The 55,485-nt window shown below is 70.2% G+C and carries 55 protein-coding genes and 2 rRNA genes (1 of these 57 only partly in view); 21 read left to right on the top strand and 36 right to left on the bottom strand.

Features of this window, described 5'->3' with window-relative positions; genetic code table 11:
• Both DEJ46_RS22735 and DEJ46_RS22730 read right to left on the bottom strand, forming a co-directional pair.
• On the bottom strand, positions 1-815 hold the 5' portion of the coding sequence (locus DEJ46_RS22735; RefSeq protein ID WP_150269133.1) for a hypothetical protein. The gene continues 232 nt to the left of window position 1, outside the view; only the first 815 of its 1,047 coding nucleotides appear in the window; the start codon lies at positions 813-815; the stop codon falls past the left edge of the window.
• Between the two features lie 133 nt (positions 816-948).
• The gene (locus tag DEJ46_RS22730; RefSeq protein ID WP_150269131.1) at positions 949-1,371 is read right to left on the bottom strand and encodes a hypothetical protein; all 423 of its coding nucleotides are present in this window, start codon (positions 1,369-1,371) and stop codon (positions 949-951) included.
• Between the two features lie 121 nt (positions 1,372-1,492).
• Between DEJ46_RS22730 and DEJ46_RS39235 the strand changes: the two genes are divergently transcribed.
• Positions 1,493-1,648 carry a hypothetical protein gene (locus DEJ46_RS39235; protein WP_190622819.1) on the top strand — a complete coding sequence of 52 codons (156 nt, stop codon included), beginning with the start codon at positions 1,493-1,495 and terminating at the stop codon, positions 1,646-1,648.
• Between the two features lie 250 nt (positions 1,649-1,898).
• Here the strand turns inward: DEJ46_RS39235 and DEJ46_RS22725 are convergent, their stop codons facing one another.
• Both DEJ46_RS22725 and DEJ46_RS22720 read right to left on the bottom strand, forming a co-directional pair.
• A complete protein-coding gene (locus DEJ46_RS22725) occupies positions 1,899-2,237 on the bottom strand; it encodes a hypothetical protein (protein WP_150269129.1) in 339 nt (112 codons plus the stop codon).
• Positions 2,234-2,548, bottom strand: a complete 315-nt coding sequence (locus DEJ46_RS22720) for a hypothetical protein (RefSeq protein ID WP_150269127.1) — start codon at positions 2,546-2,548, stop codon at positions 2,234-2,236. Before DEJ46_RS22720 ends, DEJ46_RS22725 begins: the two co-directional genes overlap by 4 nt.
• Before the next feature lie 161 nt (positions 2,549-2,709).
• Between DEJ46_RS22720 and DEJ46_RS40930 the strand changes: the two genes are divergently transcribed.
• The 5 genes from DEJ46_RS40930 (at position 2,710) to DEJ46_RS22700 (ending at position 8,152) form a co-directional block, all read left to right on the top strand.
• Positions 2,710-3,420, top strand: a complete 711-nt coding sequence (locus DEJ46_RS40930) for a GntR family transcriptional regulator (RefSeq protein WP_411757773.1) — start codon at positions 2,710-2,712, stop codon at positions 3,418-3,420.
• Between the two features lie 106 nt (positions 3,421-3,526).
• Entirely contained in the window at positions 3,527-3,652 is a 126-nt protein-coding gene (locus DEJ46_RS40530; RefSeq protein ID WP_263411754.1) for a hypothetical protein, read from the top strand.
• Between the two features lie 238 nt (positions 3,653-3,890).
• Entirely contained in the window at positions 3,891-4,358 is a 468-nt protein-coding gene (locus DEJ46_RS22710; protein WP_150269125.1) for a group II truncated hemoglobin, read from the top strand.
• Between the two features lie 181 nt (positions 4,359-4,539).
• Positions 4,540-6,600 (top strand): hypothetical protein, encoded by a 2,061-nt coding sequence (locus DEJ46_RS22705; protein ID WP_150269123.1) that lies wholly within the window; start codon positions 4,540-4,542, stop codon positions 6,598-6,600.
• Positions 6,601-6,604: 4 nt separating this feature from the next.
• A complete protein-coding gene (locus DEJ46_RS22700) occupies positions 6,605-8,152 on the top strand; it encodes a hypothetical protein (protein WP_223834971.1) in 1,548 nt (515 codons plus the stop codon).
• 10 nt (positions 8,153-8,162) lie between these two features.
• On the opposite strand, the gene DEJ46_RS22695 is transcribed toward DEJ46_RS22700, so the two are convergent.
• The 8 genes from DEJ46_RS22695 to hemL form a co-directional block, all read right to left on the bottom strand.
• The gene (locus DEJ46_RS22695; RefSeq protein WP_150269121.1) at positions 8,163-8,693 is read right to left on the bottom strand and encodes an SRPBCC domain-containing protein; all 531 of its coding nucleotides are present in this window, start codon (positions 8,691-8,693) and stop codon (positions 8,163-8,165) included.
• A gap of 46 nt (positions 8,694-8,739) precedes the next feature.
• Complete coding sequence (gene ccsB / locus DEJ46_RS22690) at positions 8,740-9,819, bottom strand: c-type cytochrome biogenesis protein CcsB (RefSeq protein ID WP_150269119.1); 1,080 nt, start codon at positions 9,817-9,819, stop codon at positions 8,740-8,742.
• Positions 9,816-11,579, bottom strand: a complete 1,764-nt coding sequence (locus DEJ46_RS22685) for a cytochrome c biogenesis protein ResB (RefSeq protein ID WP_150269117.1) — start codon at positions 11,577-11,579, stop codon at positions 9,816-9,818. The genes ccsB and DEJ46_RS22685 overlap by 4 nt, the downstream gene beginning before the upstream one ends.
• A 5-nt stretch (positions 11,580-11,584) precedes the next feature.
• Entirely contained in the window at positions 11,585-12,322 is a 738-nt protein-coding gene (locus DEJ46_RS22680; RefSeq protein WP_150269115.1) for a cytochrome c biogenesis CcdA family protein, read from the bottom strand.
• A 4-nt stretch (positions 12,323-12,326) separates the two neighbouring features.
• The gene (locus DEJ46_RS22675; protein WP_150269113.1) at positions 12,327-12,932 is read right to left on the bottom strand and encodes a TlpA family protein disulfide reductase; all 606 of its coding nucleotides are present in this window, start codon (positions 12,930-12,932) and stop codon (positions 12,327-12,329) included.
• Between the two features lie 90 nt (positions 12,933-13,022).
• Positions 13,023-14,282, bottom strand: coding sequence for a hypothetical protein (locus DEJ46_RS22670; protein ID WP_150269111.1), 1,260 nt, complete (start codon positions 14,280-14,282; stop codon positions 13,023-13,025).
• 198 nt (positions 14,283-14,480) lie between these two features.
• Positions 14,481-15,176, bottom strand: coding sequence for a histidine phosphatase family protein (locus DEJ46_RS22665; RefSeq protein WP_150269110.1), 696 nt, complete (start codon positions 15,174-15,176; stop codon positions 14,481-14,483).
• On the bottom strand, positions 15,173-16,480 hold the full coding sequence (gene hemL, locus DEJ46_RS22660) for a glutamate-1-semialdehyde 2,1-aminomutase (protein WP_223834970.1): 1,308 nt from the start codon (positions 16,478-16,480) through the stop codon (positions 15,173-15,175). Before hemL ends, DEJ46_RS22665 begins: the two co-directional genes overlap by 4 nt.
• Before the next feature lie 268 nt (positions 16,481-16,748).
• On the opposite strand from hemL, the gene DEJ46_RS22655 reads away from it, so the two are divergent.
• Positions 16,749-17,366, top strand: coding sequence for a hypothetical protein (locus tag DEJ46_RS22655; protein WP_150269106.1), 618 nt, complete (start codon positions 16,749-16,751; stop codon positions 17,364-17,366).
• A 24-nt stretch (positions 17,367-17,390) separates the two neighbouring features.
• On the opposite strand, the gene DEJ46_RS22650 is transcribed toward DEJ46_RS22655, so the two are convergent.
• A complete protein-coding gene (locus DEJ46_RS22650; protein WP_150269104.1) occupies positions 17,391-17,972 on the bottom strand; it encodes a hypothetical protein in 582 nt (193 codons plus the stop codon).
• Between the two features lie 205 nt (positions 17,973-18,177).
• Here DEJ46_RS22650 and DEJ46_RS22645 point away from each other — a divergent pair, with 205 nt between their 5' ends.
• Complete coding sequence (locus tag DEJ46_RS22645) at positions 18,178-18,594, top strand: MerR family transcriptional regulator (RefSeq protein ID WP_150274671.1); 417 nt, start codon at positions 18,178-18,180, stop codon at positions 18,592-18,594.
• A 36-nt stretch (positions 18,595-18,630) separates the two neighbouring features.
• On the opposite strand, the gene DEJ46_RS22640 is transcribed toward DEJ46_RS22645, so the two are convergent.
• The gene (locus DEJ46_RS22640; protein ID WP_150269102.1) at positions 18,631-19,473 is read right to left on the bottom strand and encodes an ABC transporter substrate-binding protein; all 843 of its coding nucleotides are present in this window, start codon (positions 19,471-19,473) and stop codon (positions 18,631-18,633) included.
• Positions 19,474-19,746: 273 nt separating this feature from the next.
• On the opposite strand from DEJ46_RS22640, the gene DEJ46_RS22635 reads away from it, so the two are divergent.
• Complete coding sequence (locus DEJ46_RS22635; protein ID WP_150269100.1) at positions 19,747-19,995, top strand: hypothetical protein; 249 nt, start codon at positions 19,747-19,749, stop codon at positions 19,993-19,995.
• An 86-nt stretch (positions 19,996-20,081) separates the two neighbouring features.
• On the opposite strand, the gene DEJ46_RS22630 is transcribed toward DEJ46_RS22635, so the two are convergent.
• Positions 20,082-20,666 carry a TIGR03086 family metal-binding protein gene (locus DEJ46_RS22630; protein WP_150269098.1) on the bottom strand — a complete coding sequence of 195 codons (585 nt, stop codon included), beginning with the start codon at positions 20,664-20,666 and terminating at the stop codon, positions 20,082-20,084.
• A gap of 126 nt (positions 20,667-20,792) precedes the next feature.
• Here DEJ46_RS22630 and DEJ46_RS22625 point away from each other — a divergent pair, with 126 nt between their 5' ends.
• Complete coding sequence (locus tag DEJ46_RS22625) at positions 20,793-21,647, top strand: helix-turn-helix domain-containing protein (RefSeq protein WP_150269096.1); 855 nt, start codon at positions 20,793-20,795, stop codon at positions 21,645-21,647.
• Between the two features lies 1 nt (position 21,648).
• On the opposite strand, the gene DEJ46_RS22620 is transcribed toward DEJ46_RS22625, so the two are convergent.
• Positions 21,649-22,098, bottom strand: a complete 450-nt coding sequence (locus tag DEJ46_RS22620; protein WP_150269094.1) for a GNAT family N-acetyltransferase — start codon at positions 22,096-22,098, stop codon at positions 21,649-21,651.
• Positions 22,099-22,163: 65 nt separating this feature from the next.
• Between DEJ46_RS22620 and DEJ46_RS22615 the strand changes: the two genes are divergently transcribed.
• A complete protein-coding gene (locus tag DEJ46_RS22615; RefSeq protein WP_150269093.1) occupies positions 22,164-22,901 on the top strand; it encodes a Mut7-C RNAse domain-containing protein in 738 nt (245 codons plus the stop codon).
• A gap of 110 nt (positions 22,902-23,011) precedes the next feature.
• Here the strand turns inward: DEJ46_RS22615 and DEJ46_RS22610 are convergent, their stop codons facing one another.
• Positions 23,012-23,482: a hypothetical protein gene (locus tag DEJ46_RS22610; protein WP_223834968.1), complete on the bottom strand. Its 471-nt coding sequence runs from the start codon at positions 23,480-23,482 to the stop codon at positions 23,012-23,014.
• 75 nt (positions 23,483-23,557) lie between these two features.
• On the opposite strand from DEJ46_RS22610, the gene DEJ46_RS22605 reads away from it, so the two are divergent.
• Positions 23,558-23,893: a YnfA family protein gene (locus DEJ46_RS22605; RefSeq protein WP_150269091.1), complete on the top strand. Its 336-nt coding sequence runs from the start codon at positions 23,558-23,560 to the stop codon at positions 23,891-23,893.
• A gap of 65 nt (positions 23,894-23,958) precedes the next feature.
• Positions 23,959-24,723 carry an SDR family NAD(P)-dependent oxidoreductase gene (locus DEJ46_RS22600; RefSeq protein WP_150269089.1) on the top strand — a complete coding sequence of 255 codons (765 nt, stop codon included), beginning with the start codon at positions 23,959-23,961 and terminating at the stop codon, positions 24,721-24,723.
• A 52-nt stretch (positions 24,724-24,775) separates the two neighbouring features.
• Here the strand turns inward: DEJ46_RS22600 and DEJ46_RS22595 are convergent, their stop codons facing one another.
• Entirely contained in the window at positions 24,776-25,969 is a 1,194-nt protein-coding gene (locus DEJ46_RS22595) for an RtcB family protein (protein WP_150269087.1), read from the bottom strand.
• Between the two features lie 174 nt (positions 25,970-26,143).
• Here DEJ46_RS22595 and DEJ46_RS22590 point away from each other — a divergent pair, with 174 nt between their 5' ends.
• From DEJ46_RS22590 to DEJ46_RS22580, 3 genes are all read left to right on the top strand, one after another.
• On the top strand, positions 26,144-27,058 hold the full coding sequence (locus DEJ46_RS22590; RefSeq protein WP_150269085.1) for a DUF3558 domain-containing protein: 915 nt from the start codon (positions 26,144-26,146) through the stop codon (positions 27,056-27,058).
• Between the two features lie 122 nt (positions 27,059-27,180).
• Positions 27,181-27,915 carry a DUF3558 domain-containing protein gene (locus tag DEJ46_RS22585; protein WP_150269083.1) on the top strand — a complete coding sequence of 245 codons (735 nt, stop codon included), beginning with the start codon at positions 27,181-27,183 and terminating at the stop codon, positions 27,913-27,915.
• A 121-nt stretch (positions 27,916-28,036) separates the two neighbouring features.
• The gene (locus DEJ46_RS22580; RefSeq protein WP_150269081.1) at positions 28,037-29,326 is read left to right on the top strand and encodes a DUF2637 domain-containing protein; all 1,290 of its coding nucleotides are present in this window, start codon (positions 28,037-28,039) and stop codon (positions 29,324-29,326) included.
• A gap of 74 nt (positions 29,327-29,400) precedes the next feature.
• Here the strand turns inward: DEJ46_RS22580 and lysS are convergent, their stop codons facing one another.
• Positions 29,401-31,125, bottom strand: a complete 1,725-nt coding sequence (lysS, locus tag DEJ46_RS22575; RefSeq protein ID WP_150269079.1) for a lysine--tRNA ligase — start codon at positions 31,123-31,125, stop codon at positions 29,401-29,403.
• 190 nt (positions 31,126-31,315) lie between these two features.
• Between lysS and argS the strand changes: the two genes are divergently transcribed.
• On the top strand, positions 31,316-33,094 hold the full coding sequence (argS, locus tag DEJ46_RS22570) for an arginine--tRNA ligase (RefSeq protein ID WP_150269077.1): 1,779 nt from the start codon (positions 31,316-31,318) through the stop codon (positions 33,092-33,094).
• A 57-nt stretch (positions 33,095-33,151) separates the two neighbouring features.
• Here argS and DEJ46_RS22565 read toward each other — a convergent pair whose 3' ends face one another.
• The gene (locus DEJ46_RS22565) at positions 33,152-33,421 is read right to left on the bottom strand and encodes a DUF1876 domain-containing protein (RefSeq protein WP_055646212.1); all 270 of its coding nucleotides are present in this window, start codon (positions 33,419-33,421) and stop codon (positions 33,152-33,154) included.
• A gap of 110 nt (positions 33,422-33,531) precedes the next feature.
• Here DEJ46_RS22565 and DEJ46_RS22560 point away from each other — a divergent pair, with 110 nt between their 5' ends.
• Positions 33,532-34,308 carry a DUF4253 domain-containing protein gene (locus tag DEJ46_RS22560; RefSeq protein WP_150269075.1) on the top strand — a complete coding sequence of 259 codons (777 nt, stop codon included), beginning with the start codon at positions 33,532-33,534 and terminating at the stop codon, positions 34,306-34,308.
• A 13-nt stretch (positions 34,309-34,321) separates the two neighbouring features.
• Here the strand turns inward: DEJ46_RS22560 and hemB are convergent, their stop codons facing one another.
• The 6 genes from hemB to DEJ46_RS22530 form a co-directional block, all read right to left on the bottom strand.
• Positions 34,322-35,323, bottom strand: a complete 1,002-nt coding sequence (gene hemB, locus DEJ46_RS22555) for a porphobilinogen synthase (RefSeq protein WP_150269073.1) — start codon at positions 35,321-35,323, stop codon at positions 34,322-34,324.
• Positions 35,324-35,559: 236 nt separating this feature from the next.
• The gene (locus DEJ46_RS22550) at positions 35,560-37,230 is read right to left on the bottom strand and encodes a uroporphyrinogen-III synthase (RefSeq protein ID WP_150269071.1); all 1,671 of its coding nucleotides are present in this window, start codon (positions 37,228-37,230) and stop codon (positions 35,560-35,562) included.
• Entirely contained in the window at positions 37,227-38,213 is a 987-nt protein-coding gene (hemC, locus tag DEJ46_RS22545) for a hydroxymethylbilane synthase (RefSeq protein WP_150269069.1), read from the bottom strand. The genes DEJ46_RS22550 and hemC overlap by 4 nt, the downstream gene beginning before the upstream one ends.
• Positions 38,210-39,574, bottom strand: coding sequence for a glutamyl-tRNA reductase (locus tag DEJ46_RS22540; RefSeq protein WP_150269067.1), 1,365 nt, complete (start codon positions 39,572-39,574; stop codon positions 38,210-38,212). The genes hemC and DEJ46_RS22540 overlap by 4 nt, the downstream gene beginning before the upstream one ends.
• The gene (locus DEJ46_RS22535; RefSeq protein WP_150269065.1) at positions 39,571-40,365 is read right to left on the bottom strand and encodes a redox-sensing transcriptional repressor Rex; all 795 of its coding nucleotides are present in this window, start codon (positions 40,363-40,365) and stop codon (positions 39,571-39,573) included. The genes DEJ46_RS22540 and DEJ46_RS22535 overlap by 4 nt, the downstream gene beginning before the upstream one ends.
• Before the next feature lie 272 nt (positions 40,366-40,637).
• A complete protein-coding gene (locus DEJ46_RS22530; protein ID WP_150269063.1) occupies positions 40,638-40,916 on the bottom strand; it encodes a glutaredoxin family protein in 279 nt (92 codons plus the stop codon).
• 91 nt (positions 40,917-41,007) lie between these two features.
• Here DEJ46_RS22530 and DEJ46_RS22525 point away from each other — a divergent pair, with 91 nt between their 5' ends.
• The 3 genes from DEJ46_RS22525 to DEJ46_RS22515 all read left to right on the top strand — a co-directional run bounded on the left by DEJ46_RS22525 (position 41,008) and on the right by DEJ46_RS22515 (position 44,767).
• Entirely contained in the window at positions 41,008-41,970 is a 963-nt protein-coding gene (locus DEJ46_RS22525) for an HAD family hydrolase (protein ID WP_150269062.1), read from the top strand.
• Between the two features lie 447 nt (positions 41,971-42,417).
• Positions 42,418-43,209 (top strand): ECF subfamily RNA polymerase sigma factor, BldN family, encoded by a 792-nt coding sequence (locus DEJ46_RS22520; protein ID WP_055642830.1) that lies wholly within the window; start codon positions 42,418-42,420, stop codon positions 43,207-43,209.
• Between the two features lie 298 nt (positions 43,210-43,507).
• Positions 43,508-44,767, top strand: a complete 1,260-nt coding sequence (locus DEJ46_RS22515; protein WP_150269060.1) for a DUF5667 domain-containing protein — start codon at positions 43,508-43,510, stop codon at positions 44,765-44,767.
• A gap of 205 nt (positions 44,768-44,972) precedes the next feature.
• Here the strand turns inward: DEJ46_RS22515 and DEJ46_RS22510 are convergent, their stop codons facing one another.
• The 10 genes from DEJ46_RS22510 to DEJ46_RS22465 all read right to left on the bottom strand — a co-directional run bounded on the left by DEJ46_RS22510 (position 44,973) and on the right by DEJ46_RS22465 (position 55,208).
• Positions 44,973-46,040 carry a lysophospholipid acyltransferase family protein gene (locus tag DEJ46_RS22510; protein WP_150269058.1) on the bottom strand — a complete coding sequence of 356 codons (1,068 nt, stop codon included), beginning with the start codon at positions 46,038-46,040 and terminating at the stop codon, positions 44,973-44,975.
• A gap of 15 nt (positions 46,041-46,055) precedes the next feature.
• Positions 46,056-47,114 carry an NAD-dependent epimerase/dehydratase family protein gene (locus DEJ46_RS22505; protein ID WP_150269056.1) on the bottom strand — a complete coding sequence of 353 codons (1,059 nt, stop codon included), beginning with the start codon at positions 47,112-47,114 and terminating at the stop codon, positions 46,056-46,058.
• Positions 47,115-47,252: 138 nt separating this feature from the next.
• Positions 47,253-47,351, bottom strand: coding sequence for a 30S ribosomal protein bS22 (locus DEJ46_RS22500; protein WP_003948845.1), 99 nt, complete (start codon positions 47,349-47,351; stop codon positions 47,253-47,255).
• Between the two features lie 165 nt (positions 47,352-47,516).
• Positions 47,517-47,726, bottom strand: coding sequence for a helix-turn-helix domain-containing protein (locus tag DEJ46_RS22495; protein WP_015034391.1), 210 nt, complete (start codon positions 47,724-47,726; stop codon positions 47,517-47,519).
• Between the two features lie 127 nt (positions 47,727-47,853).
• The gene (locus tag DEJ46_RS22490; protein WP_150269055.1) at positions 47,854-48,669 is read right to left on the bottom strand and encodes a phosphatase; all 816 of its coding nucleotides are present in this window, start codon (positions 48,667-48,669) and stop codon (positions 47,854-47,856) included.
• 86 nt (positions 48,670-48,755) lie between these two features.
• Entirely contained in the window at positions 48,756-49,931 is a 1,176-nt protein-coding gene (locus tag DEJ46_RS22485; RefSeq protein ID WP_150269053.1) for an acetoin utilization protein AcuC, read from the bottom strand.
• Positions 49,900-51,126, bottom strand: a complete 1,227-nt coding sequence (locus DEJ46_RS22480; RefSeq protein WP_150269051.1) for an MFS transporter — start codon at positions 51,124-51,126, stop codon at positions 49,900-49,902. Before DEJ46_RS22480 ends, DEJ46_RS22485 begins: the two co-directional genes overlap by 32 nt.
• Before the next feature lie 43 nt (positions 51,127-51,169).
• Positions 51,170-51,817, bottom strand: coding sequence for an HAD family hydrolase (locus DEJ46_RS22475; protein WP_150269049.1), 648 nt, complete (start codon positions 51,815-51,817; stop codon positions 51,170-51,172).
• A gap of 67 nt (positions 51,818-51,884) precedes the next feature.
• Positions 51,885-52,001, bottom strand: a 5S ribosomal RNA gene (gene rrf, locus DEJ46_RS22470).
• An 84-nt stretch (positions 52,002-52,085) separates the two neighbouring features.
• Positions 52,086-55,208: ribosomal RNA gene (locus tag DEJ46_RS22465) — 23S ribosomal RNA — on the bottom strand.
• Positions 55,209-55,485 lie beyond the last annotated feature (277 nt).

Here is a 55,485-nt window from a genome sequence, read left to right as displayed (position 1 = left end):
AGCACCGCCAGCCGGTAGCCGCCGTCGGAGCGGATCGTGCTGGCGTACCAGCGCCCGGTGGCGTCGAGGGAGCCGCGTCCTACCGTTTCGCCTTGCGCGCACTGCGGCGCGTTCGCGGTGTCCTTCTCCTGCGCGTCGTACACCTTCATGCACTCCGCCCCGTCGCAGTCGTTCTGCTTCCAGATCAGCCGGTGGCCGCCGACGGCGAGGAGCACCGCGTCCTGGGCGAGGCTCTGGCGGACGGTCGTGGTGTCGGATCCGAGGAGGACGAGATTCGTGCGTGCCCGGCTCGTGTCGTCCTCGGTGGTGGTCTGGGCCGCCACGATTCCCTGGTCGGTTTCGGCGAGTGGCCGCAGGCCGCACTGCAGCGTGTGTGTGCGCTGTGATGGGCGGCCCGACGTTTCGTACTCCGTCACGGTGAAGCGGGATTGGACCGATGCGGAGGTCTGCTGTCCCGCACACGCCGTGTCGGCGGGTTCTTCGGAGACGGCCCAGATCTTCTTGCCGTCCGCGGTGGGGAACCATGAGGTGGCCGGCCCCAGGAGCACCTGCTGTTCGGGCTTGGCGGGCTCGATCGCCACGACCGAACCGTCGGAGATTCCGATGATGTGTCCGGTCTCCAGCTGCCTCGGGGCGGTGAGCTTGTAGACGTCGAGTCGCTCCGTGCCTTCCGGGCGCTCGACGACGATGTCCGGCTGGGAGTCGATCTTGTCGAGGACGGCGATGCGACCCCCGAGGTTGACGACGATGCCGCGCGGGGGGCCCTCGTCGCCCTCGGAGCACCCGGCCGCCCCCAGGGCGGCCGCAAGTACCACCGCGGCCAGTCGGTGTCGCCGCCAAGGGGATGTCCTGGCGGAATGGTTCTTTACTGCCATGTCGGTTCCCCCTGGCGAGTTGTGTACGGGTGGAGCGGGGTACGGCTGGTCAGTTCCGTACCCCGCTGGTTGATCAGGGCGTCGGAGTGCAGGCTCGGCTGGCGACGCACTCGGCGAAGAACGGGAACGCCGTGATCCCGCCCAGCGTCCCGTCGTTGCCGAGGAACCTCGCTCCGCAGTTGGCTGTGTCCTGCCACCGCTGGATCACGTACTTCGTGCGCTCGATCTTCGGGGTGGTGTAACCCCACTTACCCCCTGGCACGTCCATCCAGTTCTTGACGGTGACGCCCTTGTCCGTCGTGTCGGTGACGTCACGACCCATCTTGGCCTCGACGGTGGCCACACCCCAGGACGCACTCCCCCCGAGTTCGGACGACCAGGTCGTCGCCTTCGACTTGGTGGTGGTCATCGCGTAGGTCAGACGCGATGACGTAGTGGAGCCGTTCCTCTTGCCGGCAGTGTCGCCGATGGACTCGTAGCCGGTACTGATCTTCACCACCTTGTGCCAGACGTCCGGCGGGCACGCCTTGGGACCCGGGACGCTGGCTGACGCGGCCGACGGAGCCAGTAAGAAACTGGATCCGACAACCATCGCTCCCATAAGAGCGGCATGGCGCATGACAGAACGCATGCTTTCCCTCCCGTTTATTGCCGGTTTCCCCACCGGCATTGACGAGAGGCAACCACCCCTCGCAGTGGAAGGCTTCTCTGTTGATGAAGATCTGAGATTCGTGGGGCGGTATCTGGTCAACGCCACGCGCGATGCAAAATGATCCCTTGTGTCCATCGGCGAGGCGGCAACCAACCGGACAACACATCAGAAATACCCCGCCGGGATCCAAGCCCCTCCCTCTGGAAGCCGTAACAGCGGCTTAGAGGTGGCTGATTGCCAGTACGTCATACCGATGGCGAGTTCCTGGCGGCTGAGCACGCCGTGGCCGACAGGTTCCTCCTTGAGGAGGAACCCCGGGGCGCGCGGTTCCCGACGCGGTAACTACGCCCGTGCCTCACGGAGGCCGTCGGTCAAGGGAAGGCCGCCGGATGGCAGAGGCACCCGCACACGAGGTACCGGACCCCCTGTACGCCGCTGTCGCGGGGTACATGATCCCGGCAGCGGTCGTGGCGGCCGACGATGCAGCGCGGCGAGCGGAACTCCGGCTCGGGCCCGGACGCGAGGGCGCGGGCCAGCAGGGACACGGTCACCGCGTCGGCGATCTCCGGCGTCACCCACCAGCCGTCGCCCGCGCGGTCGCGGTGCGGACCGTCGTGCCCCACGGCGAGCACGCAGACGGAGCCGCCCCACACCGGCCGCACCACCTCGGCGACGTCGCACACGGACCGCCTCGCGCCGCAGCGGCTCATCGGGTGCTCCCGGCGTGGATGTTGCGGTGGTCGACGTCCACCCCGACCGTCGCCAGCCACAACGCGCGCCGCCGCCTGCGCTGCTCCACCCGCAGGTAGGGCCGTTCGAGCGGTGACCGGGAGCCGTCGAGGGGCTGCGTCTGTTCCTGGGCGTAGGGAGACCGCCGGGCGGGCGCACGATGCCGGGGCGCACGCGCCGGTGCCGCGGGGCGGGGCCGGTGCCGGCCGGTGGGCGGGAGGGTGAGCATGAGCAGCCCGAGCAGTACGGGGATCAGCGCCCTGCCCAGTACGCGCGCGATAGGGTTCCGCACGTCATCAACTCCGTTGGTAGTTGGTGGCCATGCCCCGGGGCCGTTCCAGCGGTCGCCGGGGTTTCACGTTCATTCACCCTAGAGCTAGCTACACAGTGCCGCATTACTGTGTAGCTAGATCCATCCGAACGTGTCACTGTGTGACTATCTAGCGTTGACCTATGAGCCTTGACCCGAAGTCGGGACGTCCGCTGTACGTGCAGCTGGCCGACGTGATCGCGGCGCGGATCGCCACTGGGGAGTACGCCCCCGACCGCATGGTCCCCACGCCGGCCCGCCTCGCCGAGGAGTACGGCATCGCAGTGCTGACCGCCCGCCGGGCCATGCAAGAACTCCGCAGGCACGAACTGATCTATACCGTGCCCGGCAAGGGCTCCTTCGTCGCACCCGCCGCCGGAGTGAGCGCCCCGGCGACCGTGGAACGCGAACAGGCGCAGCGCTGGCTCGGCACCGCCCTCGACGAAGCCCGTGCCGGGCTCGCCGAAGGGGGCATCCCCATCGGGGCCGCGCTCTACGGGGCCGACGGGGTGCTCCTCGGGCGCGGGCACAATCGGCGGGTGCAGGACGGGGACCCCTCCCTGCACGCCGAGACCGCCGCCTTCCGGGCCGCCGGGCGGCAGCGCTCGTACCGGGGGACGACGATGGTCACCACGCTGTCGCCGTGCTGGTACTGTTCCGGTCTCGTCCGGCAGTTCGGGATCTCGCGGGTCGTCGTCGGCGAGGCCGAGACCTTCCACGGCGGGCACGACTGGCTCGCCCAGCACGGCGTCGAGGTGATCGTGCTCGACGATCCCGAGTGCACGGCCCTCATGCGGGACTTCATCACCGCGCACCCCGCCCTCTGGCACGAGGACATCGGGGAAGAGACTTAGGGCCTCTCACGAAAGCCTCGGCCACCTTGCCGTGCGACCACCGCTCAACCTTCCGGGCCGTAGCGGAGTCTGAAGGGGAAACGCAGGCCGGGGAAAGAAGGATTCGGTGGACGAGATCCTGATGACGGCATTGAAGTGGGCCGCTCGCGGCGTGGGACTCGCACTCGACTACATCAACCTGCGCGCGGGGATCGAGCAGTTCCGACGCGACGCGCGAAGGAGCGGACGCTAGATCCCGCCCTCGACCGCGTGCCGCTGCTCTTGGTCGCCCTTGCCGCACTTCGGTGCCGGCCCGCCGCGCGAACCGCGCTTCCGCCGATCGCGGACCGCGTCCCTCCGGCGGTCCGGAGGGGCAGTCAGGGCGCCCCGGGCGGATGGACACCCGCCCCGCCGAGAGCGAACATCCTTGGATTCAGGGCGAGTTGGGTGAAAGCTGAGGTCCCGCGTCTCGGATTCCGGAGGTCGTCCGCATGAGCACCGATCCCGCACAGCACCCCACCACCCTGTACGAGGCCGTCGGCGGTGCCGACGCACTGCGCCGGCTCTCCGCAACCTTCTACGAGGGCGTCCTCGCCGACCCCCTCCTCGCGCCCGTCTTCGCCGACTTCACGGCCACCCACGTGGAGCACGTGGCCGTGTGGCTGGCGGAGGTCTTCTCGGGGCCGGCCGGCTTCACGGCCGAGCACGGCGGGCATCAGGCCCTGCTCCGCGCCCATCTCGGGCTCGGCATCACCGAGGAACACCGGCTGCGCTGGATGGAGTTGATGACGGCGGCCGTGGAGAAGGAGCTGCCGGACGACGCCCTGCTGCGCCGCCGGGTGGTGGAGTACTTCGACTGGGGCACGCGGATCGCCAAGGACGTCTCCGCCTCGGCCCCGGGTACGGACCTCGGCGACCCCGGCCCCACCCCGCGCTGGGGCTGGGACGGCCTCGCCTGACGCGCCCACCCCGGTGAGGACCCGCACTCCACCGGGCACAACCTCCTCAAGGACACCGGCGCGGCCCGCACAGCAACCTCGCAAAGGGTGACGTGTTCCCAACACCCTGTCGATATCCTGAACTTGACGATGTGACGGGGCACATCTCGTGGGGTAGCAGGGGGAAGCAGGGGGGTGGCGAGTGGACAGGGAGCTCTACGGCCGCGAGGCGGTCCTGCACGACAGCGGTCTCGTCGCACGGCTCAGCGGGCTCACCCGGCACGGTGCCGCGCGGGTCGCGTACGAGCACGGCGACGATCCGCCGGTCACGGTGTTCACGGGCGGGCGCGGCATGGGGAAGACCGCCCTGCTCAAGGAGGTCCGCAACCGCTACAAGGGGTACACCCCGCTCGCCCTGCTCGACTGCGCGCAGATCGAGCCGCCCGCCGACCACGGCCCCGGCTGGAGCGAGGTCACCGGGGCGCTCACCGAGCTCGCCGTACAGCTGTCGCCGAAGGTGCTGGCCGCGAAGCCCGTGCAGTTCCCGCGGCTCTCGCTCGGGCTGGTCGCCGTCGCCTCGCTCGGCTGGTCCCAGGAGGACGACGAGCGGGCCAGGAACGACCTGCTGCGGCTCGGGCCGCTGCTCGCGACCGTCGACGCGACGAAGGGCGCCGCCGGTAACTGGGTCGCCAAGGTCCTCTCCAAGCTGGCCGCCAACTTCGCCGAAGCCACCGCCCCGATGGCCGGGGTGCTCGCCGAGGCGACCGTGGAGACCGTCCTCGAGGAGGTCTTCGGCCGCTTCCAGCGGGCCTCCGAGAACTGGTACGGCAGCTATCGCAACGCCGGCGGCCGGGGCAAGGCCGGCCTGCGCCAGCTCGCGATCGACTTCGAGCAGGGCGGCCGGCGCCGCCGCGAGGCCGAGGACTTCCTCGTCGGCGCCCTCACCGAGGACCTGCTGCACGCCTATACGGGCCTCCGCCGCGGCACCCGCGTCGGCAGACCGGTCCTCCTCCTCGACAACGCGCACGAGCAGCTCGGCCGGCAGCTCGTCGAACCGATCCTGCGCGCCCGCGCCGACGGCCGCCGCGACCGCGTCGTCGTCCTCGCCGCCTCCCGGGTCCGCGAGCACGAGGGGCTGCGGCACGCCACCCGGACCCGGCTGCCGGAGACCGCGCACCGCGCGCCCTGCCCGCGCGGGACGAGCGTCGGCTCCGGCATCCTCGCCGTCGAGCTCACCCCGCTCTCCCCCGCCCAGACCCGCGCCGCCTTCGACCGCCACGACCCGGCCGGCCGCACGCCCGCCGAACTGTCGCGCGCCGTCCACCGCCTGACCGGCGGCCGGCCGCTCGGCGTGGCGCTCCTCGGCCGGGCCGCCGGCGAGGCCCCCGCGGAGCTGCGGGCCGGCCTCACCCCGGGCGGGCTCCTCGACCTGACGGTGGAGCTGCGCGAGGACACCCCGCCGGTGCCCGTCGCCCCCACGCTCCTCGCCGAGCTGCTCCCGGTGCGCCGCCCCGGACCGTACGCGGTGCTGGCCGCCACCCACGACGAGGAGTCCGCGCGGATGCTCGCCCATGCCCGGCTCCAGGGCGAGTCCCTGGACGGGGACGTGGCGCTGCGCGTCCGCGACCGGCTCCGCTCCGAGGACTGGCCGGAAGGCCCACGCCACTTCGTCGCCGACCCCCTCCTGCGCGCCCTGCTCCTGCACCGGCTGCGCTTCGAGGACGCCGACGACCCGCGGTACGCGGCCTGGCGCGCCGTCCACGAGACCCTGCACCGGCACTACGGCCCCGAGCCCGGCCCGTACCGGCTCCACCACGACCTCGCGCTCGGCCGCACCGAGGAGGCCGTCACCCACCTGCGGGTGACCTTCCCCGAACAGGACGTCCTCGGCTGGCTCGGGCGGCTCCGGTTCGTCGCCGCCGCCCCGTACCCCCGCGAGCGGAACCGGCCGGGGCCCGACCCGCGCCGGGCCGTCGCCCTGGGGCAGGCCCCGTCCGGCGACCTGCCCGCCGGGCTCGACACCGATAGCACCGAACTCCACCTGTCCGTACGGCGGTTGCTGCACGCCGTATGGCTGCTCACCGATCCGCTCGCACTGCCCGACGACGAGGTGGCCGACCGGCTCGCGCACGAGCTGCGCAGGCTCTCCGGCCGCCATCTGACGGGCAGCGGTTCGCTCTGGGACGCGGCCACCCACTGGCCGCGCGACATCCGCGCCTGGCGGGAGCTCTCGCTGCCGCCGGGCCGCGAGGACGGAGTCTGACGCCATGCCCGACCGTCTGACCGACCGGCTGCGCCGCCGCGTCCGCACACCCCGCCAGAAACTCGTCGCCGCACTCGCCACGGCCGCCGTCGTCATCGGTCTCGGCGGATACGGGCTCGCCCGGATCACCACCCCGGAGGACCGTTCCTGCGCGGCCGGCGTCGAACGCACCGAGACCAGCTCCGAGTGCGTCGGCGTCAACGGCGACGGCTACGACTTCGGCATCGCCGAACTCGCCGAGGCCGCCGGCGCCATCGGCCGCGAGAACGCCACCCTCAAGCCCGGCGAGTACGCGACCGTCGCCGTGCTCCTGCCCCTGACCTCCCCCGACGGAGGCATGCGGACCAAGGTCCTCCACGAGGTGCTCGGCGCCTACGCCTACCAGTACCGCGCCAACCACGAGTCCAACAGCCAGACCCCGAAGATCCGGCTCGTCCTCGCCAACACCGGCCGGGGCAACGCCTACTGGCAGGCCACCACCCGGCAGCTCACGTCCATGACCGGCGCCCCGGACCGGCTGCGGGTCGTCTCCGGCGTCGCCACCTCCTCGACCGAGATGCGGGAGGCGGTGACCGCGCTCACCGGAGCCGGGATCGCCGTCGTCGGCACCACGATCACCGCCGACGACATCGCCAACGGCCCGGGCGCGGGGAACAACCGCTACCCCGGCCTCGCCCGCGTCTCCCCCACCAACGGCGACGAGGCCAAGGCCCTCGCCCACTTCGGCCGCGTCGACGCCGCCAAGGCGCTCCTCGTCCAGGACACCCGCAGCGGCGACCACTACACGGACACCCTCAAGTCCGCCTTCGCCGCCTCCCTCAAGGGCGCGCCCTACGAACCGCAGCTCTTCACCTCGCCGCCCGACCCGACCGACGAGGGCACCACCGCCAACACCTTCCGCCAGATCACCCACCTGATCTGCGACACCCGCGCCGAGACGGTCTTCTTCGCGGGCCGCCACACCCAGCTCCGCCAGTTCATCAACGCGCTGGGCTCACGCGGCTGCACCGACCGTGCCTTCACGATCCTGACCGGCGACGAGGGCTCGTACCTGGGCGCCGACAAGAAGCTCGACCGGGACGCGCTCCGGACGAAGCTGACCGTCCGATACGCCTCGCTCGCCCACCCCGACGCCTGGAAGGAGGCCCCGGGGCGGCCCGTCCCGGTGACGGGAGGTTCGGTGGCGGCGTACTCGACCTTCGAGACGGACATCGCCCGCGCCTCGAAGAAGCCGGTGGCGCTCACGGACGGGCAGGCCATCGTCGCGTACGACGCGATGGCGACGGCGGTCCACGCGATCCGCCAGGCCACCCCGCGCGACGCCCGGTACCCGGAGCTCGCGGACGTGGTCACCCAGTGGCCGCAGGTGAAGGGCTCGCTGCGGGTGAACGGGGCGAGCGGCTGGATCTGCCTCGACAACCACGGCAACCCGTACAACAAGGCGGTCCCGATCGTGGAACTGGCCCCGGACGGCTCACAACGATTCGTCCAGATCGCCTGGCCGGAGAAGAACCCCCCGAACGCCTCCTGCCTGCCGCCCAAGCGTGGCTAGGGGGTGCCCGTCAGGGCACCCACTTGGGCCAGGGCGCCTCGTCGCGCTCGTACAGCTCACGCAGGTGCCGCCACCGCTCGGGCGACCACGCCGCCCAGTCCGTCCGGCGGCCGTCCAGTGCCGCCGCCAGCCGCTCGAAGTGGTCGTGCCACCCCGCCAGACAGTCCAGGCGGTACTCCCGCGTCCCCCGGAACTCGTTGGTGAAACGCAGCACGGTCGACCCGCCGACGCCGGACCCCGGCTCCAGATGGAACCGGATCCGGCCGTGCGGCGGATCGACCGTGTACTCGGCGACGTACTCGGGGTCCCAGGCGGTCACCCACCCCGAGACCTCCGTATCGCTGTTCAGCCAGCGGAGCGTGACCCGGCCGCCGAGCCGGGACTCCAGCGGGTCCGCCGCGCACAGCCAGCCCGGCAGGCCCTCGGCGGTGGCGACGGCCTGCCAGACCTCCGCGGGCGGATGCGGGAGCTCCATGACGTACCGCAGCAGATGCGTGTCGCCGTCGTGGGTCTCGCACCTGCCCCGGGGTATCTCGCTCATACCTCAAGCGTGGCCCCGGGGTCCCCCACCCGCTACTCCGCGCCCCCTACTCCACGCCCGCGTAGGAGTGCTTGCTGGTGACGAAGATGTTGACGCCGTAGTAGTTGAAGAGGAAGCAGCCGAAGGCGATGAGCGCGATGTACGCGGCCTTCCGCCCCTTCCAGCCGGCCGTCGCGCGCGCGTGCAGGTACGCGGCGTAAGCGACCCACGTGATGAAGGACCAGACCTCCTTGGCGTCCCAGCCCCAGTAGCGGCCCCAGGCGTCGCCGGCCCAGATCGCGCCCGCGATGATCGTGAACGTCCACAGCGGGAAGACGGCGGCGTTGACCCGGTACGAGAACTTGTCGAGCGAGGCCGCCGAGGGCAGCCGCTCCATGACCGAGCGGGCGAAGGAGCCGGGGTTCCCGCCTGTCGCGAGCTTGTTCTCGTACGAGTCGCGGAAGAGGTAGAGCAGGGTGCCGACCGCGCCGAGGTAGAAGACCGCGCCGCAGAAGATCGCGGTGGAGACGTGGATCCACAGCCAGTACGAGTCGAGCGCCGGGACCAGCTGGTCGCTGGGGGTCTTCAGCCAGGTGGTGGCCAGGCCCAGGTCGAGCAGGACGGTGGTCACCAGGGGCAGACCGATCCAGCGGACGTTCTTCTTGGCGAGGAGGAAGCCGAGGTACGCGCCGACAGCCACCGTGGAGAAGGTGGTGGAGAACTCGTACATGTTGCCCCACGGGGCACGCTGCACGGAGAGCGCGCGGGTGACCACGCCAGAGGCCTCGACCAGGAAGGCGAGGACGGTCAGCGAGACGGCGATCCGGCCGTACAGGTCGCCCTTGACCGTGCCGCCGGCCGCGCCGGGGCCGTCCGGCACGTCCCGGGCGCCGGCCGCGGAGCGGGTGACGACCTGCGGCTTGTCGAGTACGGCGGTGCCGCCGGCCTGCTTGACCTGGACGGTCACGGCGGGGGCAGCGGGGCGCTGCGTGAGGGCGGCGGCGGTGCGGCCGACCTTGCTGCGGCTGCCGAACACCCACTCGGCGATGTGGGCGAAGAAGGCCAGGGTGTAGACGGCCATCGAGGAGTAGATGAGCAGGTCGCTCGTCTGCGCCAGGCTCTCGTTGGTCGTGGCGGCGAGGATCACTTGTCGGCCTCTCCAGAAGGGGCAGGGTCTTCTGCGGGTTCTTCCGCGGGTTCCGGTACGTCCTCCGGATCGGCTTCGGCTTCGGGCACGGCTTCCGGACCGGCTTGCGGTGCCGGCGGCGCGTCCGCCGTGAGCGCGACCGCGAGGTCACCCAGCTCCTCGGGGAGCTTGGCGGACTCGCTCCGGCCCAGGCCCGCCATCTCGACGACGGTCACACCGTCCTCGCCGCGCACGGCCCGGACCCAGACCCGGCGCCGCTGGATGAAGAGCGAGCCGGTCAGACCGGCGATGGCGGCGACCGCGCCGGCGAGGGCGAGGCCGTTGCCGGGCTGCTGCGAGATCTGGAAGCTCGCCCACTCCTTGATCTCCTTCTCGAAGGTGATCGAGCCGGCGCCGTCGGGCAGGGTCATGGTCGCGCCGGGCACGAGCCGCTGGGCGAGCTTGTTGCCGGACTCGTCCATGAACTGCTTCATGTCGGACTTGTCGAGCTGGTACACGTTCTGCGGCAGACCGGAGTCCACGCCCAGGCTGCCGTGGTAGGCGGTGAGCGCCATGGCCGGCGAGACGAGCGCCGGGAACTGGGAGAACATCGTGCCCTGGCCGGCACCGGCGAAGGTCGGCACGAAGAAGGCCTGGAAGCCCAGCTGGTCCTTCTTGCCGTTCTTGTCGCGGTAGCCGTCCATCACCTTGATCGCGCCGGTGGAGGTGATGTTGTTGTCGATCGGCAGGAGCGGCACGGCGCCGTGGAAGACGACCTTGCCGCGGCCGTCCTTGACGGTGACGACGGGCGCGTAGCCGTGGGCGATCAGATAGACCTTGGAGTCGCCGACCTTGAGCGGCTCGTTGACCCGGATGACGGCCTTCTTCTCCGCGCCGTCGCCGCCCTCGGAGTACCTGACGGCCGCCTCGAAGGTGCGGGGGGTGCCGCGCTGCGGGCCCTTCGTCTCGTACGTGCCCTCGAAGGAGTCGAGGGTGAAGTCGAACGGCTCCAGCTCGTCGATGCCGAACTGCGAGCCGGACTTGAAGTCGTCGTACTGGGTGAGCGTGTTGGAGAAGCCGTCGCCCTCGACGATCAGCTTGCCGCCCTCGGACTTGAAGAGCTGGCCCCAGGCGAAGGCGACGAGCATGACGATCAGGGCGACGTGGAAGGCCAGGTTCCCGGCCTCGCGGAGGTAGCCCTTCTCGGCGGCGACCGCGTCCCCCGCCGTGTGGGCGCGGAAGCGGCGGCCCTTGAGGACGGCGAGCGCGGCCCGCCGGACGTGCTCGGGCTCGGCCTCGGTGCGCCAGGTGGCGTACGCGGGGAGCCGGTCGAGGCGCCGGGGGGCGCCCGGCGGTCGGCTGCGGAGCTGGCCGACGAACTGCCAGGTGCGCGGCACGATGCAGCCGATGAGGGAGACGAACAGCAGGATGTAGATCGCGGAGAACCACACCGAGCTGTAGACGTCGAAGAGCTGGAGCTTCTCGTAGATCGGCGTGAGGGTCCCGTGGGCCTCCTTGAAGGTCTGCACCTTCAGCTCGTCCACGTTGGTCTGCGGGATGAGGGAGCCGGGGACGGCGCCCAGGGAGAGCAGGAAGAGGAGGATCAGCGCGACCCGCATGGAGGTCAGCTGGCGCCACAGCCAGCGGATCCAGCCGACGACCCCGAGGACGGGTCCGCCGATGACGGTGTCGCCGCGGTCCTCGACGGGGGCGGTGGAGAGCTGGGCGCCGGCCGCTTCGTCGCCGGTGCGCTCGTTCTCCGTCGTATCGGTCTTGCTCATGGAACTCAGATCCCCACCGTGAAACCGCTGGACCAGCCCTGCATCGTGGCGACCATGTCGTCCCACGCGCCCGTGAGGAGCAGGATGCCGGTGACGATCATCATGCCGCCGCCGATCCGCATCACCCACGCGTAGTGCTTCTTGACCCATCCGAACGCGCCGAGCGCCTTGCGGAAGGCGACGGCGGCGAGCACGAACGGTACGCCGAGGCCGAGGCAGTACGCGAAGGCGAGTATCGCTCCGCGTCCCGCGCTGGCCTGTTCCAGGGCGAGGGCGTTGACCGAGGCGAGCGTCGGGCCGATGCACGGCGCCCAGCCGATGCCGAAGAGCGCGCCGAGGATCGGTGCGCCCACCAGACCGGCGACGGGCTTCTTGTGGAAGCGGAACTCGCGCTGGGTGAACCAGGGCATCAGGCCGAGGAAGAACACCCCCATGAGGATCATGAGCACGCCGAGGACCACGTTGAGCGTGTCGCTGTAGTCCTGGAGGTACGTCCCGAAGTGGCCGAAGAGGGCGCCGCCGGAGACGAACACGGCGCTGAAGCCGAGGACGAAGAGGAGGGCGCCGGCCGTCATCCGGCCGCGGCGGCGCTCGGCGAGATCGGTGCCGGTGACCCCGGTCACGTACGACAGGTAGCCCGGGACGAGCGGGAGCACGCACGGCGAGAAGAAGGAGACCAGACCGCCGAGGACCGCGAGGGGCACGGCGAGCAGCAGGGCTCCGCTGGTGACCGTCTCGTTCACGGGCTCACTTCTCCTTGAGGAGAGGCTCGATCATCGACCGGAGCTTCGCCTCGTCGAGCGCCATGAGGGAACGGGCGGCGATCTTGCCCTCCTTGTCGAGGACGACGGTCGAGGGGATGCCCTGGAGGCTGAGGGTGCCCTTGGGGAAGCCGTGGAGGATCAGCTTGCCCTTCGGGTCGTAGAGGCTGGGGTAGGGCACCCCGTAGTCCTCTTCGAAGGCGAGGGCGGGCTGCTTGTTGGGGTCGCGGGTGTTGAGGCCGACGAACTCGACGCCCTGGCCCTTGAGGTCCTTGGCGACCTTCGCGAAGTGGGGAGCCTCGGCGCGGCAGGGGGCGCACCAGGAGCCCCAGGCGTTGAGGACGACGACCTTGCCCTTGAGGTCGGCGACGTCGAGCTGCTCGCCTTCGAGGGTTTCGCCGGCGAGCTTGCCGGTGGTCGCCCGCTCGCCCTTGGCGGCGGTGGAGATACCACCCGTGTTGGTCACGAAGTTGGTGTCGCCACTGCCGCCGGACTTGCCGTTGCTGTCGCCGCTGCAGGCCGAGAGCGTGAGGGCGGCGGACAGCACTCCGACGGCGAGCAGGGTGCGTCGTGGGGCACGGCTAAGGCTCATGTGAAAAGTTTCGCATGGGCGTTTGGGGGATCTTGGGCACCCCCCTACGTGCCCGTAAAGCCCCTTGTCAAGATCGCCTAAGCGGTCCGGCTAAAGAGCCTTCAGGAACGCGTTCCAGCCGCCGGCCGGCTTCTGGCCGACTTCGAGGGTACGCAGCTTGGCCAGGATCTTCGGGTCCTGCACGTCGAGCCAGTCCACGAACTGCTTGAAGGAGACGAGCCGGACGTCCTTCTTGCCGGCCATGCCCTTGAGCGCGTCCTCGACGGCGTCCATGTAGATGCCGCCGTTCCACTGCTCGAAGTGGTTGCCGATGTAGAAGGGCGCGCGGTTCGAGCCGTAGGCGCGGTCGAAGCCGCCCAGGAGGGCCTCGGTGGCCTGCTTGCGCCAGCCCGGGTAGCGGGACGGCATGCCCTTGGTCGTGTTCTTCGACTGGTTGGCGAGCATGTTGTAGTCCATCGAGAGGACTTCGAAGGAGTGCCCGGGGAAGGGCACGGCCTGCAGCGGCAGGTCCCAGATGCCCTGGCGCTTGGTGGGCCACATCTGCCGGCCGCCGGGCGAGCTGGCATCGTAGCGCCAGTTGAGGCGCTTGGCGGTGGGGAGCAGGTTGTCCTGGCCGAGGAGGCAGGGGGTACGGCCGCCGACGAGCTCCTTCGAGTAGTCGAAGGGCAGCGGGTCGAGGTCGGTCCAGCCGCTGTTGGTCTTCCACTCGGTGACGAACTTCATCGCCTGGTCGATCTCGCTCTGCCACTGGGCGGGGGTCCAGTTGCCGACGGAGCCGGAGCCGCCGCAGAAGTGCCCGTTGAAGTGGGTGCCGATCTCGTGGCCTTCGAGCCAGGCCTGCCGGACGTACTTCAGCGTGTCCTTGATGTGGCCGTCGGTGAGGTAGCCGATGTCGGAGGCGCCGACGCGGTTGTTCGGCGGGCGGTAGAGGTTCTTCTTCGACTCGGGGAGGAGGTAGATCCCGGAGAGGAAGAAGGTCATCGCCGCGTCGTGGTTCTTGGCGAGTTCGAGGAAGCGGGGGAAGAGGCCGTTGCCGACTTCTCCGGCGCCGTCCCAGGAGAAGATCACGAACTGCGGCGGGGTCTGGCCGGGTTCGAGCGGCACGGGGGTGTCGGGCTGGTGCGGCTGCTTGCCGGTGTCGGCGGTGGAACCGTCGCCGATGAGCTTGGCGTCGTCCTTGGTCGGAGCGGGTGTGGTCGGCCGCCCCGACGCGTCACCGCCCTTGCCGGGTCCGGAACGTCCCGGCTTGTCCTCGTTGCCGCTTCCGCAGCCGGCGATTCCCAGAGCCGCGGCGGCACCAACACCCGCCCCGAGAAGCCCCCTTCGACTGATCCCGCTGATCTCGCGCATGACATCCCCATTCGCGCTGACGTATGAACTCAACGTCATCCAAACCGACAATGAGTGAGATGCCGGGCGGAACACGGAGGTTCCGGAAATTCGCACATAAATTTCAAGAAGAGGTGCGGGCATGACTCAGGGCGGCCCGATGGCATGTACACCACCTGACCGCCCTGACTACTACCTCACGGGGTACGGCGTCCAGAGCTACGCCCCGAAGGCCTTCGACTTCCCCTTGACCGGCTTCGCCCCGGCCAGCAGGTGCGCCGGGACGAGATCCCGGGCCGGCTCGCTGTACCCGACCGAGACGATCTTGTCGCCCCGGTACGTGAACGAGGTCAGCGAGGCCAGCGTGCACTGCCGCCGCCGCGGGTCGTGCCACAGCCGCCGCTTCTCCACGAAGCTCCGGACGATCCAGATCGGCAGCTGGTGGCTGACGCAGACCGCCTCGTGCCCGCGCGCCGCGTCCTTCGCCGCGTCGAGCGCGCCCATCATGCGGACGACCTGCTCGACGTACGGCTCGCCCCAGGAGGGCTGGAACGGATTGGTCAGGTGCTTCCAGTTCCCCGGCTTGCGCAGGGCCCCGTCCCCGACCCCGAAGGTCTTGCCCTCGAAGACGTTCGCCGCCTCGATGAGCCGGACGTCGCTCGCCAGGTCCAGACCGTGCGCCTTGGCGACCGGCATCGCCGTCTCCTGCGCCCGCTCCAGCGGGGAGGCGACGACATACGTGACGTCCCGCCCGGCCAGGTGCTCGGCGACCCGGTCCGCCATCTGCCGGCCGAGCTCGGAGAGGTGGTAGCCGGCGCGGCGGCCGTAGAGGACCCCGTCCGGGTTGTGGACCTCGCCGTGCCGCATCAGGTGGACGACGGTGATGTCCTCGTCACGGGTGTTCTGCTCGCTCATGCCGTCGCCTCCGCGGCGGCGCGGGCGGCGGCCGGCAGCGCGGCGGCGATCCGCTCGATCGCCCGCTCGTCGTGCGAGGCCGACACGAACCAGGACTCGAAGGCGGACGGCGGCAGGTAGACGCCGTCGGCCAGCATCGAGTGGAAGAAGGCGTTGAAGCGGAAGGCCTCCTGCTGCTTCGCCTCGTCGTAGTTCCGCACCTCGTCGGCCGTGAAGAAGACCGAGAACATGTTGGAGGCGGTCTGCAGCCGGTGCGCGACGCCCTCCTTCGCCAGGGCGCCGGTGACCAGGCCCTGGATCTCCTTCGACACCGCGTTCACCTTCTCGTACGCGGCGTCGTCGAGCAGCCGCAGCTGCGCGAGCCCGGCGGCGGTCGCGATCGGGTTACCGGAGAGCGTGCCCGCCTGGTAGACCGGCCCGGCCGGGGCCAGGTGCCCCATGACGTCGGCGCGGCCACCGAACGCGGCGGCCGGGAAGCCACCGCCCATGACCTTGCCGAAGGTCAGCAGGTCGGGCTTGACGCCGTCGACGCCGTACCAGCCGGCCCGCGAGGTACGGAAACCGGTCATCACCTCGTCGGAGATGTACAGCGCGCCGTTCTCCCGGCACACGTCCGCCAGGCCCTGGTTGAAGCCCTCCGCCGGCGGCACGACGCCCATGTTGCCCGGCGATGCCTCGGTGATCACACAGGCGATCTCGCCCGGGTGCGCCGCGAAGGCCGCCCGCACCGCTTCGAGGTCGTTGTACGGCAGCACGATCGTGTCCCCGGCCTGCGCGCCGGTCACACCGGGCGTGTCCGGGAGGCCCAGGGTCGCGACGCCGGAACCGGCCGCGGCCAGGAGCGCGTCCACGTGACCGTGGTAGCAGCCGGCGAACTTGACGACCTTTGCGCGCCCGGTGAAGCCGCGGGCGAGCCGGATCGCGGACATCGTGGCCTCCGTACCGGAGGAGACGAGCCGGACCTGCTCGACGGGCTCGACGCGCGCGACGATCTCCTCCGCGAGCGCGACCTCGCCCTCGCCCGGCGTACCGAAGGACGTGCCGCGGGCCACGGCGGCCTGCACCGCGGCGGTGACCTCGGGGTGCGCATGGCCGAGAATCATCGGCCCCCACGAGCAGACCAGGTCGACGTACTCACGACCGTCCGCGTCGGTGAGGTACGGACCGGTACCGGAGACCATGAACCGGGGCGTACCGCCCACGGCTCGGAAGGCACGCACCGGTGAGTTCACGCCGCCGGGCGTCACGAGGGACGCGCGGTCGAAAAGCGTCTGTGAGACTGGGGCTTCGTATGAATACGGCACTGTGATCCTGACCTGCGAGTACGGCTGCGAGTACGGCTTCGAGTACAGAGGAACGGTGTGGGCACCCTGAGATCACGCCGGGGCGGCTGTCGGCCGCGTCTGCGAAACTGGGGCGTCAGAGGGATGACTCACGGAATCCATGGTGTCAGAGGCCACGGCGTTCTTGCGGACAGGTGTTTCACCGTACGAACGCGGGGGAGGTCACTGACACGATGATCGGGTCGCGCGGCGGGGTCGTGTTGCCGAGAAAAAGCAGTCGGGTGGAGATATGCATCGCGGTGGCGGACCGGGCGAGGGGACGGACGATCTGGGTCCGGAGTCTGCCCGGCGGGGGAGGCACCGGCGCCGGCGGGCGGACGGGTCGGCTCCCGGCGCGCCCGGAAGCCCCGACACCCCGGGGACACCGGGAGAACCGGCACCCGGAAGCGGAAGCGGAAGCGGCCGGTCATTGGGAGTGACGTACAAGTACTTCGGCGCGCCCGACGGTGCCACGGCGGCCCGCGTCCCGATCTCGATGCGCCCGGAGGAGCTCGGCGGCGACGAGCTCGGCATGGGCGGCATGTTCACCAAGATCAAGCCGGAGACGATAGCGGCGATGGTCCTGACGGGCATCGAGGGCATGCCCCTGCACAAGGTGCCCCCGCTGGAGCTCGTCGTGCTCCACCCGGACTACGCCGTCGTGAAGCTCCCGATGACCGTGGTCGACCCGCTGCGCGGGATCGGCGAGGAATCGGTCGGCGCCGCCGCCTTCATCTGGTCCACGGTCCCCGACCGCGGCGGCCCGCGCGACGCCTTCGACGTCTACCAGCTGCTCCACGAATGGCAGGACTTCTCGGTCCGGCTCCACGAAGCGGGCCACCAGCCGTACTGCCTGGTCTGGCCGTAGGGGGCCCTGGGGGCACACCCGCTCCTACGGGACCTTCTCGCCGCCGCAGTCGACGAGCTCGTCGAGCTCCCGGCCCGTCCGGATCCCCTCGGGGGTCCAGTACGAGCCGGCGGGCGGCGCGGCCGCCCGTACCGCCGCGAGGTCGAATACCGCGCCCGCCCCGTCGTCGGATCCGTAGGCGACCGACACGTCGAGCTGCTCCGGCAGCTCCGCCGGGCCGGTGGCCGGACGGGCCGTCCGGTAGTCCTCCGCGGCCCACAGCCTCAGCAGCCCGCCCCGCCCCTCGGCGGTCAGCGGCCCGTCGGCCCGCCACACGAGCCTCTCCGAGTCGCTGTCATGGAGCTCCACCCGCCGCACCCGCTCCGACGGGCACTGGGCGGCCTTGACCGTGACCGTGTCTCCGTCGATCCGCAGCCCGAGGAGACTCGGCCCCACGGGGTCGGACATACCCGTCACGACGGTGACCCAAAGGAACATGACGCCGGCCGGCACGGCCAGGACCCCGGCCGCGATCAGGCCGATGACCAGGGCCTTGCGGCCGCGCGACCGCTCGGCGACCCCGCTCGGCGTCGCCCGATGCACCGGAAGCGCTTCCCGTTCCGCCATCCGGCCCTCCGCTTCCACTTGCCCCCCTGAGGTGGTTGGCGCCGAAGCAGAGACCGTAGCGGCACACAGGCGTTTCGCCGCACCTCCAGCGCACATAAGTGCTGAAGTTAGGACGAATCGGATGTAATGCGCGGAGGTCGCGCCCTGCGGAAGCCCTCTACGAGGAAGGACGTCACGCGTGAGCGGAGTACGGAGCGGAGTACGGATGCCCGGCGAACCCATGCAGATCGGCGAGGTCGCCGCACGGACGGAGCTGTCCCTGCGCACCATCCGCCAGTACGAGGACAACGGCCTGGTGGTGCCCTCCGCGGCCTCGCCCGGCGGCTTCCCCCTCTACACGGACGCGGACGTCTCCCGGCTCATGGTGATCCGCCGGATGAAACCGCTCGGCTTCACCCTCGACGAGACCCGCGAACTGCTCACGGCCGTGGACCGGCTCACCGAGGACCGCCCGGGCACGGACACGGAGCTCACGCCGGAGGACCGCTCGACGCTCGTGACCCGCGTCCGCCGCTACGAACAGGCGGCCGCGGAGCGGGTCACCGAACTGCGGACCCAGCTGGCCCGCGCGGAGGAGTTCGCCACGTCCCTCCGCACCCGGCTCGCCTCGACCCCGGCCTGAGGCCGGACAGGCCCGGGATCCGGGGGCCTGGGGCCCCTACGCCGCCAGGGCCTCCGCCAGCTCGCGGAAGAACCGCGCGTAGGCGGCGTGGCTGGGCGGGGTCTCGGGGTTCCACGCGGCGAGACGGGTGCCGGGCGGGGTCTCGTACGGCGGGACGGCGTGGAAGCGGTTGTCGAAGAGGACCAGATCGGGACGGAGCTCGGCGACCCGGCCCCAGTCGGCGGTGAGCCAGTTCGCGCCGGGCCCCGGGCCGGGGTCGAGCAGCCGGACGCCGAGCGCCGCGAGCCGCGCCAGCTCGGGCCAGGCCTGCGGACGGGCCAGATGGACCTGGTCGGGACCGGCCCCGGAGAGCGCGAGGACGGCCAGCCCGGTCCGCCCGGCGACCCCCCGCAGGACGGCCTCGGCCTCCCCCACCCCCGCCGGCGCCACCGCCGCCGGCGCCACCGCCCCGGCACGGAGCGAGGCGCCCAGCTCCCCGAAGCGGTCGAGGATCGCCGGAAGGGTCAGCTCGTTGCCGACGGAGAGCGCGACGAGCGGCACCCCGAGCCGGTCGGCGACCGCCTCGTCCAGCGCGTACGGGCTCTTCCCGTCGTACGTGACGTCGACGATCACGTCCGGCCGCAGCTCCCGCAGCTGCCCCTCGTCCAGGGCCCGGCCGGGGCCGAGGTACGGGACCCCGGCCGCGTCGAGGCCGCCCGCCTTGGCCGGGTCGTACCCCGGGCCGTCGTGCCCGGAGCCGTAGACGGCGACCGGCGTCACCCCCAGGTCGAGCAGCGCCGCCCCGGCCCGTACGTACGCGACGACCCGCTCCGGCACGCGCGCCGCCCCCAGCTCCGTACCCCTGTCGTCCGTGAATCCCCATGGCTGCGCTCCGGACATACGGCTGCTCCCTCCCCGGCCGAGACTGCCTGCTGCCTGCCCCGACACCTTGGAGCGGTTGCCCGGCCCGCACAAGAGGGCCTGCGGCGACTCCGGAGAGCCACCGCCGCCCGGCCGGGACTTTGGTCCCCGGCCCCCTGCCGAAAGTCCCCCAGGTTGGTGTTAACTGAACGGGTCGGGAGGAAGCAGTAGGAATCACCAGCGCCTCCGTTCACGCGCGCCACCTGCCGGGGCGCGGCGCACACGGACGGCCCTCACGTCCTGGAGCGAGCCATGGCCTTGCCCGACCAGTTCTCCGACCCCCGCGTCCTCACGCTCTTCGGGCTGCTCGCCGTCTCGACGGCGGTGTGGCTGACCCTGGGCCTGCGGGCCCGCGCCCGGACGCGCCGCGACCGGACGGTGAGCCCGCTGGAGCGGGTCTGGCACCCGCAGGAGACGGTGCAGCTGACTCCCGCGGAGGAGCACGCCTTCGGCCAGGTCGCCTCCCGCCTCTCCTTCGGCTCCCCGGGCCGCCTGCGCTGATCCGGGGCACAGCACGGGCACGCGAGAGCCCGCGGTCCTTCTCGGACGGCCCAGGCCCTCGGGTTCAGACGGCTCAGACCCGCGGCTCAGACGGCCCAGACCCGCGGGTCGCGCCCCGTCACGGCGAGAAGCCGCTCGAACGGGGTCGCCCCCTCGGGCAGGTCGACGCTCTCCCCGAAGACGTTCATCTTCCGGGCCATCGGCGCCATGCTCTCCACCTCCTCCACAAGCCCGGCCACCACGGCCGGATCCGGTTCGAAGCCACGCCCGGTGGCCCGGGCCAGGTCCCAGACGTGCACGGTCAGATCGAGCAGGACCATCGACCCGACCGTCCGCGCGGGCAGCCCCATGGCCCCCGAGGTCCCCTCCTCCGCACCGGGCGCCGACCAGGCGGTGACCAGCCTCCCGGTCTCCACCGAGAACGCCTCGCGCCAGCCGTCCTCCGCGAGCCGGTCCGGGGTCTCGGAGAAGTCGGCCGGCTCCTTGGCCGCGAGGGCCTGGAAGTTCACGACGACGGCGAAGAGGTGGTTCAGCAGGGCGCGCACGTCGTACTCGGCGCACGGCGTGGGCGCGCCGAGCGACTCGTCGGTGGTGGCGCCGACCAGGGGTGCGGCACGGTCGGCGGCGGAGCGGAGCAGGTCACCGATGCGGGGCGGGGCTTCGTACGTCATACGGCGACGCTAGGGGAACCTGCCCGCCCCGGTCTTGAAGAAACGCGCCGACTCTCCCCCTGCCCCCTGAGATCCCCCCGAGGGGATCTCCCTGAGGGGATCTCCCTGGGCCCTAACATGCGGATCATGTCCGCCGCCGCCCCGTCCCCGCGCCGGGACACCCGGGGCATCGTCGACCCCGCCGAGCTGCTCACCCGCGTCCGCTTCCGCCGCCACACCCCGGCACCGGAGCTGCGGCCCTTTCTGGAGCACTACTGGCTGATCGACTGGGACCTGACGGAGCCGTACGTGACGCAGGTCGTCCCGCACCCGTCGGTGAACATCGTCTTCCAGCGGTACGGCCCGCTCGAAGGACCGCCGGAAGCGGCGGAGTCGTCGGCCGAGGTCTCGGGGATCGGGCTCGGCCTGTTCACCCGGAAGCTGACCGGCCTGGGCCGGGTCTGCGGGATCCAGTTCCGCCCCGGCGGCTTCCGGCCGTTCGCGCCCGCCTGGCCGGTGTCGACGTGGACGGGCCGCCGGGTCCCCCTCGCCGAGGTGTTCCCGGCAGCGGCGGGCGAGGACACGGTCCTGCCCCCCGAGGACGACCACGCGCGCGTGGCGGCGCTCGACGCGTTCCTCCTGGCCCACGGGCCCGTACCCGACCGGGACGCCGAGCAGGCCATGCACCTGGTGGACCTGATCCGTACGGACCGCGAGCTGCGCAAGGTGTCCCGGCTGGCCGCGGCCTCCGGCCTGTCGACCCGCTCGCTCCAGCGCCTCTTCGCCACCCACGTCGGCGTCGGGCCGAAGTGGGTCATCCTGCGCTACCGCATCCACGAGGCCCTGGAACGCGCCGAGACCGCGGGAGCGGCGGGCGCCCCGGACTGGTCCCGCCTCGCGGCCGCGCTCGGCTACAGCGACCAGGCCCATCTCGTACGGGACTTCACGGCGACGATCGGCGTGCCGCCGACCGCGTACGCCCGCGCGGTGTCGGCGCCCTGACCTAGGAGGCGCCGTCCTGCCCGCCCAGCGGCCGGATGAAGTTGAAGGCGCCGATGTCGAAGCGCTCGCGCAGGTAGAAGCGGTGGGCTCCGGTGCGGTGGGTGCCGGAGTCGAGGTTGAGCTCGTGGCAGCCGACCGCGCGGGCGTGGGCCTCCAGGTAGGCGATGAGCGCGTGGCCGACGCCGGCGGAGCGCTCGGTGGCTGCGGTCACCAGGTCGTCGACGTAGAGCTTGCGCAGGGAGCTGGTGTTGTTGATGATCCGCCAGCCGGCCACGCCGACGCAGCGCCCGGCGTCGCTGTAGGCGGCACTGAACCGCAGCCCCTCGGGGTGCCCGGCCTCGTACACCTCACGGAAGAGCTCCGGGGTGAGGTGGGGACGGAGCTCGGAGAGGACCGGCAGGAGGTCGCTCTCCAGCCGGGGATCGCCCGGCTCAAGGTCGATGATCTTCATGCGGGGACGGTACCCCAGGGCGAATTCCCTGGCCCCCCACAGCGCCCCGATGCCATCCTGTCCCCGTGAACGGACCCGAGATCCACATCAGTTTCGCCCCCGGCCTGCGACTCTTCGTCTCGGCGGAGCGACGCTCGGGACGCACCCCCGTGACCACCGACGGCGCCTCCTCGCTCGGGCACGTGGTGGAGTCGCTCGGCGTGCCGCTCACCGAAGCGGGGCGGCTCCTCGTCGACGGCCGGCCCGTGACCCCCGCGCACGTCCCGGTCGCGGGCGAGACGATCGAGGTGGAGGCGGTCACCCGCCCCCAGCCGGTGCCGGGCGCACCGCTCCGCTTCCTGCTCGACGTCCACCTCGGCACGCTGGCCCGCCGGCTGCGCCTGCTCGGCGTGGACGCGGCGTACGAGAGCGAGGACATCGGCGACCCCGCGCTGGCCGCGCTCTCGGCGCGGGAGCAGCGGGTCATGCTCTCGCGCGACCGCGGCCTGCTGCGCCGCCGGGAGCTGTGGGCGGGCGCCTATGTGTACAGCGACCGGCCGGACGACCAGCTCCGCGACGTCCTGGAGCGGTTCGCGCCGCCCCTGGCGCCCTGGACCCGCTGCACGGCGTGCAACGGGCAGCTGTCCGACGCCGACAAGGACACGGTCCGCGAGCGACTGGAGCAGGGCACGGAGAAGACGTACGACGTCTTCGCGGAGTGCGTGGAGTGCGGCCGGGTCTACTGGCGCGGTGCCCACCACGCCCGGCTGGAGGCGATCGTCTCCGAGGCGGTCCGCGAGTTCGGCGGCGCGGCGGCCCGCTGAGGCCCGTCGCACCGGGCGGAACGCTTCTGCGGCAGCGGACAGGCACACGGGCGGACGGGCGCGGCCAGGCAGACGGGCGCGGCCAGGCAGCCAGGCGGAGACCGGGTCGGTCAGAAGACGTACGGATCCCCGGTGGCGAGCACCAGCACACGATGCCGGTCGTTCCGCGGGTTCCGGTCGGCCGCCCCGTCCCGCCAGGCCGTCGTGATCTCCACCGTCAGCTCGTCCGGAAGGCCGGCGGTCCGCAGGTCGAGCGCCAGCTCGCCGACGGCCCCGGCGGCCGGGAGCTCGCCCGTCCGGCAGGACACCACGCGGTCGCTGCTCCACAGACAGGCCGTCGGCAGCTCCTGACCGCCCGCCATCGGCTCGGAGAAGGCGAGCCGGACGGTCGCCTGGGGGAGATCGGAGGGTCCGTGGTTCTCACTGACCAGCCAGACGCCGACCCTCCCGTCCCACAGGGAGACATGCCCGTGATGGGCAAGATCCGCCTCGGCCCCCACGGCGCCGGCGCTCACCCCTGCACCCGCCACCACCGAGCCCGCGAGCACGACCCCGAGCACGATCTTCGACATTCCACGCATAAGCACAAAATACCCACATCACACCAAATCCCCTGACACCCCATCAGTCAGCGTGTCCCATGGCACGCTGCTCTCATGCTGATCGCCCGCTCCGTGGCCCTCTTCGTCCTGGCCGCACTCTTCGAGATCGGCGGCGCGTGGCTCGTCTGGCAGGGCGTACGGGAGCACCGCGGCTGGATCTGGATCGGCGCGGGCTTCCTCGCGCTCGGCGTCTACGGCCTCGTCGCGACCCTCCAGCCCGACGCCGAGTTCGGCCGCGTCCTGGCCGCCTACGGCGGCGTGTTCGTCGCGGGCTCGATCCTCTGGGGCATGGCCGCCGACGGCTACCGCCCCGACCGCTGGGACGTCATCGGCGCGCTCGTCTGCCTCGCCGGCATGGCCGTGATCATGTACGCCCCACGCGGCCGCTGATCCACGCCCCCACCTATCCTGACCGGGCGATCCACGTAATCGACCACCTGCGCGAGGAGCACGCCATGACCGGCCCCGGTACCCCCATCGCCGTCATCACCGGAGCGAGCAGCGGAATCGGCGCCGCCACCGCGAAGCAGCTGGCCGCCGCCGGCTACCGCGTGGTCCTCACCGCCCGCCGCAAGGACCGCATCGAAGCCCTCGCCGCCGAGATCAACGACGCCGGCCACCAGGCCACCGCCTACGCCCTCGACGTCACCGACCGCGCCGCCGTCGACGAGTTCGCCACCGCCTTCCGCACCCTCGCGGTCCTCGTCAACAACGCCGGCGGCGCCCTCGGCGCCGAGCCCGTCGCCACCGGCGACCCCGAGGACTGGCGCCGGATGTACGAGGTCAACGTCCTCGGCACCCTCCACATGACCCAGGCCCTGCTCCCGGCCCTCACCGCGAGCGGCGACGGCACCGTCGTCGTCCTCTCCTCCACCGCGGGCCACTCCACCTACGAGGGCGGCGCCGGCTACGTCGCCGCCAAGAACGGCGCCCGCGTCCTCGCCGAGACCCTCCGCCTGGAGATCGTCGGCACCCCGGTCCGCGTCATCGAGATCGCCCCCGGCATGGTCAAGACGGACGAGTTCGCCACGACCCGCTTCCGCGGCGACACCGAGAAGGCGGCCAAGGTCTACGCCGGCGTGGCCGAGCCCCTGACCGCGGACGACGTGGCCGACACCATCACCTGGGCCTGCACCCGCCCCCCGCACGTCAACATCGACCTCCTGGTCGTCCGCCCGCGCGCCCAGGCCTCCAACACCAAGGTCCACCGCGAGCTGTAGGACCGCGAAAGGGGCCGGTGCGCGGCACCGGCCCCTCGTCGTCGCCCGAAGGTCACCCCTTCACGCAGATGACCTGCTTCAGCTTGGCGACGACCTCCACCAGGTCCCGCTGCTGGTCGATCACCTGCTCGATCGGCTTGTAGGCGCCCGGGATCTCGTCCACGACACCGGAGTCCTTCCGGCACTCCACGCCCCGCGTCTGATCCTCCAGATCCCGCACCGTGAAGCGCCGCTTCGCCGCGCTCCGGCTCATCCGGCGGCCGGCTCCGTGCGAGGCCGAGTTGAAGGACGCCGCGTTCCCGAGGCCCTTCACGATGTACGAGCCCGTGCCCATCGAGCCCGGGATGATCCCGAACTCCCCGGAGCCGGCCCGGATCGCACCCTTCCGGGTGACGAGCATGTCCATGCCCTCGTACCGCTCCTCCGCCACGTAGTTGTGGTGGCAGGAGATGACCGGGTCGAAGGTCACCTTCGCCTTGCGGAACTCCCGGCGGACGACCTCCTGGAAGAGCGCCATCATGATCGCGCGGTTGTACTTCGCGTACTCCTGCGCCCAGAAGAGGTCGTTCCGGTAGGCCTGCATCTGCGGGGTGTCCGCGACGAAGACCGCGAGGTCCCGGTCGACGAGCCCCTGGTTGTGCGGCAGCTTCTGCGCCTCGCCGATGTGGTACTCGGCGAGCTCCTTGCCGATGTTCCGCGACCCGGAGTGCAGCATCAGCCAGACCGCACCCGACTCGTCGAGACAGAACTCGATGAAGTGGTTGCCGGATCCGAGCGTCCCCATCTGCTTATGGGCACGCTCATGCCGGAACTTGACCGATTCCGCGATCCCGTCGAAGCGCGACCAGAAGTCGCCCCACCCCGCCGTCGGGAACCGGAACAGCCGCGAGGGGTCCACCTCGTCCCGGTGCATGCCACGCCCCACCGGGATGGCGTGCTCGATCTTCGACCGCAGCCGCGAAAGATCACCCGGCAGGTCGTTCGCCGTCAACGACGTCTTGACCGCCGACATCCCGCAGCCGATGTCCACACCGACCGCCGCCGGACACACCGCACCCTGCATCGCGATCACGGATCCGACCGTCGCGCCCTTGCCGTAATGCACGTCCGGCATCACGGCCAGGCCCTTGATCCACGGCAGCGTCGCCACGTTCTGCAGCTGCTGCATGGCACCGCCCTCGACCGAGGCGGGGTCGGCCCACATCCGGATCGGTACTTTCGCCCCTGGCACCTCTACATACGACATACTTCCTCGATTCCCCCGAAAAGTCTGATAACGCAAAAACCGGAGCCAAAGCCCGTACAGGTGACAGGGGACCGGCATCAACAGCTGCGTGTGCGATAGACATTGTGTCCACCGGCCGGGTTCGCGCGGCAAACAGTTTTCGGGAAAGACTTCGGGCGAAGGGAGCCTGGGACCGTGCAGCGAAAGAGGTACGCACCCGGCCGCACCAGGTCCACGGCGCGCACCGCCGTCGTCCTCACCAGCGTGATCGGACTGGGCCTCGGGCTCGGTCTCACCGGATGTTCGGCAGGCCCCACCACCGACGACCTCGCCGTCGACGCCAAGGCCGGCCCCGTCTCACCCGTCGCGCCCCCCGGCCGCTACCGCACGCTCTTCGAACCCTGCGGCGCCGTCCCGCAGGGCACGCTCAAGGACCTGCTCCCGGGCGCCACCGCCCTGCCCGACGCCGAGCGCGGCAAGGCGTACCGCGGCGTCGCGGCCGTCACGTACGACACCGACCGGCGCGTGGGCTGCACCTGGAAGGCCGACAGCCCCGAGACCTCCCACCGGCTCGCCCTCGACATCGAGCGGGTCGTGTCGTACGACCCCGCCGTCAGCGACGACTCCCGGGCGCAGGAGGTGTACCTCCGCAAGCAGCTCGCGGCGGGCATCGCCGTACCCCCCACGACCCCGCCCACCCCCACCGGCACGGCCACGGGCACCGCCTCCGGCACGGCGACGCCGCCCCCGGCGAGCACGCCGAGCTCCCCGGGCGCCACCGCGCCGACCGGCAAGACCCCCAGCGCCCCGGCATCGGGAGCCCCTTCCAGCGGCGCCCCCTCGCCCACCCCCACCCCCACCTCCACCGGCCTGGAGCCCCGCGTCCTCGACGGTCTCGGCGACATCGCGTACCTCGACGACGCCCTGACCGCCGTCGGCGCGAGCGGCCATCAGCGCGTCGTCAGCGTGGTGTTCCGCACATCCAACGTCATCGTGACCGTCTCCTACCGGGAGCAGACGACCGGTTCCGCGGAGGCCCCCGACAGCCGGGAACTGCAGGAAAAGGCCCGGAATCTGGCCCGGATGCTGGCCGAGCGCCTGGAGGAGTAGCCGTTCCGCTCCGATCCGTGAGCGGACGGCGACCACGTAACGTGTCGGCGTACCCGTGGCCGCCCGATGGCCGTGGCCGCCGACCGGCCGGCCGGACCGTACGACAAGCGACTGAAGGAACCATGCAGCGATCAGCCTCGCGACTCCCCCGCATACTCGCCTGCGCAGCCGTCCCGGTGATGCTCGTCGTCGCCGGCTGCTCCTCGGACTCGGGCAGCGGCGACTCCGGCAGGAAGGGGACGCAGGACAAGGCCTCCGCGTCGGCCTCCGCGACCCCCACCCCCTCCCCGACGCCGACGGTCGCGCCGGCGAAGTTCGCGAAGCTGCCCGAGGTCTGCAAGGCGATCTCGGCCAAGACGACCGCGTCCCTGGTGCCCAAGGCGAAGACCAAGAAGGGCACGCCCGCGGCCTCCAGCGACCTGGCCAGCCGTGGCGGCTGCTCCTGGAACGGCCTGGACGACAACGGCGTGGACGGCTCGCAGTACCGCTGGCTCGACGTGTCGTTCTACCGGTACGCGTCGGACGTGTCGCTCGGCAGCGGCGAGGAGCGCGCGCAGGAGAACCTGGCGAAGGAGCTCGCCAAGGTCCAGGAGACGCCGGGCGCGAAGAAGCTCAAGACCACGACGGCCTCCGGGATCGGCGAGGAGGCGAAGGCGGTCGCGTACAAGCTGCGCAAGACGGACGAGGACTTCGTCTACGCCTCGATCGTCGCCCGTACGGGCAACGTCCTGGTCCTGCTCTCGTACAACGGCGCCGGTTACGCGGGCGCCGACGCTCCGTCCGAGAAGAAGATCATGGACGGGGCGGTGAAGGCGGCCAAGGAGGCCGTGGCCGCCGTCGCGGCAGCCAACAAGTAGTCACAAACCGGCACAGACGGAGACCGGTGAGCGGAGCCCGTCCCTCCCCCGAGGGCCGGGCTCCGCGCGCATGTGCCAGTCTGTGCGCGCGAGATGTCGTTTGACGGGGAGGGGATCGCGGGTGGCCGCGATGCAGCTGACACGCACACACCGAATACTCATCGGCCTCGTCATCGCCGGTGCGCTGATCATCGCGGGAATCGGTTTCGCGGGTTCCTACGCCGCTGTGCGCGAGCTCGCGGTGGCCAAGGGCTTCGGTACCTTCTCGTACTTCTTCCCCATCGGCATCGACGCGGGCATCTGTGTCCTGCTCGCCCTGGACCTGCTTCTGACCTGGCTGCGGATTCCGTTTCCGCTGCTGCGTCAGACCGCCTGGGTCCTGACGGCGGCGACGATCGCCTTCAACGGCGCGGCGGCCTGGCCCGACCCGCTGGGTGTCGGGATGCACGCGGTCATCCCGGTCCTGTTCGTGGTGGCCGTGGAGGCCGCGCGTCACGCGGTGGGCCGGATCGCGGACATCACGGCGGACAAGCACATGGAGGGCGTGCGCCTCACGCGCTGGCTGCTCTCCCCGGTGCCGACCTTCCGCTTGTGGCGCCGGATGAAGCTCTGGGAGCTCCGCTCGTACGAGCAGGTCATCAAGCTGGAGCAGGAGCGGCTGATCTACCAGGCACGGCTGCAGGCCCGCTACGGCCGCAGCTGGCGGCGCAAGGCTCCGGTCGAGGCGCTGATGCCGCTGCGGCTCGCCAGGTACGGGGTACCGCTGGCGGAGACGGCGGCGGCGGGCCTCGCGGCGGCGGGCATCGAGCCCGCGGTACTGCCGGCGCAGGCGCAGGCGGTGCACGCGGTGCACCCCGTCCCGACGGCGGTCCAGGCGGCTCCGACGGCCCAGCCCCAGCAGCTGCCGCAAGCACAGGCGCAGTCGCAGTCGCAGTCGCCCCAGCAAGCCCTTCTTCCCCAGCAGCCGCAGGGCCCGCAGGGCGAGGTGGAGGCCCCGAACCATGACAGCCCGTGGTTCCAGGCACCGCAGCTCCCGTCGGAGGCCCACGAGACGGCGTACGACCCGCAGTACGTCGACGGCCTGGCTCCCACGCCGGTCGCGGTGCCGCTCGGCCCGGAGGACCTCCCCCTCCCGGACCCGCGCCACGAGCAGGGCCCTGAGGCGTTCGAGCCGTACTCGGAGTACGTCGACCCCGAGCCCCCGGTCGACGACTTCGAGGAGACCGTCTACAAGATCACGTGGTCGTACGCCCACGAGCACAAGCAGTTCCCCGCCCCGGGCGATCTGCAGCAGCTGGTGGCCGCTCACTACGGCCTCACGGAGTTCCCCGACACCGACGTGCTGAACCAGCTGACCCCGGTGATCCAGGAGCGCATCCGGCAGGAGATGGCCGACTTCGACACGGCCTGACAGGCGCGAGGCATGGAAAAGGGCCGCCACCCGGATTCCGGATGGCGGCCCTTTCACGTCGTCACGTCACACGCTCACGCGCCGAGCAGCTTCCGCACCCGCTCCGCACCCACCGCGAGGAGCAGCGTGGGCAGGCGGGGCCCGGTCTCGCGGCTCACGAGGAGCTTGTAGAGCAGGGCGAAGAAGGCGCGCTGGGCGAGCTTCAGCTCGGGCGTCGGCTTGGCCTCGGGGTCGAGCCCGGCCAGGACCTTCGGGACGCCGTAGACGAGCGTGGTGAGCCCGTCGAGCGACCAGTGGGTGTCCAGGCCCTCCAGGAGCAGTCGCAGCGACTCGCGGCCCTCGTCGTCCAGGCTGCCGAGGAGCTCGGTGTCGGGCTCCTCGCGGACGATGGTGCGCTGGTCGGCCGGGACCTGGTTGGTGATCCAGTTCTCGGCGCGGTCGAGGCGCGGCCGGACCTCGTCGAGGGAGGTGACCGGGTTCTCCGGGTCGAGTTCGGTCAGGATCCGCAGGGTCTGCTCGTCGTGGCCGGCCGTGATGTCCATGACCGAGGCGAGCGTGCGGTACGGCAGCGGGCGCGGCGTGCGGGGCAGCTCGCCGGCAGCGGTGCGGGCCGCGCGGGTGTGGGCCGCGGCGTCGGCGGGGAGCACGGTGCCGTCCGCGACCTTGGCCTCCAGCTTGTCCCACTCGTCGTAGAGCCGCTGGATCTCCTGGTCGAAGGCGATCTTGAAGGACTGGTTGGGCTTGCGGCGGGCGTACAGCCAGCGCAGCAGCGGCGCTTCCATGATCTTCAGCGCGTCGGCGGCGGTGGGTACGCCGCCGCGCGAGGAGGACATCTTGGCCATGCCGCTGATGCCGACGAAGGCGTACATGGGGCCGATGGGCTGGACGCCGTCGAAGATCTCGCGGACGATCTGGCCGCCGACGACGAAGGACGAGCCGGGCGAGGAGTGGTCGACGCCGGAGGGCTCGAAGATGACGCCCTCGTAGGCCCAGCGCATCGGCCAGTCGACCTTCCAGACCAGCTTGCCGCGGTTGAACTCGCTGAGCTTGACGGTCTCGGCGAAGCCGCAGTTCGTGCAGGTGTAGGCGAGCTCGGTGGTCTCGTCGTCGTACGAGGTGACCGTGGTCAGGTCCTTCTCGCACTGTCCGCAGTACGGCTTGTACGGGAAGTAGCCGGAGGTGCCACCGGAGCCGTCGTCCTCGGCGGCGGCGCCGGAGCCTTCCTCGGCCTCCAGCTCGGCCTCGTCGAGGGGCTTCTGCGACTGCTTCTTGGGGGCCTTCTTCGTCCGGTACTGGTCGAGGATGGCGTCGATGGCACCGCGGTGCTTCATGGCGTGCAGGATCTGCTCGCGGTAGGTGCCCGCGGTGTACTGCTCGGTCTGGCTGATGGGGTCGTACTCGACGCCCAGCTCGGCCAGGGACTCGACCATGGCGGCCTTGAAGTGCTCGGCCCAGTTGGGGTGGGGCGAGCCGGCGGGGGCCGGGACGGAGGTCAGCGGCTTTCCGATGTGCTCGGCCCAGGACGCGTCGATGCCCTCGATGCCGTTCGGCACCTTGCGGTAGCGGTCGTAGTCGTCCCAGGAGATCAGGTGCCTGACCTCGTACCCGCGGCGGCGGATCTCGTCGGCGACCAGGTGCGGGGTCATGACCTCGCGGAGGTTGCCGAGGTGGATGGGGCCGGACGGGGAGAGGCCGGAGGCGACGACGACCGGTTTGCCAGGCGCACGTCGCTCCGACTCGGCGATGACCTCGTCCGCGAAACGGGAGACCCAGTCGGTCTCGGTGCTGCTCTGAGCCACGGTCGGTACGTCCTTCTTCCTGAGGGGATGCTGCCTGACAGCCCTACGGCCCTACGGCCCTACATGCGCCATTCTCCCAGACGGAAGCACACGCTCCGAGGTTGTCCACAGGCGGAGAAAACACGTTGCTCTCCCATGGGACACTTGACAAGCGAAATAGACCTGACGAACTCAACAGGAACGGAAGCTCATGGCCTCGGTCCCTTCCCTCGCTTCGACCGTGCAGCAGCGCCTCGCGGACGGACTCTCGGCAGCCCTGCCGGAGGCCGCGTCCGCCGACCCGCTGCTGCGACGAAGCGACCGGGCCGATTTCCAGGCCAACGGCATCCTGGCGCTGGCGAAGCAGCTCAAGGGCAACCCGCGTGAGCTGGCGACGAAGGTCGTCGACGCGATCCCGGCGAACGACGTGCTGAAGGAGATCGAGGTCTCGGGCCCCGGCTTCCTGAACATCACCGTGACGGACTCGGCGATCGTCGAGACCCTCGCGGCCCGCGCCGCCGACGCCCGGCTCGGCGTGCCGTTCAACGAGTCGGCCGGCACGACGGTCGTCGACTACGCCCAGCCGAACGTGGCGAAGGAGATGCACGTCGGGCACCTGCGCTCCGCCGTGATCGGCGCCGCGATGGTGGAGATCCTGGAGTTCACGGGCGAGAGCGTCGTCCGCAGGCACCACATCGGCGACTGGGGCACCCAGTTCGGCATGCTCATCCAGTACCTGATCGAGCACCCGCACGAGCTGGACCACAAGGCCGAGGGCGAGGGCGCGGACGTCTCCGGTGAGGAGGCCATGTCGAACCTCAACCGGCTGTACAAGGCCTCGCGGACCCTCTTCGACTCGGACGAGGAGTTCAAGACGCGGGCGCGCGCCCGGGTCGTGGACCTCCAGGCGGGCGAGGCGGAGACGCTGGCCCTGTGGCAGCGGTTCGTGGACGAGTCGAAGATCTACTTCTACTCGGTCTTCGAGAAGCTCGACATGGACATCGACGACCCCGACATCGTCGGCGAGTCCGGTTACAACGACATGCTGGCGGAGACCTGCCGCATCCTCGAGGAGTCGGGCGTCGCGGTCCGCTCCGAGGGTGCGCTGTGCGTCTTCTTCGACGACGTGAAGGGCCCGGACGGCAACCCGACCCCGCTGATCGTCCAGAAGTCCGACGGCGGCTTCGGTTACGCGGCGACGGACCTGTCCGCGATCCGTGACCGCGTCCGGAACCTGAAGGCGACGACCCTGCTGTACGTGGTGGACGCCCGTCAGTCGCTGCACTTCAAGATGGTCTTCGAGACGGCTCGCAGGGCGGGCTGGCTGAACGACGACGTGAAGGCCGTCCAGCTGGCCTTCGGCACGGTCCTCGGCAAGGACGGCAAGCCGTTCAAGACCCGTGAGGGCGAGACGGTCCGGCTGGTGGACCTGCTGGACGAGGCCGTGGACCGGGCGACGACGGTCGTGCGCGAGAAGGCCGAGAAGGTGGGCCTGAGCGAGTCGGAGATCGTCGAGAACGGCCGGTACGTGGGCATCGGCGCGGTCAAGTACGCCGACCTGTCGACGTCCGCCGCGCGCGACTACAAGTTCGACCTGGACCAGATGGTGTCGCTGAACGGCGACACGTCGGTGTACCTGCAGTACGCGTACGCGCGGATCAGGTCGATCTTCGGGAAGGCGGGCGACCGTGCGCCGCTGGCCCACCCGGAGCTGGAGCTGGCCCCGGCCGAGCGCGCGCTCGGCCTGCATCTGGACCAGTTCGGCGAGGTGATCTCCGAGACGGCCGCGGAGTACGCCCCGCACAAGCTCGCCGCGTACCTGTACCAGCTGGCTTCGCTGTACACGACGTTCTACGACCAGTGCCCGGTGATCAAGCCGGAGCCGGCGCAGGAGGTCGCGGAGAACCGCCTCTTCCTCTGCGACCTGACGGCCCGCACGCTCCACCAGGGCATGGCTCTCCTGGGCATCCGGACGCCCGAGCGCCTCTGACCTGACCTCTCGCAGCGAAGCCCCCGGTACGGATCCCCGTACCGGGGGCTTCGTCGTTCAGCGAAGACTGTGGGAGGTCCTGCCCGAGACCTCGTCGATCTCCGTGTGGGCCTTCTGGAGCAGCTGGGAGGCGAGATCCATCAGCGCGCGGGCGCCCGCGATCTCCTCGCCGACCCGCAGCTGGTCGGGATCGGACGGGTGCCGGTTGGCCGTGCCGTGGGCCCGGAACTCGGTGCCGTCGGTGAGCCGGACCATGGCCGCCGCCCGCGTCCGATCGCCCTCCTCCTTGAACTCCATCTCCACATGCCATCCGACAAGCGTGTGCATCATGAGGACCACCTCCACCGAGGTACCTGTCGGCTACCTCTCCAGAGTGCGCCGCCCGGTGCCGCGCCACCACTCGCCCCGTTGTCAGTGGCGCCCCGTACGTTCTCCGCATGGCGATGATCCCGAACCAGCTGCCTCGGCTCGCAGCCGATCCGACCGGCCGTTCCCTCGGCCTCGACCTGCCGCCCGGCGCCCTCACCGGCCCCGCGGACGCCCCGTACCTCTGGTCGGGACACGGTGCGGCGGGGCCCGCCGCCTGGAGCGCGCTGCGCCCGGCGGCCCGCACGGCGGGGCTGCTGCCGGTGCTGCTGGGCGGTGACTGGGGCCTGGACCGGTGGGAGCTGATGCCGGAGCGGATGAGCGATCCGGCCGACCACGAGGCCGACGAGGTCCTCGGCGGCTTCTGGGAGGCGTACGCGTCCGACGAGATACCCGGGAGGGCCGGCTGGCCGGGCCTGGCCCCGGCGCAGCCGTACGACACGGACCCCGACGAGGCGGCGGCCGCCGTCGCGGAGATGCTGACGGAGCCGGGCTTCTGGCTGGAGGACGCCCGCCCGGCCCTGGTTCCGGCACGGCGCAGCGCGGACATCCCGGCGGTGATCGGCTGGACCGGGCCGCTGAACCACGAGAACGACGTGGCCCGGCTGTGCGCGGTGCTGCGGTCCTGGGAGGACCGCTTCGGGGCCCGTGTCGTCGCGCTCACCTTCGACCAGCTGGTGGTCTCGGTGGGGTCCCCGCCCGGTACGCCGGAGGAGGCCGAGGCGCTGGCGGCGGAGCACTACGCGTTCTGCCCGGACAACATCGACCAGGGCAGCCACTCGAACCTGCGCGACTACGCCCGGGCGGGGCTGCTGGACAGCCCCGTCTGGACGTTCTGGTGGGACTAGGCCACCGGACCGGCTAGCGTCCGCCGGCCAGCTTCCGGGCGACCTCGGTGGCCCAGTAGGTGAGGATCATCTGCGCGCCGGCCCGTCGGATGCCGGTGAGGGTCTCGAAGATCGCCCGGTCGCGGTCGATCCAGCCCTTCTCGGCGGCCGCCTCGACCATCGCGTACTCACCACTGATCTGGTACGCCGCGACGGGCACGTCGACGGACTCGGCGACCTTCGCGAGCACGTCCAGATACGGCCCGGCGGGCTTCACCATCACCATGTCCGCCCCCTCCTCCAGGTCGAGCGCGAGCTCGCGCATCGACTCGCGGAGGTTGGCGGGGTCCTGCTGGTAGGTCTTGCGGTCGCCCTGGAGGGAGGAGCCGACGGCCTCGCGGAAGGGGCCGTAGAAGGCGGAGGAGTACTTCGCGGTGTACGCGAGGATCGCCACGTCCTCCTTGCCGATGGTGTCCAGGGCGTCGCGGACCACCCCGACCTGCCCGTCCATCATTCCGGAGGGCCCGACCACGTGAACACCCGCGTCGGCCTGCACCTGCGCCATCTCGGCGTACCGCTCGAGGGTGGCGTCGTTGTCGACCCGCCCGTCCCCGTCGAGAACACCGCAGTGCCCGTGATCCGTGTACTCGTCGAGACACAGGTCGGACATGATGACGAGGTCGTCGCCGACCTCGGCCCTCACGTCCCGGATGGCGACCTGCAGAATGCCGTCCGGGTCGGTCCCGGCCGTCCCCGCCCCGTCCTTCTTCGCGTCCTCGGGCACACCGAAGAGCATGATCCCGGAGACCCCGGCCTCCAGCGCCTCCACGGCGGCCTTCCGCAGGGTGTCCCGCGTGTGCTGCACGACGCCGGGCATCGCGGCGATCGGCACGGGCTCGGTGATCCCCTCGCGCACGAACGCGGGAAGGATCAGATCGGCCGGCTGCAAGCGCGTCTCGGCAACCATGCGCCGCATGGCGGGCGTCGTCCGCAGCCGCCGCGGCCGCGCCCCGGGAAAGGATCCGTACGAGTTCATAATCCCGAGGCTACGCCCGCCCAAACAGTGCTCTTACCGACACCTTGTTGCCGCCGAACCCGCCGCCGTGGACCGCACCCGCCGCCGTCCCGTGTGGGCAGTCGCCCCGCCCGCGGGCGCCTCCGCCCCCGGTCACCCACCCGCACCACCAGAACGCCGCACGCGCGGTGTGCCCGAAACGCACCGGGGCGCGGGCCCCGTAAAGGAACCCGCGCCCCGACCGGGCGAACGACCACCTACGTGGTCCGCCGCCTCCGCGCCCCCGGCCGCCGCTCACTGGGCCGCGTCACCGGATCCCCCGCCTCCAGCGCAGCCTCCCGCCGCCGCAGCCCGAAGTCCGCCAGCGCCTCGGCCAGCTTGTGCACGGACGGCTCGGGCGACAGCACGTCCACCCGCAGCCCGTGCTCCTCGGCCGTCTTGGCCGTGGCGGGACCGATGCACGCGATCACGGTCACGTTGTGCGGCTTCCCGGCGATACCGACCAGGTTCCGCACGGTCGAGGACGACGTGAACAGAACGGCGTCGAACCCACCGCCCTTGATCGCCTCCCGCGTGTCCGCCGGCGGCGGCGAAGCCCGTACGGTCCGGTAGGCGGTGACGTCGTCGACCTCCCACCCGAGCTCGATGAGCCCGGCGACCAGCGTCTCGGTCGCGATGTCGGCCCGCGGCAGGAAGACGCGGTCGATCGGGTCGAAGACGGGGTCGTACGGCGGCCAGTCCTCAAGGAGCCCCGCCGCCGACTGCTCACCACTCGGCACGAGATCCGGCTTCACACCGAAGTCGACCAGCGCCGCCGCGGTCTGCTCACCCACCGCCGCGACCTTGATCCCGGCGAAGGCCCGGGCATCGAGCCCGTACTCCTCGAACTTCTCGCGCACGGCCTTGACCGCGTTCACCGAGGTGAAGGCGATCCACTCGTACCGTCCGGTGACGAGTCCCTTGACCGCCCGCTCCATCTGCTGCGGGGTCCGCGGCGGCTCGACGGCGATCGTCGGCACCTCGTGCGGCACGGCGCCGTACGAACGCAGCTGGTCGGAGAGCGAGGCGGCCTGCTCCTTCGTGCGCGGCACGAGCACCCGCCACCCGAAGAGCGGCTTCGACTCGAACCACGACAGCTGGTCCCGCTGCGCCGGGGCGCTGCGCTCGCCGACCACGGCTATCACGGGCCGGTGGCCCTCGGGCGAGGGGAGGATCTTGCCCTGCTTGAAGACCTGGGCGATCGTGCCGAGCGTCGCGGTCCAGGTCCGCTGCCGGGTGGTCGTGCCCGCGATCGTGACGGTGAGCGGGGTGTCCGGCTTACGGCCAGCCGCCACCAGTTCACCGGCGGCCGCGGCCACCGAGTCGAGCGAGGTGGACACGACGACGGTGCCGTCGGAGGCGCCGACCTCGGACCAGCACCGCTCGTCGGCGGTCCTGGCGTCGACGAACCGCACGTCCGTGCCCTGCGCGTCGCGCAGCGGGACACCGGCGTAGGCGGGCACGCCGACCGCGGTGGCGACACCGGGGACGACCTCGAAGGGGATGCCCTCGGCGGCGCAGGCGAGCATCTCGGCTCCCGCGTTCCCGTCGAGGCCGGGGTCGCCGGTCACCGCACGGACGACCCGCCTGCCGCCCCTCGCGGCCTCCATGACAAGATTGGCGGCATCCCTCAACACGGGGACTCCGGCGGCTGTTGACGCTTCGTCAACAACCGTCAGCTCAGGCGTGCTCACCCCCGCACGCGCATGGTCGCGAACGACCTCGAGCACCTCCGGCTCGGCGATCAGGACGTCCGCGCCCGCGAGGGCCTCGACGGCCCTGAGGGTCAGCAGTCCGGGGTCTCCCGGTCCTGCGCCGAGGAACGTGACGTGCCCGTGGCCGGTGAAGGCCGGGGACACAGGGCTGGTGGTCGGGCGGGTGGGGTTCAAAGTGCTCGCTCCCCCATAAGACCAGCCGCACCCTTGGCGAGCATCTCGTCCGCGAGTTCGCGTCCGAGCTGCATCGCCTCGTCGTGCGAGGTGGGTACGGGACCGGTGGTGGACAGCTGCACCAGCGTCGAGCCGTCGGTGGTGCCGACGACGCCGCGCAGGCGCATTTCGGTGACAACCTGCCCGTGACCGGGGTCGTCGGCCAGCAGGTCGGCCAGCGCACCCACGGGTGCGGAGCAGCCGGCCTCCAGGGCGGCGAGCAGGGATCGCTCGGCCGTCACGGCGGCCCGCGTGAGCGGGTCGTCGAGAGCGGCGAGCGTGGCGACGAGCTCGGCGTCGGACGCCGGGCACTCGATCGCCAGGGCCCCCTGACCGGGGGCGGGCAGGACCGAGTCGACCGACAGGTGGTCGAGCGACAGGGAGCCGGTCAGCTCCGCGGTCCCGCCGATGCGGTTGAGACCGGCCGCGGCGAGTACCACCGCGTCCAGTTCACCGCTGTGTACGTAGCCGACCCGGGTGTCGATGTTCCCCCGGATCGGGACACAGGTGATCTCCAGACCGTGGCTGCGCGCGTACGCGTGGAGCTGGGCCATGCGCCGCGGCGAGCCGGTGCCGACGCGGGCGCCCTTGGGCAGCCGGTCGAGTGTGACGCCTTCCCGTGCGATCAGCACGTCGCGCGGGTCCTCGCGCTTCGGGATCGCGGCCAGCACGAGCTCGGGGTGCTGGGCGGTCGGCAGGTCCTTCAGGGAGTGGACGGCGAAGTCCACGTCCCCGGCGAGCAGCGCGTCGCGCAGGGCGGCGACGAAGACGCCGGTGCCGCCGATCTGTGCGAGGTGCTCCCGGGAGGTGTCCCCGTACGTCGTGATCTCCACGAGCTCGACGGGCCGGCCGGTCAGCTGCCGGACGGCGTCGGCCACGTGCCCGGACTGGGCCATGGCGAGCTTGCTGCGCCTGGTCCCGAGCCTCAGTGCCCTCTCGGTCATACTCGCCCTCGGTTCTTGACGTCGGCGTCATTCAGGTCGGCCCGGCTGACGGATGCGACCGTCTCCGGGTCGAGGTCGAAGAGTGTCCGCAGCGCGTCCGCGTACCCGGCGCCGCCGGGCTCGCTGGCCAGCTGCTTGACCCGCACGGTCGGCGCGTGCAGGAGCTTGTCGACCACGCGTCGCACGGTCTGGGTGATCTCGGCGCGCTGCTTGTCGTCGAGGCCGGGCAGCCGGCCTTCGAGCCGGGCGACCTCGTTGGCCACGACATCGGCGGCCATCGTGCGCAGGGCGACGACGGTCGGGGTGATGTGCGCGGCGCGCTGGGCGGCGCCGAAGGCGGCGACCTCGTCGGAGACGATGCCCCGGACCTGGTCGACGTCGGCGGCCATGGGCGCGTCGGCGGAGGCCTCGGCGAGCGACTCGATGTCGACGAGCCGGACGCCGGGGATCCGGTGCGCGGCGGCGTCGATGTCGCGGGGCATGGCGAGGTCGAGCAGGGCGAGGGGGGTACGGCGGCCCCGGACGGCGGTCTCGACGGCCTCGGCGGTGAGGACCAGTCCGGTGGCGCCGGTGCAGGAGACGACGACGTCGGCACGTGTCAGTTCGTCGCCGACGGCAACCATCTCGACCGCGCGTGCGGCCACTCCCGTACCACCGGGCTCGCTCAGGATCTGGGCGAGCCGCTCGGCGCGGGCCAGGGTGCGGTTGGCGATCACGACCTCGGAGACGCCGGAGCGCGCGAGCGTGGCCGCGGCCAGCGAGGACATCGATCCGGCGCCGATGACGAGCGCCCGCTTGCCCTTGGCCCAGGTGTCGACGTCCGTGTCGCCCTCGCCGGCGGCGAGCTGCTCCAGGCCGAAGGTGACGAGCGACTGCCCGGCCCGGTCGATCCCGGTCTCGCTGTGGGCGCGCTTGCCGACCCTCAGGGCCTGCTGGAAGAGGTCGTTGAGGAGGCGTCCGGCGGTGTGCTGCTCCTGGCCGAGCGCGAGCGCGTCCTTGATCTGGCCGAGGATCTGGCCCTCGCCGACCACCATGGAGTCGAGCCCGCAGGCCACCGAGAAGAGGTGGTGGACGGCCCGGTCCTCGTAGTGCACGTAGAGATAGGGAGTGAGCTCGTCCAGGCCGACGCCGCTGTGCTGCGCGAGGAGCGTGGACAGCTCGGCGACACCGGCGTGGAACTTGTCCACGTCGGCGTAGAGCTCGATGCGGTTGCAGGTGGCCAGGGCGGTGGCCTCGGCGGCCGGTTCGGCGGCGAGGGTGTCCTGGAGGAGCTTGATCTGGGTGTCCTGCGGCAGCGCGGCCCGCTCCAGGATGGAGACCGGGGCGCTGCGGTGGCTCAGCCCGACGACGAGGAGGCTCATGCCGGCATCACGGCGGGGACGTCCCCGTCGGGTCCCTTGCGGCTGCCGCCCGCGGTGCGGGCGGCGGGCGGCGCGGCGGGCGCACCGGTGTCCGTGCCCGAGTCCGGGCCGCTCTCGGCGCCCGCCTCCTCGCCGGCCTTCCGCTGCTCGTGGAAGGCGAGGATCTGGAGCTCGATGGAGAGGTCGACCTTGCGCACGTCCACGCCGTCGGGCACGGAGAGCACGGTCGGGGCGAAGTTCAGGATGGAGGTGACTCCGGCGGCCACCAGCCGGTCGCAGACCTGCTGGGCGACGCCGGCCGGGGTCGCGATGACGCCGATGGAGACGCCGTCCTCATTGATGATCTTCTCGAGGTCGTCGCTGTGCTGGACGGGGATCCCGGCGACCGGCTTGCCGGTCATGGCGGGGTCGGCGTCGATCAGCGCGGCGACCCGGAAGCCACGGGAGGCGAAGCCGCCGTAGCCGGCGAGCGCGGCGCCGAGGTTACCGATGCCGACGATGACGACGGGCCAGTCCTGGGTGAGCCCCAGCTCACGGGAGATCTGGTAGACGAGGTACTCGACGTCGTAGCCGACACCACGGGTGCCGTACGAGCCGAGGTAGCTGAAGTCCTTGCGCAGCTTCGCGGAGTTGACGCCCGCGGCGGCCGCGAGCTCCTCGGAGGAGACCGTGGGTACGGAGCGCTCCGACAGCGCGGTCAGTGCGCGCAGATACAGCGGAAGCCGGGCGACGGTGGCCTCGGGAATTCCTCGGCTACGGGTCGCCGGTCGGTGAGTTCGGCCAGTTGCCACGGTGCTCCTGCGGGATGAGCGGGGCTGCAGGCGGCCATATGTCCCAAGACCGCCCCGTCGAATGCAGGCTATGTCTTTGTGAACGCGTGCACAAAGATGGTGTCCGTTTTGTCCGGCCAAAGTGACCGGGGTCACGCGACTGGTTCCCATCGTCGCGGAACCGCGGAGCAGGTCAGAGCGTTGAGATCCCGAAGGGGGCAAAACCGCACACACTCCTCACGACGCCGCCCCCGAAACCCAACAAAACGTCCATGATGGTAACCGCCTTTCGGTCACGCACCCAGCTCGCGCCGGAGCCGCTCGGGATCCACCCGCCAGAAGGTGTGCTGTTCACCGTCGACGAGCACGACGGGGATCTGCTCCCAGTACGCCCGGTGAAGCTCCTCGTCGAGCGTGATGTCCTTCTCCTCCCATCGTGCCCCTGTTTCGGCACACACGGCCTCGATCACCGCCCGGGCGTCGTCACAGAGATGGCAACCCGGCTTGCCGATCAGCGTCACGGTGCGCGATGCGGCGTCCTTCTTCTTCGTCCGTCCGAACATGACGTCCATTCTGTCCAATTAACAGGAGAGCCCCGCAGTGTTCACGCCCCGGCATCGCCACAAGTCGGGAAGTACCGAACAGACTGGCTATGCTCACGACATGGCCGCTCTGGGATGGCTCACCCCTCGTAGGCGCTCCGCCACCGCGCGCAGCGTCCTCGCAGGCGAGGCCGCTGCCGAGGCAGCGCGGAAGTCCTCGCTCCAGCTGGAACGGGAGCGGGAGGAGGCGGCGGCGGAGACCGCGGCCGCCGAGACCGCCGCCCCGGCCGAACCGGAGTTCCCGGTCGTCGGCGACGTACAGGCAGCGGCCTTCTTCGATCTCGACAACACCGTGATGCAGGGCGCCGCGATCTTCCACTTCGGCCGCGGCCTGTACAAGCGGAAGTTCTTCCAGCGCCGCGAGCTCGCCCGCTTCGCCTGGCAGCAGGCCTGGTTCCGGCTCGCCGGCGTCGAGGACCCCGAGCACATGCAGGACGCCCGCGACAGCGCCCTGTCCATCGTCCAGGGCCACCGCGTCTCCGAACTGATGTCGATCGGCGAGGAGATCTACGACGAGTACATGGCCGACCGCATCTGGCCCGGCACCCGCGGCCTCGCCCAGGCCCACCTGGACGCGGGCCAGAAGGTGTGGCTCGTCACGGCCGCCCCGGTCGAGACCGCCACGATCATCGCCCGACGACTCGGCCTGACCGGCGCGCTCGGCACGGTCGCCGAGTCCGTCGACGGCGTCTACACCGGCAAGTTGGTCGGCGAGCCCCTGCACGGACCGGCCAAGGCCGAGGCCGTACGCGCGCTCGCCGCCGCCGAGGGCCTCGACCTGAGCCGCTGCGCCGCCTACAGCGACTCGCACAACGACATCCCGATGCTCTCGCTCGTCGGACACCCGTACGCGATCAACCCGGACACCAAGCTCCGCAAGCACGCGAAGGCCCGGGAGTGGCGCCTGCGCGACTACCGGACCGGCCGCAAGGCCGCCAAGGTCGGCATCCCCGCCGCCGCGGGCCTGGGCGCGCTCGCCGGCGGCACCGCCGCCGCGGTCGCCCTCCACCGCCGCCGCCACTGACCCGAACACCCGCCTCGCACCGGGGGCCTCGCCCCGGTGCGCCGCCGCTCTGCCGATACGTTTCGGCTGCGATCATCTGCGACAACCCCGGACCAGGCCCCCTCACCCTTCCGTGGTCGAACACTCCCGCACAGGTCGACTCCCAGGCATTCCGGGGTCCTTACCCAGCAGCGGCCCCGATCACTCACCCGTTCTGCACTTGAGCACAACGCAACGCCCGCGCAGTCACACTCGGAAGCAATTCGATCAACAATCGGTCACGAACAGTGGCCAGTTATGACTGCAAGCAGTAACGGAAACGACGTAATCGGTGATTTGAGCAACTGGGTGTAGCGCTGCCTGTACGAAGCGTTATTCTCCTCAGACGCACAAAGGACCCCTCCCGTCGCCACGACGAGTGAACGGTCCCGCACTGCACGTGATGGAAGCTCTGCCTCTGGGAGTCCCGTGTACCCACACGTCGGGGTTGACACCTCGGGCCTGGCTACGCTGCGCGCAACGGTCCTCGACCACTTGCGCGGCTTCGTCCCCACCGCGTACGCCGGCCCTGTCCCCGCCTTCGCCTTCGCCTCACCGGCACCCGCCGGCCCTTGCTATGCCCTGGCCGACGGCAGCGCCGCCGTGGGCAGACGGGGAACCCGCGGTGGCGCCGGAACCTCGACCGCCGCCCGCCGCCCCACCGCCGACAGCGACAGCGCTCGCATGATGGACCTGGTCGAGCGCGCCCAGGCCGGCGAGGCCGAGGCCTTCGGCCGCCTGTACGACCAGTACAGCGACACCGTCTACCGCTACATCTACTACCGCGTCGGCGGGAAGGCGACCGCGGAGGACCTGACCAGCGAGACGTTCCTGCGCGCCCTGCGCCGGATCTCCACCTTCACCTGGCAGGGCCGCGACTTCGGCGCCTGGCTCGTCACCATCGCCCGCAACCTCGTCGCCGACCACTTCAAGTCCAGCCGCTTCCGCCTCGAAGTGACGACCGGCGAGATGCTCGACGCCAACGAGGTGGAGCGCAGCCCCGAGGACTCCGTCCTGGAGTCCCTCTCCAACGCGGCACTGCTCGACGCGGTCCGCCGCCTCAACCCCCAGCAGCAGGAGTGCGTGACCCTGCGCTTCCTCCAGGGCCTCTCGGTCGCCGAGACCGCCCGCGTCATGGGGAAGAACGAGGGCGCCATCAAGACGCTCCAGTACCGGGCCGTCCGCACCCTGGCCCGCCTGCTCCCGGACGACGCCCGCTGACCGGTACGCGCCCCCCACGCGCCCCCACGCGCCGGTCCGGGCCCCACCGGCCCACGCCCCACCCCCCACATCCCACGACCCCCGCACAACTCACAGTCGGTGACCACTCGGTGACACACTGGTCGGATCATCTTTCGCGCGTAACCCAAGTGCCGCGCCGCTCGTTGTGCGGAATGCAGGCTCCCTGTGGTCACGCCATGCCCGCAGCCACTCACTCGTTCGAGTGGATGCGTTCAAGGTGTGCAACCTTCCGGACACCCCGGGGAGTCGACCGTCATGACGAGAGGAGGTGCCGCCAGTGATCGCGAACGTATCGGCGCACCGGCGGGCGAACGCCTTCGCCCAGGCCCTGGAGGACCGGGCGGCCGAGGGCGCGGCAGCCGATCAGCCCGAAGCTCCGGCCGAACCGGCGGAGCAGGGACGGCTGTTGGCCCTGGCGAACGGCCTCGGCGAACTGCCGAAACCACAGCTGGACCCCGAGGTCAAGGTGGTGCAGCGAGCACAGCTCGTCGCCGCCATGGAAGCGATGCTCATGGAGGGGAGCGCGGCCGCGGGACCTACGGTCCCGGAGCAACGGGCACCGGGTGCCAAGGGAGCCCACCGGGCCTCCCCACTCCGGAAACTCCGCCCACGCTCCCGCTGGTCCAAGGGCCTCGCCGCCGGCGGTCTCACCGTCGGTGTGGCCGCGGGAGCCTTCGGCGGTGTCGCCGCCGCCAGCTCCGACGCCCTCCCAGGTGACTCGCTGTACGGGCTCAAGCGGGGCATGGAGGACATCAAGCTCGGCATGGCGGACGACGTCGCGGACCGCGGCGGCATCTACCTCGACCAGGCGTCCACCCGGCTCAGCGAGGCCCGCAGGCTCATGGAGCGTGGCCGCGCCGGCGACCTCGACCACGAGTCGCTCACCGAGATCCGCCGCGTCCTGGGCGGAATGAAGCACGACGCCAGCGAGGGCCACCGCCTGCTCCGCGAGGCGTACGAGCAGGACGGCGAGATCGGCCCGATGGCCCGGCTCAACTCCTTCGCCCAGGCCCACCGGGACACCTGGAACGGCCTCCGCGACCGGCTCCCCGTGCAGCTCGCGGACGTCGGCAGCGAGGTGACCGGGGTCTTCGACGCCATGGACGAAGAGGTCGAGCCGCTCCAGTCGGTGCTTCCCCGCACCCTGGAGAAGGACGGCATCACCACCGACCGCCCGACCGGCGGAACCAGCACCCCGCAGGACACCCGCCGGCCGGACACCCAGCGTCCGTCGTCCACCCACGAGGCGCCGCCCACCGGCAGCACCTCCGCCCCGTCCCGCCCGTCCGGTACGACCCCGAGCACCGGTACGAGCACGAGCGCGAGCCCGGACAGCGGCACCACCACCTCACCGGAAGACGACGGTCTCCTCGGCGGCGACACCGGGGGGCTGCTCCAGCCGCCCTCCCCGACCGGCCCGCCGACGGCGCCCTCACCCACGATCCCGGCACCCCCCGACGCACCGGACGTGACTCTTCCGCCACTCCTGCCGGGCCTGCTTCCAGGCCTCGGCATCGACAGCGAGGACGCTCGCTAGCAAGAGGTGAGGGGCGCCCCACGGACGGGGGCGCCCCTCACCTCTGTGCACCGTCAGAAGAACACCGACCGCCGCTGCACGAGCAGCTTGGCGCCTCCTTCTCTGCCTCCCTCGCACCGCTCGGCCCCAGGGGGCCTCACGGGCTTCGGAAGCCTGCGCCGGACTCCGTCCGTCGGGCAGGCGATCCCGGCGGCCGGCCGCACCGTCAGAAGAACACCGACCGCCGCTGCACGAGCAGCTTGTACAGCGTGTGCTGTATCTGCTCCCTGACCTGATCCGTCAGGTTGAACATCAGCATCGGGTCCTCCGCCGCCTCCCGCGCGTACCCGTCCGTCGGAATCGGCTCCCCGAACTGGATGGTCCACTTCGTCGGCAGCGGCAGCGCCCCGAGCGGCCCCAGCCACGGGAAGGTCGGAGTGATCGGCACGTACGGGACGCCGAGCACCCTCGCCAGCGTCTTGGCGTTCCCGATCATCGGGTAGATCTCCTCGGCGCCCACGATCGAGCAGGGCACGATCGGCACCCCCGCCCGCAGCGCCGTCGAGACGAAACCGCCCCGCCCGAACCGCTGGAGCTTGTACCGCTCGGAGAACGGCTTCCCGATGCCCTTGAAGCCCTCCGGCATCACACCGACGATCTCGCCCGCCCTCAGCAGCCGCTCCGCGTCCTCCGCGCAGGCCAGGGTGTGCCCCGCCTTCCGCGCCAGCTCGTTGACCACCGGCAGGACGAAGACCAGATCCGCGGCGAGCAGCCGCAGGTGCCGCCCCGCCGGGTGCCGGTCGTGGACGGCGACCTGCATCATCAGCCCGTCCAGCGGCAGGGTCCCCGAGTGGTTGGCGACGATCAGGGCCCCGCCCTTGTCCGGGATGTTCTCGATGCCCTTCACCTCGACCCGGAAGTACTTGTCGTACAGCGGGCGCAGCAGCGACATCAGGACCTGGTCGGTGAGCTCCTCGTCGTAGCCGAACTCGTCGACCTCGTACTCACCGGTGATCCGCCGCCGCAGGAACGCGAGCCCACCCGCGAGCCGCCGCTCCCACCCCCCGGCACGGCTCCCTGCGTCCACACCGGCACCGCCCCCGGCACCGGCCCCGCGTCCGTCGGTCCCGGCCTCGGCGCGGGCCGGCCCCTCACCGGCCCGCTCCGGCTCCTCAGGGCTCTGCTGCGCCCCGGGCAGGGCTCTCACGGCCGCCGCCTCCCCGTCGGCCCTGCTGGGCCGACGACGGGCCCGCGAGCGGTCGTCGTCGAACGGAATGACCTTGGCGTCCGCCATCGCTGTCCGGTCTCCTCAGGCGCCGTGGTGAAGTGGGTCGGTGGCGGCCGGGGCGAGCCGGCCGGCGAGCCGGTCCACCGCCCCGGCCAGCATCTCCGGCGGCAGAAGGCCCGGCCCCCTGCTGCTCGCGAAGTCCGCGAAGGCCTCCGCGGTCGTGTAGCGCGGCGAGAACCCGAGGACCTCGCGCATCTGCACCGTCGAGACGACCCGGCCGTGGGTGAGCAGCCGGATCTGCTCGGGTGCGAAATCGGTGATCCCGACCGTGCGCAGCGCCGTCCCCACCCAGGTGACCGCGGGCAGCAGCACCGGGACGGTCGGCCGCCCCAGCCGCCGTGCGCACTGGGAGAGCAGCAGCACCCCGTCCCCGGCCACGTTGAACGTCCCGCTGTTCAGGGTGGCCCTGCGGGGTTCGTGCGCCGCCAGGCGCAGGACGTCGATCACGTCGTCCTCGTGGACGAACTGGAGCCGCGGGTCGTAGCCCAGCACGGTCGGCATGACCGGCAGCGACAGGTACTCGGTCAGCGGGGATTCCGCCCGCGGTCCGAGGATGTTCGCGAAGCGCAGCACACACACGGCCACGTCGGGCCGGCGCCGGGCGAAGCCCCGCACGTACCCCTCGACCTCGACGGCGTCCTTGGCGAAGCCCCCGCTCGGCAGCGACTTCGCCGGGGTGGTCTCGGTGAAGACCGCCGGGTCGCGCGGCGCGGCGCCGTAGACGCTCGTACTCGACTTGATCACGAGACGCTGGATCCGCGGCGACTTCTGGCAGGCCCCCAGGAGCTGCATGGTGCCGATGACGTTGGTCTCCTTGACCGACGTACGGCCGCCGGCCCCGAGCGCCGTACCGGTGACGTCCATGTGGACGACCGTGTCGACCTCGTGCTCGGCGAGGACCTTCGCGATGGCCGGGCGGCGGATGTCCGCCCGGACGAACTCGGCCGCGCCGAGCTGGTGCGCCGGGTCGACCGCGTCCACCGCGATCACCCGCTCCACTTCCGGGTCCCGCTGGATCCGCCGTACGAAACGGCCCCCGAGGTGCCGGGCGGCACCGGTGACGAGCACGACCCTGCCCAAGATCAGCGCCTTCCGTCCGTCTTCCGTTGGTCGCCACCGTAGCGCCTCCGGATTTCGGCGCGAATAAGGCGTGGCCCTCCACCGCGAACGGTGAAGGGCCACGCCTGACGCACGAATCGCTGCGGTGCAGCTGTCGCCTTACTTCTTGTTGCGACGCTGAACGCGCGTGCGCTTAAGCAGCTTGCGGTGCTTCTTCTTCGCCATCCGCTTGCGCCGCTTCTTGATAACAGAGCCCACGACTACCCTCGCTCACTTCTCGGAACATCCCCGCCTCCCGGCGGGGATCGGTGCGGGGCGTCTGGGCCCACACGACCTACGTCGGCCTAGCCTACCGTCCCGAGCACCTCGCTTGTAATCCGAGGGCTGTACGCGACTTTCCCGGCGATACCGGCCGCGCGCTCGCTACGCGGTCCCCACCCCCACGAAGGACTCCCTCAGGTACTCGTGAACCGCCTGTTCCGGCACCCGGAAGGACCTGCCCACCCGAATCGCCGGCAGATGACCGCTGTGCACCAAGCGGTACACGGTCATCTTCGACACGCGCATCACCGAGGCGACTTCCGCCACGGTCAGAAACTTGACCTCGTTGAGAGGTCGCTCGCCAGCAGCCATGACCCACCTGTACCTTCCGCCGCGACGCCCACCGGCTTCCCCTCCGGTGACTCTTCGTCGCCGAGCGCTCACTCGCCAGACTAGGGGCGGGTGGTACGAGTGGGGAAGAGGAGCTGCCATCGGCCGTTTACCGTGACAGACACGCTCGATTGAGTACATAGCGCGTGAGCGGACGGTAGTAGTCGGAGCGCACGCCGTCATCAAGCGGAACGGCCACCGACACCTGCCCCTCCGCCTCACCGACGAACAGCGCCGGATCATCCGTATCGGCAAGACCGATGGCCTCGATACCCAGCTGACCTGCACCGCAGACCCAGCCGTGGTCCCCGACCACGAGCTCGGGCAGCGGTCCGCCCCCCTCGGCCGCGCTTTCGAGCGCGGCCCTAACCGGCAGCGCGGAGTGCGAGTGCGCCCCCACCTCACGGCCGTCCCCCGACAGCCCGGGCTCACGCACCAGCGCGACCCCCCGTACGTAGTCGAGGAGGTACGTACGTACGCCGAACCGGGTCGTTATGTCGACACATCGCCCCTGCGCCGGGGTGAGGACAAGACATCCCGCCGCCGACAAAGCGTCTGCAAGCGCGACGTAGAAACCGAGCAGACGATGCGGATGCCCCGTCCCGAACAGCACCGGAACCCGTCGCGCGGCCGCCGCTCCCAACCTCGCCGCGAACGCGTCGAGCCCCCTCAGCGTCCGCTCGGGGTCGATGACGTCCGGCCCCGACCGGTGCTCCGGATCCCCCGACACCCCGCACTTGTCGGCCATCAGCCGCAGCAGATCGGCCTCACCCCACCCCCAGGCGGGATCGAGCCCCAGCAGCACCCGCGGATCACGCGCGGCGAAGAGCCGATAGCTCCGCAGGCTCTCCTCCCGCGACGTCGCCACGGTCCCCGCCAACCCCGCCGCCAAAAGATGCGCCCGCAGCGCCCCGGTACTCAACACCCTCCCGATGCTGCCGGAACACGCCGCCCCCGGAGCCGAAACCCCCGGGACAGCGCACAGTCGGCGTAACGACGACAAGCCACCCCCTAGGGAAGCAGCCCCCGCAGCGGGAAGGCAGCCTTCCGGGTCGCCAGCACCGCCTGGTCCAGCCGGTCCGCCGGGTCGTACCCCGCGGCCCAGTCCCGGAAGTCCACCGGCCACCGGCCGTCCGTCATCCGCGCCGGCCCCAGCTGCCGCGTCCGCGCGTACACCTCGTCCTTCCAGGACGACGGGATCACCGACTCCGGCTCCACCGGGGCGTGCGCCGCGATCCCCACCAGATGCGTCCACGACCGCGGCACCACGTCCACCACCGCGTACCCGCCACCGCCCAGCGCGACCCAGCGCCCCTCGGCGTACTCGTGCGCGAGCTCGTGACAGGCCTCCTGCACAGCCCGCTGCGCGTCCAGCGACACCGCCAGATGGGCCAGCGGATCCTCGAAGTGCGTGTCCGCCCCGTGCTGCGTCACGAGCACCTGCGGCCGGAAGTCCGCGATCAGCTCCGGCACCACCGCGTGGAAGGCCCGCAGCCACCCCGCGTCACCCGTCCCGGCCGGCAGCGCCACGTTCACGGCCCCACCCTCACCCGGCCCCGCCGCACCCGTCTCCTCCGGCCACCCGGTCTGCGGGAACAGCGTCCGCGGATGCTCGTGCAGGGAGATCGTCAGGACCCGCGGATCCTCCCAGAACGCCGCCTGCACCCCGTCGCCGTGATGCACGTCCACATCCACGTACGCGACCCGCTCCGCCCCCAGCTCGAGCAGCCGGGCGATGGCCAGCGACGCGTCGTTGTAGATGCAGAACCCCGAAGCGCTCCCCGGCATCGCGTGATGCAGCCCGCCCGCGAAGTTCACCGCGTGCGCGGCCTCCCCGCGCCACACCGCCTCCGCCGCCCCGACCGACTGCCCCGCGATCAGCGCCGACACCTCGTGCATCCCCGCGAACGCCGGATCGTCGACCGTCCCGATCCCGTACGCCTGATCGGCACGGCGCGGGTCCACCGAGGCCGCCCGCACCGCCGACACATAGTCCTCACGATGCACGAGCCGCAGCGTCGAGTCCCCGGCCGGCGGCGCCGAGACCACGTCCACGGCCCGGTCGAGCCCGTACGCCCGCACGAGACCCATGGTCAGCGCGAGCCGTACCGGGTCCATCGGATGCTCGGACCCGAAGTCGTACTGCGTGACAGCTTCATCCCACATCAACAGTGCGCGGCCGCTCATGCCCGCCACCGTATCGGGCCTCTCTCGAACCGAACGACGTGGCATACACCACCGTCACCAGGACCAGCACCATCGGCACCAGCATCGCCCCCCGATAACTCCACGCGTCCCCCAGCGCCCCCACCAACGGCGAGCCGATCAGGAACCCGACGTAGTTGAAGACGTTGAGCCGCGCCACCGCCGCGTCGCTCGCCCCCGGACCGTGACGTTCGAAAGCCAACCGCCCCGCCGCCGCGAACGTCTGCGGCACGATCACACTCAGCCCGAAGCCCAGCGCCGTGAACCCGGCGATCCCCACCCACACCCCCGGCGCCACGGACACCACCGCGAACCCGAGCGCCGCGAGCACCGCCCCGCACCGCACGACCGTCACCGCCCCCAGCTTCCGCACCCCGAGGTCGCCCACCGCCCGCCCCAGAAGCGTCGTCACCATGTACGCGTTGTACGGCACGGTCGCCAGCTCCTCCGAACTGCCGAGCACGTCCTGGAGGTACTTGGCACTCCAGTTGGAGACGGTCGAGTCCCCTATGTACGCGAAGGTCATGACCAGACAGAGCGGCAGCAGCAACGCGAAGGCGACCCCACTCCCCCGGCCCTCCCCGCTCTCCCCCACCGCACCCTTCACGGTCCGCTGCTCCCCGGCCCCGTACCACCGACTGCCCACGAGAGCCGCCGGCAGCAACACCGCCACGACCGGCAGGTACGACACGAACAACGACAGGTGCCAGTGCGCCCCCACCCAGGCCAGCGAGGCACCCACGATCCCGCCGAGGCTGTACGAGGCGTGGAAGCCGAGCATGATGCTCCGCCCGTACGCCCGCTGAAGGTTCACCCCCAGCATGTTCATGGAGGCGTCCAAGGCACCCACCGCGAGCCCGAAGAGACCGAGGGCGACCGCCACCTCCCACAACTCGGTGCCGGCCCCCACACCCAGGAGCGCGAGCAGGACGACGGGCTGCGACCACCGCAGCACCACCGCGGCCCCCACCCGGGCGACGACCTTCTCCGTCATCACACTCGCCACCCCGGCCAGGATCGGCACGGCGGCCAGGAAGGCCGGCAGCAGCGCGTCCGAGATCCCGTACCGGTCCTGGATCCCCGGTATTCGGGTCACCAGCAGGGCGAACGTGACCCCCTGTACGAAGAAGCTGACCCCCAGGGATCCCCGCCCACGCCGCAACCGCGCATCCGTCATGGCGGCACAGCGTAGGGCCGGGACCTACCGCTGGGTAGATGGATCACAGACCCAATGTCGCAGGCAGCTCACCCATCGCCCCGAAGAACCCCGTGGCACCAGCGAGGTTCTCCTCGGGCGTCATCGCCGTGAACCCGTACACGTCCATCCCGGCCGCGACGGCGGCCTGGACCCCGAGCCCACTGTCCTCGACGACCACACACCGCTCCGGAGCGACCCCCATCCGCGCGGCGGCATGCAGGAACAGATCCGGCTCCGGCTTGCCCCGCCCGACGTCCTCGGCGCTGAAGATGTTCTCGTCCCGGAACCACACGTCGAGCCCGGTCTTCCGATGCCCCACCCGAATCCGCTCATGGCTCCCGGACGACGCCACACAGTACGGAACCCCTGCCGCGGCCAGTCCCTTCAGCACCTCCGCGGCCCCGCGCACAGCCTCCAGCTCCCGCTCGAAGGCGGCGAAGACCCGCGCGTGGAACGTCTCGTCGAACTCCGCGGGCAACCGCTCCCCCGTCCGCTCCTCGACCAGCTCGTGGATGCGGTGCATGGCGGACCCCATGTAGTCGCGCACCGATTCCTCGTACGAGGTCGGATGCCCGAGCTCCGTCAGATAGCCGGCGAGAAGCGTGTTGGAAATCGGCTCGCTGTCCACGAGCACACCGTCATTGTCGAAGATGACCAAGTCGTATCGCATGGCCAAAGCCTAGAACGCAAAAATGCCTCAACCCCCGGAATAAATCCGGGGGTTGAGGCTAAAAATTGTTCGGCGGCGTCCTACTCTCCCACAGGGTCCCCCCTGCAGTACCATCGGCGCTGAAAGGCTTAGCTTCCGGGTTCGGAATGTAACCGGGCGTTTCCCTAACGCTATGACCACCGAAACTCTATGAAGATATGAACCGCCGCACCACCCAAAGGGGGGCGTGTTCGTTACTTCAGAACTAACACAGTGGACGCGAGCAACTGAGGACAAGCCCTCGGCCTATTAGTACCGGTCAGCTCCACCCATTACTGGGCTTCCACATCCGGCCTATCAACCCAGTGGTCTACTGGGAGCCTTACCCTCTCAAGGAGGTGGGAATACTCATCTTGAAGCAGGCTTCCCGCTTAGATGCTTTCAGCGGTTATCCCTCCCGAACGTAGCCAACCAGCCATGCCCTTGGCAGGACAACTGGCACACCAGAGGTTCGTCCGTCCCGGTCCTCTCGTACTAGGGACAGCCCTTCTCAATATTCCTACGCGCACAGCGGATAGAGACCGAACTGTCTCACGACGTTCTAAACCCAGCTCGCGTACCGCTTTAATGGGCGAACAGCCCAACCCTTGGGACCGACTCCAGCCCCAGGATGCGACGAGCCGACATCGAGGTGCCAAACCATCCCGTCGATATGGACTCTTGGGGAAGATCAGCCTGTTATCCCCGGGGTACCTTTTATCCGTTGAGCGACGGCGCTTCCACAAGCCACCGCCGGATCACTAGTCCCGACTTTCGTCCCTGCTCGACCCGTCGGTCTCACAGTCAAGCTCCCTTGTGCACTTACACTCAACACCTGATTGCCAACCAGGCTGAGGGAACCTTTGGGCGCCTCCGTTACCCTTTGGGAGGCAACCGCCCCAGTTAAACTACCCATCAGACACTGTCCCTGATCCGGATCACGGACCGAGGTTAGACATCCAGCACGACCAGAGTGGTATTTCAACGGCGACTCCACCATGACTGGCGTCACGGCTTCAAAGTCTCCCACCTATCCTACACAAGCCGAACCGAACACCAATATCAAACTGTAGTAAAGGTCCCGGGGTCTTTTCGTCCTGCTGCGCGAAACGAGCATCTTTACTCGTAGTGCAATTTCACCGGGCCTATGGTTGAGACAGTCGAGAAGTCGTTACGCCATTCGTGCAGGTCGGAACTTACCCGACAAGGAATTTCGCTACCTTAGGATGGTTATAGTTACCACCGCCGTTTACTGGCGCTTAAGTTCTCAGCTTCGCCACACCGAAATGTGACTAACCGGTCCCCTTAACGTTCCAGCACCGGGCAGGCGTCAGTCCGTATACATCGCCTTACGGCTTCGCACGGACCTGTGTTTTTAGTAAACAGTCGCTTCTCGCTGGTCTCTGCGGCCACCCCCAGCTCAAGGAGCAAGTCCTATCACCGGTGATGGCCCCCCTTCTCCCGAAGTTACGGGGGCATTTTGCCGAGTTCCTTAACCATAGTTCACCCGAACGCCTCGGTATTCTCTACCTGACTACCTGAGTCGGTTTAGGGTACGGGCCGCCATGAAACTCGCTAGAGGCTTTTCTCGACAGCATAGGATCATCCACTTCACCACAATCGGCTCGGCATCAGGTCTCAGGCTTAATGCGTGACGGATTTGCCTATCACACGCCCTACACCCTTACCCCGGGACTACCACCGCCCGGGCTGGACTACCTTCCTGCGTCACCCCATCGCTTACCTACTACCACCTTGGGTCGACGGCTCCACCACTTTCCTTTCCCCGAAGGGTCCGGAACGGCTTCACGGCCTTAGCATTAATGGGCTCGATATTGGGCGTTTCAAAGCGGGTACCGGAATATCAACCGGTTGTCCATCGACTACGCCTGTCGGCCTCGCCTTAGGTCCCGACTTACCCTGGGCAGATCAGCTTGACCCAGGAACCCTTAGTCAATCGGCGCACACGTTTCTCACGTGTGTATCGCTACTCATGCCTGCATTCTCACTCGTGAACCGTCCACAACTCGCTTCCGCGGCTGCTTCACCCGGCACACGACGCTCCCCTACCCATCACAGCGGGCGTTGGCCCTATTGCTGCAATGACACGACTTCGGCGGTACGCTTGAGCCCCGCTACATTGTCGGCGCGGAATCACTTGACCAGTGAGCTATTACGCACTCTTTCAAGGGTGGCTGCTTCTAAGCCAACCTCCTGGTTGTCTCTGCGACTCCACATCCTTTCCCACTTAGCGTACGCTTAGGGGCCTTAGTCGATGCTCTGGGCTGTTTCCCTCTCGACCATGGAGCTTATCCCCCACAGTCTCACTGCCGTGCTCTCACTTACCGGCATTCGGAGTTTGGCTAAGGTCAGTAACCCGGTAGGGCCCATCGCCTATCCAGTGCTCTACCTCCGGCAAGAAACACACGACGCTGCACCTAAATGCATTTCGGGGAGAACCAGCTATCACGGAGTTTGATTGGCCTTTCACCCCTAACCACAGGTCATCCCCCAGGTTTTCAACCCTGGTGGGTTCGGTCCTCCACGAAGTCTTACCTCCGCTTCAACCTGCCCATGGCTAGATCACTCCGCTTCGGGTCTTGAGCGCGCTACTAAATCGCCCTATTCGGACTCGCTTTCGCTACGGCTTCCCCACACGGGTTAACCTCGCAACACACCGCAAACTCGCAGGCTCATTCTTCAAAAGGCACGCAGTCACGACCCATTGGGTAAACCCAATGAGCGACGCTCCCACGGCTTGTAGGCACACGGTTTCAGGTACTATTTCACTCCGCTCCCGCGGTACTTTTCACCATTCCCTCACGGTACTATCCGCTATCGGTCACCAGGGAATATTTAGGCTTAGCGGGTGGTCCCGCCAGATTCACACGGGATTTCTCGGGCCCCGTGCTACTTGGGTGTCTCTCAAACGAGCCGTCAATGTTTCAGCTACGGGGGTCTTACCCTCTACGCCGGACCTTTCGCATGTCCTTCGCCTACATCAACGGTTTCTGACTCGTCTCACAGCCGGCAGACTGTGAAAGAGAGATCCCACAACCCCGCATGCGCAACCCCTGCCGGGTATCACACGCATACGGTTTGGCCTCATCCGGTTTCGCTCGCCACTACTCCCGGAATCACGGTTGTTTTCTCTTCCTGAGGGTACTGAGATGTTTCACTTCCCCTCGTTCCCTCCACATGCCCTATGTGTTCAGGCATGGGTGACAGCCCATGACGACTGCCGGGTTTCCCCATTCGGAAACCCCCGGATCAAAGCCTGGTTGACGGCTCCCCGGGGACTATCGTGGCCTCCCACGTCCTTCATCGGTTCCTGGTGCCAAGGCATCCACCGTGCGCCCTTAAAAACTTGGCCACAGATGCTCGCGTCCACTGTGTAGTTCTCAAACAACGACCAGCCACCCATCACACCCTGCCGAAACAGAGCTTTACTGGGGCCGGCATCCTCGAAGATACGAACCATACGGCCGTACCCTCAGACACCCAACAACGTGCCAAGCACGATCCTCCGGGCCTTCGTCACGTTCCACGCCGAAGCAGTACTTGTGAAGAGGTCCTTGAGACCGTGCCAACTAATCAACGTTCCACCCATGAGCTGACCGTGCAGAACGTTTGTCTGCAATCGGTACTGT

Origin of the sequence: Streptomyces venezuelae (genome assembly GCF_008642375.1) — a bacterium.
In the GTDB taxonomy this organism is placed as follows: Bacteria; Actinomycetota; Actinomycetes; order Streptomycetales; family Streptomycetaceae; genus Streptomyces; species Streptomyces venezuelae_G.
This window is presented reverse-complemented; position numbering and strand designations above follow the sequence as displayed.

Bases quoted from the DNA above. Each gene is read 5' to 3' on its own strand.
- DEJ46_RS22510 (WP_150269058.1), bottom strand. From the start codon at position 46,040: ATGGCGGACGCCAAGGTCATTCCGTTCGACGACGACCGCTCGCGGGCC.
- DEJ46_RS22640 (WP_150269102.1), bottom strand. From the start codon at position 19,473: ATGTCCGGAGCGCAGCCATGGGGATTCACGGACGACAGGGGTACGGAG.
- DEJ46_RS22630 (WP_150269098.1), bottom strand. From the start codon at position 20,666: ATGACGTACGAAGCCCCGCCCCGCATCGGTGACCTGCTCCGCTCCGCC.
- DEJ46_RS22485 (WP_150269053.1), bottom strand. From the start codon at position 49,931: ATGAGCGGCCGCGCACTGTTGATGTGGGATGAAGCTGTCACGCAGTAC.
- DEJ46_RS22725 (WP_150269129.1), bottom strand. From the start codon at position 2,237: ATGAGCCGCTGCGGCGCGAGGCGGTCCGTGTGCGACGTCGCCGAGGTG.
- DEJ46_RS39235 (WP_190622819.1), top strand. From the start codon at position 1,493: ATGACAGAACGCATGCTTTCCCTCCCGTTTATTGCCGGTTTCCCCACC.
- DEJ46_RS22475 (WP_150269049.1), bottom strand. From the start codon at position 51,817: ATGCGATACGACTTGGTCATCTTCGACAATGACGGTGTGCTCGTGGAC.
- DEJ46_RS22600 (WP_150269089.1), top strand. From the start codon at position 23,959: ATGACCGGCCCCGGTACCCCCATCGCCGTCATCACCGGAGCGAGCAGC.
- argS (WP_150269077.1), top strand. From the start codon at position 31,316: ATGGCCTCGGTCCCTTCCCTCGCTTCGACCGTGCAGCAGCGCCTCGCG.
- DEJ46_RS22710 (WP_150269125.1), top strand. From the start codon at position 3,891: ATGAGCACCGATCCCGCACAGCACCCCACCACCCTGTACGAGGCCGTC.
- DEJ46_RS22525 (WP_150269062.1), top strand. From the start codon at position 41,008: ATGGCCGCTCTGGGATGGCTCACCCCTCGTAGGCGCTCCGCCACCGCG.
- DEJ46_RS22560 (WP_150269075.1), top strand. From the start codon at position 33,532: ATGGCGATGATCCCGAACCAGCTGCCTCGGCTCGCAGCCGATCCGACC.
- DEJ46_RS22670 (WP_150269111.1), bottom strand. From the start codon at position 14,282: ATGCGCGAGATCAGCGGGATCAGTCGAAGGGGGCTTCTCGGGGCGGGT.
- DEJ46_RS22495 (WP_015034391.1), bottom strand. From the start codon at position 47,726: ATGGCTGCTGGCGAGCGACCTCTCAACGAGGTCAAGTTTCTGACCGTG.
- DEJ46_RS22700 (WP_223834971.1), top strand. From the start codon at position 6,605: ATGCCCGACCGTCTGACCGACCGGCTGCGCCGCCGCGTCCGCACACCC.
- DEJ46_RS22635 (WP_150269100.1), top strand. From the start codon at position 19,747: ATGGCCTTGCCCGACCAGTTCTCCGACCCCCGCGTCCTCACGCTCTTC.
- DEJ46_RS22585 (WP_150269083.1), top strand. From the start codon at position 27,181: ATGCAGCGATCAGCCTCGCGACTCCCCCGCATACTCGCCTGCGCAGCC.
- DEJ46_RS22610 (WP_223834968.1), bottom strand. From the start codon at position 23,482: ATGCGTGGAATGTCGAAGATCGTGCTCGGGGTCGTGCTCGCGGGCTCG.
- DEJ46_RS22565 (WP_055646212.1), bottom strand. From the start codon at position 33,421: ATGCACACGCTTGTCGGATGGCATGTGGAGATGGAGTTCAAGGAGGAG.
- DEJ46_RS22695 (WP_150269121.1), bottom strand. From the start codon at position 8,693: ATGAGCGAGATACCCCGGGGCAGGTGCGAGACCCACGACGGCGACACG.
- DEJ46_RS22620 (WP_150269094.1), bottom strand. From the start codon at position 22,098: ATGAAGATCATCGACCTTGAGCCGGGCGATCCCCGGCTGGAGAGCGAC.
- DEJ46_RS22655 (WP_150269106.1), top strand. From the start codon at position 16,749: ATGCATCGCGGTGGCGGACCGGGCGAGGGGACGGACGATCTGGGTCCG.
- hemB (WP_150269073.1), bottom strand. From the start codon at position 35,323: ATGAACTCGTACGGATCCTTTCCCGGGGCGCGGCCGCGGCGGCTGCGG.
- DEJ46_RS22685 (WP_150269117.1), bottom strand. From the start codon at position 11,579: ATGAGCAAGACCGATACGACGGAGAACGAGCGCACCGGCGACGAAGCG.
- DEJ46_RS22650 (WP_150269104.1), bottom strand. From the start codon at position 17,972: ATGGCGGAACGGGAAGCGCTTCCGGTGCATCGGGCGACGCCGAGCGGG.
- DEJ46_RS22605 (WP_150269091.1), top strand. From the start codon at position 23,558: ATGCTGATCGCCCGCTCCGTGGCCCTCTTCGTCCTGGCCGCACTCTTC.
- DEJ46_RS22595 (WP_150269087.1), bottom strand. From the start codon at position 25,969: ATGTCGTATGTAGAGGTGCCAGGGGCGAAAGTACCGATCCGGATGTGG.
- DEJ46_RS22645 (WP_150274671.1), top strand. From the start codon at position 18,178: ATGCCCGGCGAACCCATGCAGATCGGCGAGGTCGCCGCACGGACGGAG.
- DEJ46_RS40930 (WP_411757773.1), top strand. From the start codon at position 2,710: ATGAGCCTTGACCCGAAGTCGGGACGTCCGCTGTACGTGCAGCTGGCC.
- DEJ46_RS22530 (WP_150269063.1), bottom strand. From the start codon at position 40,916: ATGGACGTCATGTTCGGACGGACGAAGAAGAAGGACGCCGCATCGCGC.
- DEJ46_RS22665 (WP_150269110.1), bottom strand. From the start codon at position 15,176: ATGAGCGAGCAGAACACCCGTGACGAGGACATCACCGTCGTCCACCTG.
- DEJ46_RS22540 (WP_150269067.1), bottom strand. From the start codon at position 39,574: ATGAGCCTCCTCGTCGTCGGGCTGAGCCACCGCAGCGCCCCGGTCTCC.
- DEJ46_RS22625 (WP_150269096.1), top strand. From the start codon at position 20,793: ATGTCCGCCGCCGCCCCGTCCCCGCGCCGGGACACCCGGGGCATCGTC.
- DEJ46_RS22480 (WP_150269051.1), bottom strand. From the start codon at position 51,126: ATGACGGATGCGCGGTTGCGGCGTGGGCGGGGATCCCTGGGGGTCAGC.
- hemC (WP_150269069.1), bottom strand. From the start codon at position 38,213: ATGACCGAGAGGGCACTGAGGCTCGGGACCAGGCGCAGCAAGCTCGCC.
- DEJ46_RS22675 (WP_150269113.1), bottom strand. From the start codon at position 12,932: ATGAGCCTTAGCCGTGCCCCACGACGCACCCTGCTCGCCGTCGGAGTG.